This is a genomic window from Rathayibacter sp. KR2-224 (genome assembly GCF_049446075.1).
Taxonomy (GTDB): domain Bacteria; phylum Actinomycetota; class Actinomycetes; order Actinomycetales; family Microbacteriaceae; genus Humibacter.
The window spans coordinates 2,221,722-2,277,435 of sequence record NZ_JBMSEB010000001.1; the positions used below are offsets into that span (position 1 = coordinate 2,221,722).

The following is a 55,714-nucleotide window of genomic DNA, read 5'->3' on the forward strand; positions in this document are numbered from 1 at the left end:
CGGAACTCGGCGACGAAGCGCCGGCTGGTCACGTCCCAGTCGGGAAGCAGCTCACGCACGTAGGGATCGGTGAAGACGAGCCAGAGCAGGTTGCGGTCTTCGGCACGTGCGCTCGCGACGCCCGGGTAGAGAGCGGCGTACGCCGCGTTCCATCCTGCGATGCGCCAGTCGGCAGTGATCGTGTAGGCGGGTGAGCCGGCGAGCGCGTCCATGAGCCGTTGCAACTGTGCGGGCGCTGTGGCGACGGGGGCAGGGGCGGCGGCCGTCGCCGGCGAGTAGCCGGCCAGCGAGAGCAGGTACGCATGCTCTGTGACAGTGAGGCGCAGGGTGCGGGCCAGCGCGTCGAGCACCTGCCGGGACGGATGGATGTCCCGCCCCTGCTCGAGCCAGGTGTACCAGGTGACACTGACTCCGCTGAGGTACGACACCTCCTCGCGTCGTAGTCCGCTCGTGCGGGCGCGTCCTACGGGCGGCAGGCCGGCATCCGCCCGCGACAGATTCTCACGCCGCGCCCGAAGGAACGCACCGAGTTCCGACCTGCTCTGCTGCGGGATGCCCACGTACCAACGCTAGTACGGCGACTACTAGCATCCGTGCGCGAACGACCGCGGCCGCCCCGCTCGCTGGACGAACGACGGCGGGGCCGCCCCGATCCCGGGATAGCCCCGCCGCGTCAGCACTGCGTCGTTACGCGCGCCTCACTTGCGCACGAACGTCACCGTGTAGGTCTGCGAGGTCGTGCCGTCGACCGCGACCACTTTCACCATCGCGACGGGGTCGCGCTTGGTGGCCTGGTCGATCGTGACGGTCGCGTTCGCGTCGGTGGGCACCGCGACGACGACCGGCGGAGTCGGGCCGGACGCCGACACCTGGTAGGTGTTCGTCGCCGGGTCGAATCCACTGATCGCAGTGTTGCCGACCCGCAGTGCGGCCAGCGTCGCGACGGACGACGGGGCAGGCGCGGCCACGTTGATCGCGACTTCGGAGATCTTCGTGTAGTAGTTCAGCGACAGCTGCAGACGCAGCGCCGAGGTCGTCACCGGAGTGAACGGCACGGGCGTCGTCGCGTCATTGGAGAACGCGGTGACACCGACCGCCGAGGTGTTCACCCAGTTGCCACCGGCGTCGCGGTACTGCACCGTGATCGCGAGCGGCGCGCGCTCGGTCGGCGTGACATCCACCGAGCTCGCGCTGCGGGAGGACCCCAGCTCGTACGTGAGCGTGTCGGCGCTTATGCCACCGTTCTTCCAGTCCGACCAGTAGTTCGAGGTGCTCACGGTGCCGTCGCACGTGCGTGACGCCGCATACGAACCCTCGGTGTAACCAGCACTGACGGTTACCGGCGTGCCCGGACCGCACAGGTCGCTGCTTCCCCCTTCGCCCACGACGATGACGTTCAGCGTCGCCGGAAGATCGGGCGAGCCGGTCACATTGGAGGCCACGGAACCGGCAACGGACACGACGCCAGGGGAGGCGAAGGATGCGTCGCTCAGCGCGCCCCAGCTCCACGTCGCGTCGACCGGGAAGCTCTCATCCGCGACGTCGCCGATGCGTGCCTGAACGGTGCCGGGCGCCGCCGACTCGACGGCACTCAGCGCAGTGCCGGCCGGGACCGTGACGGATGTCGGATCCGTGACCGCGTAGGGCCCCGCGACGACGAGCACGGTACCAGTGACCCGGTTGCCGAACACGTCGGTGGCCGTGCCCTTCACAGCGGTCGACCCCTCCTTGCTCCAAGCCGACTTCGGCACGGTCTGCCACGTGACCGGCACGGGCGTGCCGTTGCCCCAGGCGTACGTCGGCGTCAGCGTTGCCGGCAGGGTCGGCGGAGTGCCGACCGGCGTCGGCACGACCTGCTGAACAGCACCGGTCGGCGTGATCGAGCGAAGCGACCAGGCCTGGTTCGTGCCGCCCGTTGAGCCGTAGACGCCGACTGCCGAGCCGTTCTTGGTCGCCTGCCCGCCCACGTCTAGTGCCGCGGAGAGGGCTTTGTTCACGAGGGAGTAGGTGCTGCCATCGGTGGTCTGCAGCGCCCAGAGCGCGTTCGGGTCGGCCTTCGCCGCATCGAGCGTGAGCGAACTGATGGCCGTTCCCGAGCTCGTGGCCGTGAGTACGCCGCCACTGGGCGTGGTCAGCACGTACTGCTTGGTTGCATGCTGGGCCGCGTCCTGAACCCGGTGGAAGGTCCACTTCTGGGTCGTGGCCGCATCGGTCGTCGTTGCCGGGGTGGTGATGGTCGTGGCGGTCGTCGACGAAGAGGCCGAGGCATCCGTCAGCGCGAGCCCGGACTGGATGCCCGCGAGCTGGTAGGTGGCGCCGTCGCGAACATCCGCAACCGCTCCCGAAACGCCCTTCACGACGAGTGTCGTGACGGAACCGGCTGGCACCGTGACGGTGGCCGACTTGCCACTGAGGTCCACGGCCACCGGTGCCTGCTTGACGATGCCCGTCGCCTTGATCTGGGCGATGGTGCCGTCTGAGGACGCGTCGGGTGCGGTGCTCTCGTATGCCGTGACGGTCGCGCCGCGGGCGATGTCGGCGAACTTGGACAGGTCGATGGTGACCGTCTGCGCGCTCGAGCCCGGGTTGGAGTGCACGATCGTGGCGGTCTTGCCGTCGCTGCCGATCGCGGCCGTCGAGGACGCGTCGTTCGTCGGCACGAGCTGGTCACCCGGGTGGATGAAGTTCGTGTAGTTGCGCAGCACGTTGAACTTGGAGTTCAGCTTGATGCCGCACTCCGGAACGCCCGAGGTGGAGCCGCCGTTCGCCGCCACTCGCCGAGCCGACAGGAACGCCACCTTGTCTCCCTGCGGCGCAGCACCTGCACTCTTCAGCACGGCGTTCGTCGTGGTGTCGTAGTACTTGCAGTCGAAGTCGATGTAGGCCTCGCCCCAGTTCAGCTTCTCGTTGACCTGCATGTTGTAGTAGTCCTCGACCGGCTGCCAGAGCACCCACGACGCCGGACGCAGACCGTTCAGATCACCGTTGATCTGGTTCGCGAAGCCGAGCGCGTTCGTCATCGACGATGGCACGAATCCGCTCGAGTCCCAGTTGCCCTCGACCTCGCTCATCCACAGCTTCTTGTCGGCGCTCGTGGCACGGTCTCGCACCTGGAGCCTGGCGGAGGTGCCGTAAGCGTGAGTGTTCAGCTGGCTGACGGCCGCTTGAGCAGCAGCCGGGTAGGAATCCCAGTCGGTCACGAAGAGGGAGGTGTTCGTCTCGTCCATCGCGGCGATCTTGGTCTTCGATCCCGCCTGGGTCAGCGCGTTCTGCAGCGATGCGATGACGGGCGGCTGCTGGTCCGCACCGACGTGCATGCCCTCCTGGCCGCCGGTCTTCGGCACGCCGTTCACGAGCGTCGTGCCCCAGTAGTTGGTGTTGGGCTCGTTGAACGGGTCGAGGGTCTGGAACCGGATCCCGTACTGCTTCTCGAGGTGCTGGGTCACCGTCGTGAGGTATTGCGTGTACTTGTCGACGGCATCCGTGCTCAGCTGCTGCGCCGTCGAGTTGAAGCCACCTGACACGTAGCCGGACTCGGTCATGAACCAGGGCGCCGAGTTCGCGAACGCCTCGAGACCTGTGATGTCGCGGTCTTTCGCGAGCTTGGAGAGCCACCAGCGCTGCGTGGCGTCCTGGCTCCAGTCGTAGTACGCGCCGTTGGTCGCGTCGAAGTCGGAGAGGATGGCGGACTTGTTCGCAAGCGTCGTGGTGTCGCCGGCGTACAGGCCGCTCTTTCCCGTTGTGTCGGCCTTCCAGTAGCCGTCCACCGCACCACCCGGGCGCAGGTAGTCGGCCACGTCGCTCGCGTTGCCGCCGCCGATGTTGTAGCGGGCGACCGTGAGGTCGAGGCCGTCCTTGCCGAAGAGCAGGTCGTAGAGCTGATTCTTCAGGGCGTCCGGGTACCCGCCCGTCGCATTGGCGAACCACGCGAGCGACGTGCCCCAGCCCTGGAACGGCCCTGAGGCATCCCACGGGTTGGGCGTGATCGTCACTGCGCTGCCGGGTGCCGCTGCCGCATCGGATCCTGCTGCAACGGCCGGCGTGAGGCCTGCGCCCGCCAGCGTCGCGCCGAGCGCGGTGGCCAGGAGGCCCATCAGCAGTGACCGGCGCCGACGGGAACGCCCGGTGGCGGCCCCTCTTGCCCTGGAATTCATCATCGACCTTTCGAAGAAGCCGCGACCAGGCGACCCCGACGAGAAATTCCGCGAGGGGCGACACTGGCCCTAGGAAGAAGAATGTTTACGCAAACATTCTGGATGCGAGTTCATCGTAGGATGCGCCCCGTCCGGGTGTCAATGGATGCGCGCGCCCCTACCCTCTATAGGGTCACCAGAACGAAGCGAGGCCCATTGTCGTCCACCGACTCGGCCGCAGCGCGCACCGATCCGTTGGTGCGCGGCGGCATGTTGCTGATCGCCCTGCTGTTGATCGCCGCCAACCTGCGTGCCGCCATCACACCGGTCGGCCCGCTGATCGGCGACATCCGCAGCGATCTCGGCATCAGCGCCGTGACGGCATCCGTGCTCATCTCGATTCCGCTCGTCGCGTTCGGCTTGTTCTCGCCCGTCGCGCCGCTGCTCGCCGCCCGGCTCGGCATCGAGCGCACGCTCGGAATGGCGCTGATCGCCCTCGCGATCGGTATCATCGCTCGCTCCTGGCCGGGGCAGGTCACCCTGTGGGTCGGCACGGTGCTCCTCGGGTTGGCGATCGCACTCATCAACGTGCTGCTGCCCGCCCTCGTGAAACGCGACTATCCGTCACGCGTCGGGTCCGTCACCGGCACGTATTCCGCGGTCCAGTCCGGCCTCGCGGCCATCGCAGCGGGAGTCGCGGTCCCGATAGCGGATGCCTCGCAGCACGGCTGGCGGATCTCCCTCGGCATCTGGGCGGGGCTGGCCCTTGTGGCGTTCGCCGTCTTCCTCCCGCAGCTGCGGCGCGGCCCCGAGCCACTCGCGCCGCAGCCCGAGCACGATGAGTCGGGGGCCACGAACCGGTACCGCTCACCGTGGGGCGCTGCTCTCGCCTGGCAGGTGACCCTTTTCATGGGGCTGCAGTCGACCATCTACTACACGGTGATCACGTGGTGGCCTGCGGTCGAGCAGGCGGGCGGCGTCTCGCCTGCGGTCGCCGGGTGGCATCAGTTCGCCTACCAGATGTTCGGCCTGGCCGGAACGGTGGTGTGTGCGGCGACGATCAACCGGCTGAGCGACCAGCGCCTCATGGCGGTCGTGGTGAGCGTGTTCATGTTCGCAGGCATCCTCGGCCAACTGGCGGCACCGGCCCTCGGGCTGCTCTGGATCTCGCTCATCGGCCTGGGATCCGGCGGCTCGATCGTGCTGGCGCTCGCGCTCCTCGGGCTGCGCACCCACCACCACGGCCAGTCGGCTTCGCTCTCCGGCATGGCGCAGTCGATGGGCTATCTGTTGGCCGCGACCGGGCCCATCGTGATCAGCATCCTGCACGACGCGACGGACGCCTGGGTGCTGCCCCTCGTGGTGCTGCTGTGCGTGGTTGCGGCGCAGGTGGTCTTCGGCGTGCTCGGCGGCCGCGACCGCCAACTCGGCATGCGGCCGTCCGACCGCTGACACCAACCGTCCGAAGCTACCGGGCACCGCATATCGCCGGCATATCGAAAACCCGATACGCCCTCGCAACACCGCTCCGCGTTGGCTGGGCGCATGGCCGACAGCGAACAGATGCGACGCGAGCACGTGCGCGCGCAACAGGCGCACACCGGGCCGACGACCGTGCGGCCTGCTTCCCCCTCTTCCCTATTGACCGCCGCGCGCCATCGCGAGGCCTCCCGCCGCAAGGATGCCGCCGTCACGAGAACCGCGATCGCCGTCTACGGCTGCGAGGGCGACGAAGCCGAGGAGTTCCATCGGCTCGCGCCACGCTTCGGCATCGCCCCGAGAATCACCGCAGAGCCGCTCTGCGAAGCGAACGTGCACCTCGCCATCGGGCAGCGATGCGTGAGCGTCGGCCACAAGACCCGGGTCTCGAACGCCACCCTCCGGCTGCTCGGCAAGATCGGCGTCCGGTACCTCTCGACGCGCAGCACGGGGCACAACCACATCGACGCGGAGTTCGCCAGGAGCGTCGGAATCATGGTCGAGGGCGTCGCGTATTCGCCGGACAGCGTGGCCGATTACACGGTGATGCTCATGCTGATGGCTCTGCGCAACGCGAAGTCGGTCATCACGCGGGCAGAGGCGCACGACTTCAGGCTGCATCCGGTGCGCGGAAGGGAGCTGCGCGACACGACCGTCGGAGTTCTTGGAACAGGTCGCATAGGTGCTGCTGTCATCGAGCGGCTCCGTGGATTCGGATGCCGCGTGCTGGCGTACGACAGGAGCCCGAAGACATCCGCGCAGTACGTCGGCCTCGATGAGCTGATGCGCTCAAGCGACATCGTCACGCTGCACACACCCTTGACGCCCGAGACCACCCATCTCATCGACCGACGGCGGCTCGCGCTCATGAAGAGCGATGCGTTCGTCGTCAACACGGGACGCGGACAGCTCATCGACACCATTGCCCTGCTGTCCGCGTTGGAGAACGGCGAACTCGGCGGTGCCGCGCTCGACGTGCTCGAGGGAGAAGACGGCATCTTCTACGCCGATCGCAGGAACTCGCCGATCGACAACCAGCTGCTCCTCCGGTTGCAGCAGCTCCCGAACGTGATCATCACGCCGCACACCGCGTACTACACCGACCACGCACTCGCCGACACGGTGAAGAACACCATCATCAACTGCCTCGAGTTCGAAGGACATCAGCATGCTTAAGACGAAGATCGCGATCATCTTCGGCGGGGTCTCCGAAGAGCACCCCGTTTCCGTCAAGTCGGCCCAGGAAGTCGCCAGGAACCTCAACCTCGCCAAGTACGAGCCGTACTACGTGGGCATCACGACGAGCGGCGAATGGCGGCTCTGCGACAGCCCGCGCCCCGGCTGGGACGACGGAGACGGGCAGGCCGTAACGCTGTCACCCGACCGCCACGTTCACGGGCTGCTGGTCGAGGCGAACGGGGCGAGCACGCGCATCCGCATCGATGTCGTGCTTCCCGTTCTGCACGGCAGATTCGGCGAGGACGGCGCGGCACAGGGCCTGCTCGAGCTCTCCGGCATCCCGTATGCGGGCTGCGACATCCAGAGCTCGGCCCTCGCGATGGACAAGTCCCTCGCGTACCTGGTGGCCCGAAGCGCGGGGATAGCCACTCCCACGTTCTGGACCATCACGGGCGAGGGGCATGTCGATCCAGTGCGCCCTTCGTATCCGGTTTTCGTGAAGCCCGCGCGCTCAGGGTCGTCGTTCGGCGTCACCCGAGTCGACAGCAGGGAAGACCTTGCGAGAGCGGTGTCGAACGCCCACAGGTACGACTCGAAGGTGCTGATCGAAGAGGCAGTGGTGGGCAGCGAGGTGGGATGCGCCGTTCTCGAGACCGATAACGAGCTGATTGTTGGCGAGGTGGATCAGATCCGGCTCTCGCACGGCTTCTTCCGCATTCACCAGGAAGACGAGCCGGAGGTGCGCTCCGAGAACTCGACCATCATCGTGCCTGCCGAGATCTCGCCGGAGGCCCGTCAGCGCGTCAAGCAGACAGCACGAGACGTGTACCGCGCGCTCGGATGCCGTGGCCTGGCTCGCGTCGACCTGTTCCTGAAAGACGACGGCGAGGTCGTGCTGAACGAGGTCAACACGTTCCCCGGCATGACCTCGTACAGCCGCTACCCGCGCATGATGGCCGCTGCGGGCATCCCGTTGGCCGAGGTCATCGACCGACTGGTGTCGTTCGCGCTGACCGGGCGGCGGCGATGAACACCGAATTCGTCTATCTCGACGAACACGTGCCCGGCATCCGCTGGGACGCCAAGTACGCCACGTGGGACAACTTCACCGGGCGGCCGGTGGACGGGTACCTGGCCAATCGCGTCGTCGGCACGCGTGCGTTGTGCGAGGCGCTCGAACGTGCGCGCGACGAGGCGGCATCCGACGGTTTCGGGCTGCTGCTGTGGGACTGTTATCGCCCGCAACGAGCGGTCGATGACTTCGTGCGCTGGTCGCGGCAGCCCGAGAACGGCCGCACGAAACAGCGGCACTACCCGAATATCGACAGGTCGAAGATGTTCGAGCTGGGCTACGTGGCCACCAGGTCGGGGCACAGCAGGGGGAGCACGGTCGACCTGACGCTGTACCACCTCGCGACGGGCGAGCTGGTCGCGATGGGCGGAGGCCACGACCTCATGGACTGCGTCTCGCACCACGGAGCGAAGGGGATCTCCGCGGCCGAGACGCGCAACCGGGAACGCCTGCGCTCGATCATGGAGTCGTGCGGGTTCGGCTCGTACCCCGCCGAATGGTGGCACTACTCGCTGCGGCAGGAACCGCACCCGGACAGCTACTTCGACTTCCCGATCACATAGGGCTCTGTCGCTGGCAGCCGCCCGGTGCCGCCGTCGGTGGCCACGGCTGCGGGGCGACGCTGCCGGTAGGCACGGCTGCGGGGCGACGCCGTCGGCAGGCACGGCTGCGGGGCGCCACTGCCGGTGGGTACGCCTGCGCCCAGAGGCAGGCTAGGGCTCCTGCGTCGTGTCTGCTGGCAGCCGAACCGTGACGCGCAGCCCTCCGTCGGCCAAGGCGGAGAGGGCGAGCGTTCCGTCGTGGGCCTGCACGATGCTCTTGACGATCGCGAGGCCGAGGCCGACACCGGCGTGATCCCTGCGAACGCGCGCCGTGCCTCGCTGGAACGGTTCTGTCAGCGTCGAGACCAGCTGAGGGCTGAGCTTCTCGCCACTGTTCTCCACCACAAGCACCGCGTCGCGGGAACGCACGCCGGCCTCGACCCGAGCCCACCCGCCCTCGGGAACGTTATGCACTATCGCGTTGTGCAACAGGTTCGTGGTCATCTGAAGCAGGAGCGGATATGAGCCAAGCGTCGTGGTGATCTCGCCCGATGTCTCGATGCCGACCCCGTTCTCCTCCGCGACCGGCAGCAGGGTCTCGGCCGCCTCCTCGGCGATGAGCGACAGATCGACGGGTTCGCGAATGAATGATCGCTGCTCCGCCCGGCTGAGCAGCAGCAACGCCTCCGTCAGGTCGATGGCCCTCGCGTTGACGACGCGGAGCCGTTCGATGAGCTCCCTGGCATCGCGATGCTCGTCCTTCCCTGCGACCTCGAGCAGGGTCTGCGTTATGGCAAGCGGAGTGCGTAGCTCGTGTGAGGCATTCGCCGCGAACCTGCGCTGCTCGGCGTCGTGCGCCTCGAGCCTGGTCAGCATGACGTCGAAGGCGTCGGCCAGCTCGCGGAACTCGTCTTGACGGCCGTCCAGGTCGATCCGGTGCGAAAGAGAGCCGTTGCCTGCCATGCGCGTCGCCCGCGTGATCCGCGCAAGCGGGGCGAGCATCCGGCCGGCGAGAAACCAGCCGCCGAGCAGGCCGAAGGCCAGCAGGAACGCGAGCGCCATGGTCACAGCAGGAAGAAATGCGCGGATGAGATCGCCCTGGCCGGGTATGAAGGTGCCCAACACGTCGATGGCTTGCGCCGGAACGTAACGCAGGAGGAACAGCCACACGACCGCGAGCAGGAGGGCGCCTGCGATCATCAGGAATCCGGCGTAGCTGAGCGTGAGCTTCAGCCGCACGCTCATTCCCATCGGCCTAGGCACGCTCTCCTCCGCTGCCCTTGCCCGCGGGATGCGCATCGATGCGGTAGCCGACGCCGGGCATCGTGGCGATGACCCACGGCTCGCCGAGCCTCTTGCGCAGAGCCGAGACGGTGATGCGCACCGCGTTGGTGAAGGGATCCGCGTTCTCATCCCACGCGCGTTCGAGGAGCTCCTCTGCGCTCACCACCCCTCCCTCGGCCGTCACCAGCACCTCGAGCACGGCGAACTGCTTGCGGGTGAGCGCGACGTAGCGGCCGTCCCGGTAGACCTCGCGGCGGAACGGGTCAAGACGCAGGCCGGCCAGTTCTCGCACGGGTGGGCGGCTGCGTGCCCGCCTGCGGTCGAGCGCCCTGAGCCGCAGCACCAGTTCGCGCAGCTCGAACGGCTTGGTGAGGTAGTCGTCGGCCCCGAGCTCGAACCCCGACTCCTTGTCGTCGAGCCGGTCCGCTGCAGTGAGCATCAGGATCGGCATCCCACTGCCCGAGGCCACGATGCGCTGTGCGACGTCGTCGCCGGACGGGCCGGGGATGTCCCGATCGAGCACGGCGATGTCGTAGGCGTTGACGCTGAGCAGCTCAAGAGCAGAGTCGCCGTCGCCCGCCACATCGGATGCGATCGCTTCCAGGCGCAACCCATCGCGGATGGCCTGTGCCATGTAAGGCTCGTCTTCGACGACCAGTACGCGCATGGCCTCGCATGTTACGTGACCCCGGCTATCGCCGGCGTATGGAAAACCGGGGCTGGGGTGAATCAGCGGGGAACGAACCCCTCGGCCGGCCAAGACGGATGCTCGTGCGGCGGCACGCTGAAGATGCGCGTGTAGATGTCGTCGATCACGGCGTTCTTGTCCAGGTTGTACGAGTCCGGGTCGTCCGCCGTCTCCACCGCCAGCCGACGCTTCGCGGCGGCGTAGAGGTCGCGGTCGTCTGGATGCGTGCGCAGCCAGTCCCGGAACAGCAGGTGGCGGAGCGGCTCAGGCGATCCCGCCTGAAAGACGTGCAGGTTCACGCCGCCGTCGCCGCGCACCAGCATCCGGTGCCCGTTCCACCACGGCTCGCGCAGCACGTGGCGGTAGCCCACCGACGTGAGGGCAGGCACGTAGGCATCCTCGTTCGACGAGTCGGGAACCTGCACGTCGATGTCGACGATCGGCTTGGCGGGAAGGCCAGGCACAGACGTCGACCCGACGTGTTCAAGGCTGACGATGAGGCCGCCGAGTGCGGAACGGATCGTCACCGCCTCGCGTTCGAACTCCGCCGGCCACTTCGGGTCCGGCTCCACGATGAGGATGGGATCGGCGGGCGGCGCGGCCTCGCCCACCCAGCGGATCACCTGGTGATCCTCATCGCCGACGCGACGCTCAGTCAATTGCGACGGATACCGTTCATCGAACTGCACGGGCACTTCGACCTCCCTTTTCGAGCGAGCAAAGTCCTCCAGACTAAGGCTTCATGGCGGTCGTGCGGAAGTGCGGGCCCGAGCGAGGATGCGCAAGGGACGGCAGGATGTTGCGGTGACCTACGACGCGACCGAGAGCATCGAGGAGTACGCCGGGCACCGCGTGCGTCTGCACACGAACGCACGCTTCGAGGCGTTCGTCGCCGCGTTCGAACAGGCCGTGCCCGAGTTGTCGCAGACGGATGCCTTGGCGCGCCTCGACGAGGATCCCGACTGGTCGGGCTTCGCACGCGGACTGCAGTGGGAGTCGCCGAGCGGCTTCGTGCGCGTCTGGTCGTGGACGCCGAGCGAACTGTTGCGCCATGCGGGGAGCGCGACTCCGAGCGCGGTCTGGCTCATCGTGAACCACGGCATCGGCGCCCGGCTCTTCCGGCACGATCCGTCGGCCATGCTCTACTCGCCGCTTCGGGTCGAGGCGCACGCCGCTCAGGATGCGGGCACCATCGTGAGCTTCGACGTTCCGAGCGCCGCGCTGCGAGGCTTCGGCATCAACAAGGTCACCCAGGCAGGCGCGGAACTGGACCGGGCGTTGGGAGACCTCCTCGAGGATCTCGGACTGCCCCGGCCCGCTGCGCTCCGCCGCTGAACCGTCGTCAGTTCCGTGGGCGCACCGTCAGGCTCTGCATCGACATGCCTACCGGGCCGTGCTCGTCGTGCAGCACCGTGTGGGTGAGGCCGAGTCCCCCGGCTCCGTACGCGACGCTGATGTCGAAGCCCAGCCACTCGCCGCGCGGCTCCCCGACGAAATCGACGGTCAGGTCGATGTTCGGGAACAGCACCGCCTGCGGCTCGAAGCGTGGCGTGATGCCGTTGGCGATGTCGAGGATGCTCATGAGCCGCACGGTTGCGCTCACCGGCTCGTGCTCGAGCAGCGGCACCAGCGGACGCAACCAGGCCTGCGCCCGACCCTGGCCGAGGCTGCGTCCGTGGATTTCCACAGTGCGCACGAACTCGCCCGGCCACACGTCGAATCCGCGCCACTCCTCGAACTGGTCCCTGCTCGGCATGGTCGGCAGGGCATGCCCCGCCAGCTCCTCGGTGTCGTGCCTGGCCATGAGCCACGCACGTAGCGTCACTGCCGGCCGGCCGCGGTGGCTCAGCCGCGCCTCGACCAGCTCCACGGTGCGTCCGGGCCGGAGCACGTGTGCCTCGACCTCCACCTCCTCGATCGGCAACGTGCCGAGGATGTCGAAAGACAGCCGCCCGACCTGCAGCCCGTCGTCGAGGCGGTGGGCAAAGGTGCGCTCGACCACGTGCGTAAGCAGCCCGAGGGCGGGTGCGATGTGCTGCTCTTCCGGATTCCAGGCCCCGCCCACCGCCGGTGTGGCGCGGAAATGCGTGTCGTCGAGTCTCTCGAAGTATGCGGTCACCCTGGGATCGTAACGAGGGCAGACCGACAGGTTGCGGTGCCGCATACCGCGCTGCTCAGCCCGCGGTCAGGATCACCAGCTGCTGCGTCGCCCGAGTCATCGCCACGTAGCGGTCGACGGCGCCCTCGATGCCCGCACCGCCGGCACCCGAGCCGAACCGCTCGGGATCGACGAGCACGACGAGGTCGAACTCGAGTCCCTTCACGTGCTCCGGGCTCAGGGAGCGGATGCGCGCGCTCCCCTCGAACGACGGATCCCCGATCACGCACGCGAGCCCTTCCGCGTGCTCCGCCTCCCATGTGTCCACTGTCGCCCTGAGGCTCGACGTCGGGCCGTACACCACCGGATGCCCGCTGGTGCGGACCGAGACCGGCACATTCGCGTCCGGGATTGCGGCGCGGATGACCGGCTCGGCGGCATCCATGACCTCCTGCGGGGTGCGGTAGTTGACGGTGAGGGACGCCAGTGCCGCTGTGCCCAGGCCCACCCGGGACAGCCGGTCGTGCCATGACTCGGTGAAGCCGTGTCTTGCTTGCGCTCGGTCGCCCACGATCGTGAGGCTTCGCGACGGGCACCGCCTGAGCACCATCTGCCATTCGGCGTCGCTGAGCTCTTGCGCCTCGTCCACGATCACATGCGCGAACGGGCCGGCGAGAGCATCCGGATCTGCTGCAGGCAGCATCGACTCGTCGACGAGGGCGTTCTTCAGATCCTGGCCGCGGAGCATCCGCATGAGCAGCATCTCTGAGTCGTCGGCCGCGATCAGGTCCTCGGTGATGCGCTCCCGCTGCTCGCGCTCCGCGGCGAGCGCGGCGGCACGTTCCGTTGCGCGCCTGGCCGCGCCCGGATCGCCGATGCGCTGGCGAGCCGCGTCGAGCAGCGGAAGGTCGGAGACCGTCCATGCGCGCGCGTCGGTGCGCTGCAGCATCCGAACCGCCTCGTCGTCGAGCCATGGGGCACACAGGCGCAGGTATGCCGGAACCGACAGCAGGTCGCCGACCACGCCAGCGGGGTCGAGCAGCGGCCACGACTTCGCGAACGTTTCGGTCAAGTCGTCCTCACGCATCAGATACCTGCGCACCTGGTGGGGAGGCGCCTCGTCGTGATCGATCTGATCGATCAGGATCTCCAGCAGCGCCTCCCACACCTGCTCGCGCGCCTCGTTGTGGGTCGCGGTCGGTTCGGCCGAGTCGAAGGCATCCGCCCACTCCGTGGCACCGAGCTCGACCTCGCCCCACGGCGTCTCGATCGTGAACTCGGTCTGCGGCGCCCGCTCGTAATACCTCACGGCGGCTTCCACGGCGTCGACGAGCCGAGCGGATGCCTTCAGCCGCCCGACGCGCACGTCGCGCTCGTCGTCCGCGTCGGCCCCTTCGGGCACGAGGTCTCGAAGCGTGCAGATCTGCACGCTCTCTTCACCGAGGCTGGGCAGCACGTCGTGCACGTAGTCCAGATAGGCCTGATGGGGGCCGATGAACAGCACGCCACCACCTCCGGACGAGATGCGCGGCTCCGAGTACAGCAGGTACGCCGCCCTGTGCAGCGCCACGACGGTCTTGCCCGTGCCAGGGCCGCCGTCGACGATCAGCGGACCGTGCGAGTCGGCGCGGATGATCGCATCCTGGTCCGCCTGGATGGTGCTGAGCACGTCGCGCATGCGCGGCGACCTGCTGCTGCCGAGGCTCGCGATGAATGCCGACTGGTCGTCGAGTGCGGCATTGTGCTCGAGCCCCTCCTGAGTGAAGACCTCGTCCCAGTAGTCGCTGATGCGGCCGCGAGCCCACCGATAGCGTCGGCGGCTCGCCAATCCCATGGGGTTGGCGTGGGTCGCAGCGAAGAACGGTGCGGATGCCGGCGCACGCCAGTCGACGAGCAGCCTGCGGCCCGTCCCGTCCGCTGCGTCGTCGGTGAGGCCGAGGCGTCCGATGTAGACGGGCTCCCCGCCGCCGGCCGGCACCATGCGACCGAGACACAGGTCGAGTCCGAATCGTCGCAGGAGCCGCAGCCGGGACGAGAGCCGCCTGATCTCCATGTCGCGATCCATCGCGGCCTGCCCTACGCCGCCTGACTCCTTGCGAGCGGCGCTCAACCTGACCTCGAGCTCCGTCACCTGCCGATCGATGCTGTCCGCCAAGGCCGCGAAGTGCTCCTCGTCCGCCCCGATCAGTGCCGGGTCCGCTTTCGCTGCCAGCCTCGACGGCAGGTCGAAGGCGCTCGGCCCGTCGCCGCGATGCGTCTGGCCGTTTGGCGGCACTGATCCGTCGTCCGTGTTCACTCCCGCTGGTCCGTCGTCCGTGTTCGCTCCCGCTGTTCTGCCGTCCGTGTCCGCTCCCGCTGCTCTGTCAGTCGTGTTCGCTCCCGCTGTCCCGTCGGTCGTGTCCGCTCCCGCTGGTCCGTCGTGCGTGTTCGCTGCCGCTGTCCAACTGTTCGTTCTCGCTCCCGCTTTCCTGCTGTTCGTGCTCGCTCCCACTGTCCTGGCGTCCGTGTTCACTGCCACTGCCGTCATCCATCGCCCCCCGCGCTCATCGCGCCGGAATTCCGGCGCGATCGGCCATTCTGCACCACAGATGGGCTCTTGCAGCAAGGCCCCCTCCGTGCGGGATAATGGAAATGCGGGGGCGGGGATTTCGGAGTTTCCATTGGCCGCGCGTTCGCCAACGGCCTCGCGTCCTCCAGGGGCAGCGCACTCTCCAACGGCGGCTGTTCGGAGCGGCGACGGATTCCCAGCGAGTGGGTTCCCGAGCGACGGCGTCGTCGGGTGCTGGCAGCATGATGCACATGCAGAGCCGCCACGTGAGCACGATCATCCGCCGGTCTCCCGAGGATGTCTACGAGTACGCCGTCGATCCCGACAACCTGCCGCGCTGGGCGGCCGGCCTCACGGATGCCCCGATCACCCGAGATGGCGACGCAGTCGTCACCGACTCACCGATGGGACGCATCCGAATGACGTTCGCTCCGCGGAACGAGTTCGGCGTGCTGGACCACTGGGTAACGCTGCCCTCCGGCGAGAGAACGTACAACCCGTTCCGTGTGATCGCCCACCCGGACGGCGCCGAGGCCATCTTCACGCTGCGACAGCTGAATGCCAGCGATGAGGAGTTCGCACGGGATGCCTCCCTCGTCGCCGCAGACCTGGAGCGGTTGCGCGGCATCCTCGAGGCTGCGGGGTAGGGCGCGTACGTCGGCGGCGGCGCTGACAGGAGTCCGTGAGCGCGAATCTTCACCTACACCTGGTCGGCAGACGGCGCAGGCACGTCGCCCGAGTCAACCTCGCGTGGCGGAGCTTTCGGACAGCCCCATCCATCAGAACGGTGGCGGATATCAGAACGGTGGCGGATCGCTGTCGTACCCGGTTGGTGTTCGCACCCGAATTCCGCCCTCGGCCTTCGGCTCGAGTCGGATCCGTGTAACCGTCTTGAGCCGATGCAGCCTCGGCTTCAATGGCAGGAGGTTCGTCACGTCGGTAGCACCGCCGTGCTGGTACTCGATCACGTGATCGATGTCGGCACCGAGACTGAGATAAGGCGCGGCGTCGTCGTCGAGTCCGTACTTGATCCGCAGCCACCGACGCTGATCGGGTGTCGGTCGGTAGCGGCGGCGGTCGAGTGTGAGGCTTGCAGGCTTTGTCGGATCAGCGAACACCCTTCGGAACGACGATGCGTTTCGGAGCGCGACGGCGGCACTGCGCGGGTCGACCGGACCGTAACCGAGAAGTTCCGCGAACCGCCCATCGGAGTCGATCAGCAGGAACGGCTGCACGGCCACAGCTCCCGCGCCCGCCTCTCGGGAGAAGTCGCCTGAGTCCAGGTGTCCTTTGATGAGGAGCTCCGCAAGGAGGTCGGCACGAAGCTGACCGAGCGTGCGGTGCTCGTCAGGCCGAGACCGCTGCGCACGGGCGGCCGCCTGCAGTCTGGCTTCGATGCGGACGGCATCCATAACGGGCAGGTAGGCGTTCAGCCACGCCATACCGTCTTCGTCCGCCTCGACGCCGACGCGGCGCTTCTGCCTGGCTCGATCGTGCCGTTCCTGCAGCGTGTCGGCGCACATCCGCTCTCGCAGCAGACGGCACCGACGAGCGAACTCTCCCGCACGAAGGCCCTCGGCGATGCCTGCCATTCGGTCGTCGAAGGCTGTCGTCGTATCGGCGTCGGGCAGAACGATGGCACAGTCCACAGCGGCGCGCACATGCTGCTGAGAGATGCGCCCGGAGAGGAACAGGTCCCGCAGTTTCGGCAGGCCGGTGGCGAGCACACCTGCCTGGTGGTCGTAGTCGCGCACCACGTTCTCGCTCAGGCGCAGCCGCTGCGCAAGATCGAACGCGACGGACCGCACGGCGAAATCGAGGTCGTCCACGTGGGGGACCGTTGAGCGAATGGCCGGCTGAACGTACAGCTGCGGGTTCTCCCTGGCGATCTCGAATGCCTCGTGCACCGCGAACACGAGGTGCGCGATCGACTGGTTGGCCAGTGTCTGATGAGCGACCGCGTCGTCGAAGGCGAACTCGATCACGTCTTGCGCCGTCACGGCCCGAGAGTCACCCGGCGCGCACTCCGACAGGTCCCATTCCGCGAGCCACTCAGCGGCCCAATTCGCGTATCGCTCCGCCGATTCGGTGTCACCGCGAGCGCCGCCGGGCAGGTCGGCGGGTCCTTCTGCGAGGCGCTCCGCGTCGGTGGCTATATCGAACATACTTTCGATTCTACTGCTTCCAACCGACACGCGACACTTCGGATGCGCGCCTGTGGACAACTGCGCGATGAGGGCTGGTTGGTCTGCGGCTCGGCCTGCCTGCTTGCACGACCACCCTGGCGTGGAGCGGGGATCGTGGGCAGGGCCGGGCCGGGGCCGGGCCGGGGCGGGGCCGGGCAGGGGCAGGCCAGGCCGGGCTGGGGCTGGGGCCGGGCAGGGCAGGCCAGGCCGGGCTGGGGCTGGGGCTGGGGCTGGGGCTGGGGCAGGGGCCGGGCCACGCCCGGCTAGCCCATCGGCATCCGGCTCAGGCTGCGTAGAATCTAGAGTGTGCTCGAAGTAACGATCGCATCTTCCGCCGCCGCCGAAAAGGCCGAAAGGGCTGGCAAGGTGAGTCGCATCCCGATTGCAGAAGCAACCTCGGGCGAACGGGACCGCCGCGAAAGAGTGAAGCCTCAGAACGATCTGCCACCCGAAGGCATCACGATCGGCGAAGCCGCACTGCGCACCGGCGTGAGCGTCCACACGCTTCGCTACTACGAGCGCGCCGGACTTGTCGTCACGCCCGTCGGCCGCACCAGCACGGGCCGGCGCCGTTACCACCACATCGATCTCAAGTGGATCGTGATCTGCACCAAGCTGCGCGCTACCGGGATGCCGATCAACGGCATCCGCAAGTACGCCGAGCTGGTCGCGGCGGGGCCGGGCAACGAGCAAGAACGGCTCGAACTGCTCGAGACGCATCGCGCCAAGGTGCTCGAGCGGCTCGCAGAGGTGCAGGAGAACCTGAAGACGATCGACCACAAGATCGCGGTCTACCGGGGGAGCATGGCCGCAGGCGACGCCGACCGACTCTGGGCGCCGCGGTAGGGCCTGTTGATCCTGACGCTGTGTCGGCACCGTGTCGAGGTTGAGCAGCGGCGGGGCCGCGTATCGAAACCCGGCATTCGTGCTGGGGATGGCAGCTGGTTGGCGATGGCAGCTGGTTGAGGGTTTCGATACGCGCGCTTTCGGCGAGCTACTCAACCCGCGGGGTGGTGGCCGCACGGGCGGCGGTCGCGGCCGCCCGCGGGGTGGTGGCCGCGCGCGCGGCGGTCGCGGCCGCCCACGTGCCGGTGCTCAGCACGGCGAGCGCCGCGAGCACGAGTCCGAGGGCCAGGAGCATCCACCAGACTCCGTGCGCGGCATCCGTGAACGCGACGGCCCCTCTGCCGAGCGTCGGTCCGACCACCGCTCCGGCGATCGCGACCCCGAGCGCTGTTCCGGCCTGCCTCCCCGAGGAGGCGAGTGATGCGGCAACACCGGCCATCGACCTGGGCATGCCCGACACGGCCGTGTTGCTGATCGGCGGATTCACCAGGCCGAGGAACAGGCCGACGGGCACGAAGAAGCAGAGCACGACGGGCATCCACGTCTGCGGCGCGAGCCACAGTAGAGCGAGGCCCGACACGGCGAGCGCAAATCCGGCGGTGACGAGCGGACGGCGTGCGCCGCGAGCGGCCACCATACGTCCGGAGATCGGCGAGAGCACCAGCACAAGCACTCCGATCGGCACGAGGCAGCACCCGGCGGCCCACGGCGAGAGGTCGCGCACGTTCTGCAGATACAGCGTGATCACGAACAGGAACGCCTGAAACCCGCACATCGCGACAACGGCCATCACGAGAGCCGACACGAACGGCATACTGCGGAACAGTCGAGGCTCAAGCAACGGTTCCCGTCGCCGGCGCTCGACGAGCACGAGCGCGACGGCGCTCAACACGCATGCCACGGCAATGCCGACGATGGCGGGCGAGCCCCAGCCGAGTGAGCCGCCCTCGATCACAGCGAACACGACGCCGCCGAGGAACACGGCAACCAGAAGCTGAGCGGGCGGGTCGAGTCGGCGAGGATGCGCCGCGCGAGACTCCGGCACGAACGTCGCGGTGAGCACGATGGCGAGGATGACCACAGGCACGTTGACCACGAAGATCGAGCGCCAGCCGAACGAGTCGACCAGAAACCCGCCGAGTACCGGCCCGAGCACGAGCGCGAGGCCGCTCATCGAGCCGAACACGCCGATCGCACGCGCACGTTCGGCCGCATCGGGGAAGGTGTTCGCGACGATGGCCATCGCAACGGGGTTCAGCATGGCGCCTCCGACCGCCTGCGCAGCACGTGCCGCGATCAGCCACCCGATCGTCGGCGCGAGGCCGCACGCGAGCGACCCGATGCCGAAGATCGCGAGGCCGACGAGGAACATCCGGCGTCGCCCGAAGCGGTCGGCGAGCGAGCCCGACACCACGAGCAAGACGGCGAGAACCAGCGCGTAGGCATCCACGGTCCATTGCAGGCCGGAAGGCGAGGCATCCAATTCCCGGCGCATGTCGGGCAGGGCGACGTTCACGATGGAGAGGTCCATCACGACCACCACCATGCTCATGCAGCAGATCGCCAGAACGAGCAGGCGCCTCCGCCGGTCGGCGTCGGGCGTCTGCACTGGATTCGGTACGCGGATTCCGCTCGTCGTGGGCATGCCCTCGACCGTAGGATCTAGAGCGCGCTCGAAGTCAAGGCGCCCGAGAGGAACCGCACGATCTCGGGCGTCACCTCGTCTGCTCTATCGCGCAGCACGGTGTGCGAACCGCCTGGCACGATCCATAGCGCCGCCTTCGGGATCGCCTCGGCGAGCGCCCGCGTATGCGGCCGCCTGATCAGATCGCGCTGTCCCGCCAGCACGAGCGTGGGCACGTCGATGTGCGCCAGGTCGCTCAGCGACATTCCCGGTGAATCGAGCATCAGCCGAAGCAGCTCATACCTGCGAGCGCGCTTCGGGATCCGCCGAGCGAACCGCGCGGGCAGGGCGAGGAGGCGAAGGCCCCAGCGCACTCCGAACCTCATGCCTGCTGCGCCGATGTTGCCCGACGCAAGCACGAGCGACGCAACGAGCTCCGGATGCCGCAGCGCGAGCAGCATCGCCACGTTCGCGCCGTCCGAGAACCCGAGCACGTCGAACGGCTCGGGGCGGGCACCCGTTCCTGCTCCGAGGTCGCGGATCACGTCCGCGGCGTCGTCGGCCATGCGGGCCAGCGTGAGCGGACCGACGCCACGCGCCGAGCGGCCCTGGCCTCTGCAGTCCATCGCCACGACTCGGCGTTGCTTCGCCAGGATCGGCACGTTCCGGTCGAAGTAGTGCAGGTCACCGGAGTTGCCGTGGATGAGCAGTATGGGCCGGCCGCTGCCGCGCACCTCGACGTGGAGGTCGCCGACCATGCGCTCGATCCCGGCCGGCAGCGGCGAGCTGCTCATGCAGCGACGCTAGATGAGGATGCTGTGGCGCGGCAATGCCGTGGCTGAGGGTCGCGTAAACGGCCGGCGCGACCGGCGACGGCGCTACTACTCCTCGGTGTGCCCGAGGTGAGCGTCTGTCACGAAGGCGGCGCGGGCACGCGGCAACGCATCCAGCTCCAGCACGACGAGGTCGTTGCTGCCTGGCAGGGTCGCGCCTTCGGGAATGTACAGCGTTCGCTGGGGCCCGGCGCTCCAGTAACGGCCGAGCGGGAAGCCGTTGATCCAGGCAGCGCCCTTGCCCCAGCCTGCCGTGTCGAGGAACAGGTCGGCCGAGGCGTCCAGCTCGAAGGTCGCGTGATGGAAACGGGGAAGCGACGGGTCGGCGCCCTCGGCGGGACGGCCGGCTCGCGCCGGCGGCTCGTCACGGGCACCGGAAACGACGGACGTCGCGAGTGCGTCGACGTTCATAACGAGGGTCTCCCACCGCTCGAGCGGTATTCCATCCAGGGTCGCCGGCCCGATCAGGCCCTTGCACTCGCCGATCCGAGGGCCGTAGTCCACGCGGCCCTCGTCCTCGACCAAGACGAGCAGTTCGCGGCCGGCCGGCACGACGATCGCACGCTCGTGCCGTTCGCGCCCGAGCACACCGACGCGCACGCCGTCGACGAACACGATGGCTCGGTCGCGCACCTCCTCGAACGCGAGCAGTGCCGCGGCACGATTCGGCAGCCCTGCGCGATACGCGAGCAGCCCGCGGTACACGCCGAGATCTTCCATCGTCGGGAGGGTGTCGTGGGCGACCCACGGGTTCGCGGCGGCCGCGGCATCCATCAGGCCCACGCCGGGGATAAGCGACACCTCGAACGCCGGGGCTGGTGCCGACGGCTGCGGCTCGAAGTCGGGAACCGGTGCGTACTTCGCGATCACGGAGCGGAATGCCCAGAATTTCTCGGTGGGCCGCCCGGCCTCGTCGATCGGAGCGTCGTAGTCGTACGAGGTCGTGATCGGCTGGTACACGCCCTTGTCGTTGGCGCCGTTGGTGAAGCCGAAGTTGGTGCCGCCGTGCGCCATGTAGATGTTCACGGATGCCCCTGCAGAAAGCAGCGCATCGAGCTCGGCAGCGGATGCCTGGGCGGGCGTCGTGTGATGGTGCGCGCCCCAGTTGTCGAACCAGCCGCACCAGAACTCGCCGCACATGAGCGGCCCGGCCGGCTGCTCCCGCCGCAGGTGGGCGAGGCGCTCAGCGGTGTGCGATCCGAACGAGGCGGTCTTGTGCAGCTCGGGGAGGCTGCCGTCGGCGATCATGGATCCGCTCGGCTGATCGACCGAGATCAGCGGAACTGTGATGCCGGATGCCAAAGTCACGTCGGTCAGTTCGCGCAGGTAATCCTTGTCCGCCCCGTACGCGCCGTACTCGTTCTCGACCTGCACGAGGATGACTGGTCCTCCGTTGTCTATCTGCAACGGAGCCACGAGGCGGAGCACGTGACGGAGGTAACGCTTCGCGGGCTCGAGGAAGCGGGCATCCGTGCTCCGCATGCGTACGTCGGGGTCGGCCAGAAGCCATCCGGGGAGCCCGCCGCCGTCCCACTCGGCGCAGATGTACGGGCCGGGGCGCACGATCGCGAACATGCCCTCCTCGGCCACGACCTCGAGGAAGCGTCCGAGGTCGAGACGTGGGTCGTCGGTGACGAATCGTGCCGGCTGCGGCTCGTGCGCGTTCCACGGAACGTAGGTCTCGATGGTGTTGAGGCCCATCATGCGCGCCATGCGGATGCGCTCGGCCCAGTGCTGCGGATGCACTCGGAAGTAGTGCAGTGCTCCCGAGATGACGCGGAACGGCTTCTCGTCGAGCAGGAAATCGTCTGACCCGATTTCGAAACGACCCATGCGGGGAACTCCAGGTGTAAGAGCGCGGTTCACGTTCACTGAGCGGGCACGCCACCGCCGGTTGAGTAGCCAGCGGAGCTGGCGTATCGAAACCAAGCCATACAGACGAGGTTTCGATACGCGGCCTCCGGCCGCTACTCAACCGGCGGTGGGTGGCGCGATCAGCCGGCCTTGACCTTGAAGCCCTGCTGGTTGCCGTAGGTGACCAGCTGCTTCTGCCAGTCAAGCAGTGCCGAGTCCAGCGATGTCGCATTGCTGTACGACTGGCCGACCGTGTCCGAGAAGATGCTGTTCGCGTACACCTCGTACGGCAGGTACTGCCATCCGGGAACGACGTTCTTCGCACCGTCGACGAGCACCTGGTTGATCTTCTGCCCGCCGAAGTAGGCAGGAGCCTGGTTCAGGAACGACTCGGAGTTCTGGTCGGCGACCGTCGACGGGAATCCGCCGCCCTTGCCGATGAAGATGCCGACGCTCTTCTTGCTGTCGTTCAGCCAACGCAGGAATCCGGCTGCGAGCGCCTGGTTCTTGCTCTGCTTCAGGACCGCCTCGGAGCTGCCGCCGTTCTCGGCATTCACCGGGGTGCCGTCGTAGGTCGGGATCGGAGCGACGGCCCACTGGCCGGAGCCGTCCGGCACCGACGACTCGAGCACGCCGGGCATCCATGCGCCCGTGATCAGCGTGGCGATGTCGCCGTTGCCGAGCGCCTTGTACCAGTCATCCGTCCAGCCGGGGGTCTGGGAGAGCAGCTTGTTCTCCACGAGCTGGTTCCAGACGGACGTGAACTTCTTGGAGCCCTCGTCTTGCAGGTTGATCGTGGCATTGGTGCCATCGACCTGGAACGGATGCCCGCCCGCCTGCCAGATCATGCTTGTCATGAACCCGGGGTCGCCGCTGTCGGCCGTGATGTACGCGTTCGGGTTGGCCGCGTGCAGCTGCTTGGCCGCCGCGACGTACTCGTCCCACGTCTTGGGAACGGCGATGCCGTACTTGTCGAACTCGGTCTTGTTGTAGAACAACGCCATCGGGCCGGAGTCCTGCGGAAGCGCGACGAGCTTGTCCTGCACGTTCACGTTGTTCCAGGGACCGACCGAGAAGTCCTTCTTCAGCTTGTCGAAGCCGAACTGCTTCAGATCGACGAGCGAGTCACTGAGTGCGAACTGCGGAAGCGCGTAGTACTCGAGCTGGGCGACATCCGGAGCGCCCTTGCCCGCCTTGATGGCGTTCTGCAGCTTCGTGTACTCCGTCGTGTTGGTGCCGGCGTTGACGACCTTCACCTTGACCTTCGGGTACTCCTTCTCGAACGCGGCGACCTGGTCCTTGGCCGCTGGCGTCCACGTCCAGTACGTGATGCTGCCGCCCTGCTTGAGGGCTGCGTCGACGTCGGTCGCGCTGCTGCTGCCCGAGCCGGACGACGAGCATCCGACCAGCGCCGCGGCGATGACCGCGCCTGCGGCTGCCACGGATGCGACTCGGCGGAGCGCCGAGGATCGCGGGAACTGCTTCATTGTGTGCCTTTCACTTCATCGGGAGGGGGGAATGGATCAGGACTTGACGCTTCCGGCGGCCAGACCCGACTGCCAGTAGCGCTGCAGGAAGAGGAAGGCGACCACGATCGGCACGATCGTGAGCAGGCTTCCCGTGATGACGAGGTTGAAGATGGGCTGCGCGCCCACGCCTGTTGCCTGGGCGCTCCACTGGCTCAGGCCGACCGTGAGGGGGTACCACGTGGGGTCGCTGAGCATGATGAGCGGCAGGAAGTAGTTGTTCCAGGTGGCGACGATGGCGAACAGCAGCACGGTCACGATGCCGGGCGCTAGGAGCCGCAGCGAGATGGTGAAGAACGTGCGCACCTCACCCGAGCCGTCCATGCGCGCAGCCTCGAGAACCTCGGTCGGCACGGCGTCGATTGCGAACGTCCAGACCAGGTACAGGCCGAACGGGCTGATGAGCGAAGGCAGGATGACCGCCCACGGTGTATTCGTCAGGCCGATTTGGCTGAAGAGCAGGAACGTGGGCACGGCGAGCGCCGTTCCGGGAACGGCGATGGCGCCGAGCACGACGGCGAACACCGCACGGCGCCCGCGGAAGGCGAACTTCGCCAGCCCGTAGCCGGCAAGAGTGGCCAAGAGCGTCGCGCCGCCGGCACCCACCACCACGTAGAGCAGCGTGTTGCCGAACCAGTGCAGGAAGATGCCGTCTTTGTAGGTGAACGTCTCTGCGATGTTCTGGAACAGCGCGAACTTGTGTCCGAAGCCCAGTCCGAAGGTGGAGAAGAGGTCGCCCTGCGTCTTGGTGGCGTTGACGATGAGCCATACGAGGGGGACGAACGAATAGATGACGAAGAGCGCCATCACGATCGTGAGCACGATGTTCCTGCGTGGCCGGCCCGAGTTGCCTGAGCGACGACGCGAGCGGGTGCTGCGGCGGGAGACCGCGGGGCGACGGATGCCGGCAGTCGCGTTCGCCTGGGCATCCGTGCGGTGGGCTGTGGTTGCGGTGCTCATCGGTTCTCCGCTCTCGTTCCGCGCACCTGAACCACGTAGGCGATCACCGCGGTGATCACGCCCATGACGATGGCGACGGTGGCCGAGTAGTTGAACTGCTGGCCGGCGAACGAGAGGTTGTAGGCGTACATGTTCGGGGTGAAGTAGCTGCTGATGGCGTTCGGGGCGAGCGGCTGCAGCAGGTTGGGCTCGTTGAACAGCTGGAAGCTGCCGATGATCGAGAAGATGACCGCGATCACGATGGAGCCGCGCACGGCGGGCAGCTTGATGCTGAAGATGGTGCGCCACGCACCCGCGCCGTCGAGCTCGGCGGCCTCGTAGAGGTCGGGGGAGATCACCCGGAGCGCCGAGTAGAAGATGAGCATGTTGTAGCCCATGAACTCCCAGGTGACGATGTTGCCGATCGAGCCGAGGATCCACGATTTGGCGAGTGGGGCGAGGTTCCAGCCGAACGCGTCGTTGACGGCGGCGGTCAAGCCGAACTGGTCGCCGTAGATGAATCCCCAGATGAGGGCGGCGACCACGCCGGGAACGGCGTAGGGCAGGAAGATCGCAATACGGAAGAACGAGGCGCCGTGCAGGCGGGCACTGTCGAGCGCGAGCGCGGCGACGAGCGAGAGCACGAGCATGATCGGCACCTGCACCACGAGGAAGAGCAGGACCCGCAGGAACGACTCCCAGAACTTCGCGTCCTGGAACAGCGTGACGTAGTTGCCGAGGCCCACGAAGGTGGTGCCGCCGATCAGCTGCGTGCGGAAGACGCTGAGGTAGAGCGCGTAGACGATGGGCGCGACGATGAACAGCGCGAGGCCGATCATGAACGGCGTCACGAAGCCGACGCCGGCCATCGAGACGCGTCGCTGAAGAACCGATCGCTTGCGACGACCGCGCGGAGACGAGGGTCGTGTTCCAGCCGCGGGCTTCGACCTGGTTCCTGGCGCCGACGCCGCTCTGATTGCGGGTGCCGGCGTCGATCGACTTCCGGGCGGCGGCGCAGCGGATGTCTCGGCTGACGGGGTGATGGACGGCACGATTTCGGTTCCTCAACGAACGGTGTTCACGTAAACATGTTTACGCTAACATACTGGCGCGGCCGAGAACGTCGTGCCCCTGCCCCGCCCACGGGCCGCCGCCACGCACCGCCGCCCCGTCGTTCCGCTGTCGCACAACGCGGGTGCGGGCATCCGAGACCCGCGATGTGTGACAGCGGAAGCAGGTGGGGTGGGTTGGTGTCGAGTGACACTGGCGAACCCGAGGTTGAATACGATGCAAGGAACCGCTCCGGCCGGCCCAGCGGACCGGAGCGAGACCCGATGGCGAGGAAGCGCATGACCGAGACCGAGCCGCGCAGTCGACAGCGTCCGGCATCCATCGCAGACGTCGCCGTCAAGGCCGGTGTTTCGGCGCAGACGGTCAGCCGGGTGTCGAACGGGTTCCCGACGGTCAAGCCGGAGACCCGCGAGCGTGTGCTCGCTGCGATGGCCGAACTCGACTACCGCCCGAACAGCGCTGCGCGCGCCCTGAAGAGCGGCAGGTTCCAGACCATCGGCGTGCTCATGTTCACGCTGCAGAACATCGGTTCGATCCGCATCCTCGACTCCATCACTTCGCAGGCGGCCGCGCACGGGTTCTCGATCGATCTGATCTCGATAGGCGACCCGTCGACGGGAGGCATCACGGATGCCCTCTCGCGCCTCGATCGCGAAGCAGTCGACGGCATCATCGTCATTCTCGAGGCCCACGAACTGAGCGAGCACTCGATCGCGTTCCCCGACCGCATCCCTTCGGTGCTTGTGGACTCTCGCGAGTATCACGACCGAGTCTCGGTCAACGCCGACCAGCGGCAGGGCGCACGGCTGGCCGTGGAGCACCTGCTGGAGCTCGGGCATCCCACCGTGTGGCACGTGGCGGGACCCACCGAGAGCTCGAATGCCGCCGCCGACCGCGCCGACAGCTGGCGCGACACCCTGCGTGCGCACGGCATCGAGCCGCCCGAGCCGCTGGGCGGGGGCTGGCACGCCGAGGCGGGCTACCGGGCCGGACGTGAGGTCGCCGACCGCAGCGACGTCTCGGCCGTGTTCTGCGCCAACGACCAGCTCGCCCTCGGAGTGCTCCACGCGCTGCACGAGCGCGGCCGTGATGTGCCAGGCGACATCAGCGTGGTGGGCTTCGACGACAACCCGGAGTCCGCGGAGTACTGGCCGCCGCTGACCACCGTGCGCCAGAACTTCGCCGAGGTCGGGCAGCGTGCCTTCGAGTTGCTCAACGACGCGATCCAGCAACAGGATGTCGCCCCCGGGCTCCGCCTCGTCGAGAACGAGCTGGTGGTGCGGGGCTCGACCGGGGCGTACCGCAAGCTGCGGTAGCGAGGTACCGCGGGCTCCACCAGACGGGAGCGCGCAGCCCGGCCCTACTCGGCGAGCGCCGCAGGATGCTTCGCCGCGAGCGACGCGAGCAACCGGAGTCGTTCGGCGCTCGACGAGCCCGGCTCCGCCGTGTAGACGAGCATGACGAGTCCTGGCTCCGCCGTGATGGCGAGCTCCTCGTAGGCGAGCGTCAGCTCACCGACTTCGGGGTGATGGAACCGTTTGGTGCCGGCGCCGTGCGTGCGCACATTGTGCGCGCCCCACAGACTGCGGAACGTCTCGCTCCGCGTACAGAGCTCGCCTACCAGGTCTTGCAGCGCGCGGTCGTGCGGGTCGCGACCGGCTTCGGCTCGCATGATCGACACGCACATCTCGGCGAAGAGGTCCCAGTCGGGGTAGAAGTCGCGAGAGGCGGGATCCAGGAACTGGAACCTCGCGAGGTTCGGTGTTCGCCCGCCGTCGCCGATCACCGGCGAGTAGAAGACGCGGCCGAGCGCGTTGGTGGCCAGCAGGTCCTGATGAGCGTTGCGCACGAACGCGACACCGTCGGCGATCGCCTCGAGCGTCCACTGCAGGGTGGGACGCGACACCGACTGGCGGGTCGGTCGGCGGCGAGCTCGGCCGGACAGCGGGATGCCGTCGGCCGCCCTTGCGAGGTCGAGCAGGTGGGCGCGCTCGGTGTCGTCGAGCTGAAGGGCGGTCGACAACGAATCCAGCACTGCTGACGACGCGCCCGCGATGCTCCCACGCTCGAGCTTGGCGTAATACTCCACGCTCACGCCCGCGAGCATGGCCACCTCGCTGCGTCGCAGACCCGACACCCGCCGGTTCGACCCCGCGGCCAGGCCGGCTGCCTGCGGCGTGAGCCTCGCGCGCCGCGACATGAGGAAATCACGCACCTCGGCGCGATTGTCCATGACGATCTCGTCCATACCCAGAGCGTAGGCTCGCGTGCGGCAACCAAGGGCGCCCTGTCGGTACACGCTTCGGCAAGGACTCCCGCGGGTGCCCACGAACGTGTTGCCTTGTCATGACCACCATTCCAGACAACAGGAGGCGAACCGCATGCGCGGAGTGATCATGGATGCCCCGGGCGCCATCAGCGTCGGAGAGCGTGAAGACCCGAAGATCATCGAACCCACCGATGCGATCATCCGCCTGGCGGCTACCTGCATCTGCGGATCCGACCTGTGGCCGTACCGCGGCGTCGACCGCGCCGACCACACGCCCATGGGTCACGAGTACGTGGGTGTCGTCGAAGAGATCGGTGCCGACGTCAAGAACGTGAAGGTCGGCGACTTCGTCGTCGGCTCGTTCATGGCATCCGACAACACCTGCGAGATCTGCCGAGACGGCTACCAGTCGCGCTGCGTGCACGTCGTTCCGATGGGGGCCATCGGTACGCAGGCGGAGAAGGCCCGCATTCCGCTGGCCGACGGCACGCTGGTTGCCACGCCCGGGCAGCCGGATGCCGACCTCATTCCCTCGCTGCTGGCGGCATCCGACGTGCTCGGCACGGGATGGTTCGCCGCAGTCGCAGCGGAGGTCGGGCCGGGCAAGACGGTCGCAGTCGTCGGCGACGGCGCGGTCGGTCTGCTCGGCGTGCTTGCTGCCAAGCAGCTGGGCGCCGAGCGCATCATCGCGATGTCGCGCCACGCCGACCGGCAGGCGCTCGCTCGTGAGTTCGGGGCGACCGACATCGTCGAGGAGCGTGGAGACGCGGGAGTTGCGAAGGTCAAGGAGCTCACGGACGGGCTCGGCGCACACAGTGTGATCGAAGCCGTTGGAACGCAGGAGTCGTTCCTGCAGGCCATCCGTTCCACCCGCTCGGGCGGACACATCGGCTTCGTCGGCGTCGCACACGAGGGCGTCAACATTCCCGCCGACGAGCTGTTCTTCGCCGAGGTTCACCTGCTCGGCGGACCGGCTCCGGTTCGACGCTTCCTTCCCGAGCTGATCGACCTGATCTGGTCGCGCACCATCGACCCCGGCAAGGTCTTCGACCTCACGCTTCCGCTCGAGCGCGCCGCCGAGGGCTACCAGGCCATGGACGAGCGCCGTGCCACCAAGGTGCTCCTCACGGTCTGACCGGGTCCGAAGCCCGGGCATCCGCCGGGCCATGCGGAGGGCGCTCCGGCGCGCGATCTACGCGGTCAGCAGCCCGCGCCGGAAGCCCTCCGCCACGGCCGCCGCCCTGTCGCCGACGCCGAGCTTCGTGTAGACGCTGAGCAGATGCGTCTTCACCGTCGCCTCGCTGAGGTTCAGCTTGGACGCGACGGCACGGTTCGTCGCGCCGTCCGCGATGAGCGCGAGCACCTCGAGTTCGCGCGGGCTGAGCGTGCCGGCCTCGGCCGTGCGCACCCGGCCCATGAGGCGCGTCGCGACCGATGGGGCCAGCACGGCATCGCCCGCGGCGGCCGAGTGGATGGCACGCACGAGTTCGTCGCGAGGGGCGTCCTTGAGCAGGTAGCCCGTGGCTCCCGCCTCGATCGCCGGCAGCACGTCGGCTTCGGCGTCGAACGTGGTCAGCACGACAATGCGGCTCGGGATGCCAAGGCGCACGAACTCGCGGATGGCGCCGACTCCGTCGAGCTTGGGCATCCGCAGATCCATCAGCACGACGTCGGGCTGCAGTACACGTGCCAGCCCGACGGCCTCCATGCCGTCGGATGCCTCGCCAACGACCAGCACGTCCGGATCCGACGACACCATGCCGACGATGCCGTCGCGGACCACGGGATGATCGTCAACGACGAGCAGCCTCACCTGGCTCATGCACCCACCTGCCCTCGCACGTGCGCTCGCACGCGCGTTCCGTTCCCCGGCCTCGACTCCACGGTGAATTCTCCGGCCACCGATTCGATGCGCTCGCGCATGGCGACCAGTCCGTAACCGCCGTCTTGGCCGTACGTCGGATGCGACGCGCGCTCGTCCGGATCGAAGCCGCGGCCGTCGTCGCGCACCTCGAGAACGGTGCCACGGGCATCCGATCGCAGCACGAGCCTCACCCGGTGCGCTTCGGCGTGCCTGTCGACGTTGGCCAGAGCCTCCTGCGCTGTGCGGAGCAGCGCGACCTCCGTCTCGGTCGGCAAGCCCCTGGCATCGCCCGAGGTTGTGACCTGCACGGGGATGCCCGTTCGCGCCGACCACGCGCCCGCCACGTTCCGCAGAGCCTCAGGCAGACCTGCGGCGTCGAGAGCGGCCGGCCGCAGCGCGTTGACCGAGCGCCGTGCCTCGGCGAGCCCGTCGCGAGCGAGGGCGAGCGCGGCATCCGTGTGCCGGCGCCGAGCGGCCTCGTCCGGGGCCTGTTCCGCCGCCTGCAGTTGCGTGACGATCCCCGTGAAACCCTGCGCGAGCGTGTCGTGGATCTCGCGAGCCATGCGCGCCCGTTCCGTCTGGGTGACCGCCCGCTCCTGCTGCCGTCCGGCGAGCTCCAGACCCCAGCCGAGTCCGCACATCACGACGACGTTCAGCGCGATGACGGCGATGCGGCCCACCGTGCCAGGCAGGTCGAAGCCGAATCCCGAGCTCTGTGCCATCCCCGCGACCACGGCCGTCGCCGCCACCGGTAGCGGCTCCCACGGCCACTCGACGATCGAGTAGCTGAACATGAAGGTCGCGATGGTGAGGAACCCGAAGTAGCCCTCGCGCAGCACCAGCAGCAGGGTCAGGGCGATAAGCACGGTCAGGAAGACCGCGATCGCCGCCGGCCGATCGCGCCAGCGGAGCGGCAGCTGCCGCATCACGACGATCCAGGCGCCGAACACCGCGCACAACGCGAGGGTGGGCACCGCGCGCGACCATTCGCCCCACTGCGCCCAGAGCGTGTATGCCGTCAGGATGGCGAGCACCACGTAGGGCGTCACCGTGAGCACAACACGCCAGCGTGGATCCACCACGTTCCGACCCTATCCGTCTGCCATGAGGCGGTGCCGCCGCAGCGCTGCGGCACTGCCTCTCCATGAGACCTGTTACGCGTTCTTCGGGTAGAGGGCGCTCAGACGCGGCAGGTAGATCAGGATCACCGCGGGCAGCACGAGCGCGCCGCACACGGCCTGCTCGAGTCGGGCCCAATCGGGCAGCAGCCCAGGGATAGAAACGATGACGATCACCGCCGCGAGCACGATCGGCATGATGATGCGCAGCCGCACGAGGGCGGCCCGCGAGCCCTTGGCCGCAACTCGCGCGATGAGCAGCAGCACGATCGCGCTGGCCAGGACGAAGGATCCGCGGATCCACACGGCCGCATCCACGCCAACGCCGAAGACGGCGAGCACGGCGATGAAGGCGATCATGGCGGCGCTGAGCACGAGCAGAACGGTGAGCAGCGCGAGAACGGGACGGAATGCCGCACGGCGAAGGACGGTGAGGTCGGAGCCGAAGTAGGTGGTTGTCTCAGTCATGACTCCAGCGTCGCCACGGGCATCCTTTGCCGGATCAACCGATCGGCTGGGTTTGCCCACCGATCGGTCGGCCCGGCATCACCATTGCCGACGCACGACCGCCTTCTCGCCCGTGACGAGTGTTGCGGCCGGAACGTTCTCGGAGACGACGGCGCCAGCGGCTATGACGGAGTCGTGTCCGATGGTTACACCGGGCAGGATGGTCGCGCCGGCCCCGATCCACACGTTCTCGGCCACGTCGATCGGTCCGCCCGTCAGCCACTCGCGTCGCTCGCCCGGGTCGACGGGATGCCCGACGGTGATGAACGTCACCTTCGGCGCGACCATGACGCGCTCGCCGAGCCGGATACCCGCGTAGTCGAGGAACGTGCAGTTCTGATTGATGAAGACGCGCTCCGAGAGCTGCAGGTTGAGCCCGTGATCGGTGAAGAACGGCGGATAGATCGTGACGCGATCCGGCAGCGGGGCACCGAGGATCCGCTCGAACAGTTCGGCCTTTCCGGTTTCGTCATCGAACGGAAGCACGTTCAGCCGGGAGGTGAGCTCTGTCGCCCGGAGCACGCGCTCGCTCATCGCTTGGAACTCTGGGCTGTGGATGCGCATGAGACGGCGACTGGGCATCCCACGATCGTCCTACCCTCGCGCGCCCGATCGCGGCAGCCTCGCCGACCCCGCTGACGACAGCGGTCCCACAGGCGACGCCCGTCTCCGTGAGGCGGCAGACTTGACCGATGGGATCCGAAGACCACAGCGAGGTGCTGTTCATCGGCGGCGCGGCGGGGGTGGGAAAGTCGACCGTCGCGCTCGAGGTCTCCCACCTCCTCGAGCAGGCCGAGGTTCGGCACGCCGTGATCGAGGGCGACAACCTCGACCTCGCCTACCCTGCCCCATGGCGTAGCGGTCTGATGCTGGCGGAGCGCAATCTGGCCGCGATGTGGCGCAACTACCGGGATGCCGGCTATTCGCGCCTCATCTACACCAACACGGTCAGCGTGCTCGAGATGAAATCGCTCGAGGAGGCCATGGGCGGAAACGTTCGCGGCATGGGCGTTCTACTGACGGGCGACGATGCGACGCGGCACGCAAGGCTCGCGGTACGCGAGGTGGGTTCGGGGCTCGAGATCCACATCGAACGCAGCGATCGGGCCGCGCGCGAACTGGCGTCGAAGGCGGGCAGCGGCATCCGTCGCGTGAGAACGGATGGCCGCTCCGTCACTGAACTGGCGCGAGAACTCGTCGAGTTCACCGGTTGGTGCAGCGGTCACCGACCGCCCGAGGAGGCGGATGCCGCGCGCCGGTAGCGCTCGTAGATCACCCGCGTGCCGAACGTTCTGGTTTCGATCAGGTCGAGCTGAACGTGGTCCGTCACCTGCGGCAGGAATGACGTTCCGCCACCGACCATGATCGGGTAACGGAACATGCCAAACTCGTCGACGAGGCCCAGCCCGATCGCTTCCGCGGCCAACCCCGGTCCACCGATCCCGACATCCTTCTCTGTCGCTTTCTGCGCGGCGGCGACCTCCTCGGCAACGGATGCCCGCGCAAGCCGGGCGTTCCCCTGCACGCTGTCGAGCGTGCGGCTGAAGACGACCTTGGGAAGCTCGGACCACACGTCGGCGAACGCGGCGTCGAGCTCGTCCTCGCGCAGCGAAGGATCCGTCTCCCACACCAGCATGGTCTCGTACAGGCTGCGCCCGCACAGATGGCAGCCGAGCTCCCGCGTCTGTTCCAGGTGGAAGCGGAACAGCTCCTCGTCAGGCGCGGACCACTGGAAGTCGCCGCCCCGATCCTTGATGTAGCCATCCACGGACATGCTCATCGAATAGGTCAGCACGGAGTCCACCCCTCAGATCAGATCTCTACATCGTTGCCCATCGTCACGGTGCGAAGCGGCGGAAGCCCGAAGCGAGCTGCGGGATCCGCGGCGTTGTGGGCGAGCGCGACGAACAGCGATCGGCGCCATCCCACCATCGGCGCCCTTCGAGTGACGCGAATCGCACCGCGCGAGATGAAGTACGAGGCATCCTTGAATTCTTTTGCGTCGAGGGGGAGCACATCGGCGCGGCAGGCGGCGCGAAGGGCACGCGGAATGTTCGGCTCGTCGGAGAAGCCGAAACGGATGCTGATGTGATCGATGCCGTCGTCCTTGTAGCCCAGGTCGTCGTACTCGTACGCCTTCTCAACCGGCACATGCGGCACCTTCGCCGTGCTGATCGACACGATGATGACGTGCTGGTGCAGAACGTGGTTGTGCCTCACGTTGGCGCGTAGCGCGAGCGGCGTCGTGTCTTTGTTGGGGTGCGGGAACACGGCTATGCCTGGGACGCGCGGGAGCTTTCGCGAACGGAGGTCCTCGATGAACTCGGAGAGCGAGCCCTCCTTCTTTCTGCGGTCGAGTTGTACGAGGTGCCGCCCTCTGCGCCACGTCGTCATCACCGTGATGATGGCCGCAGCGATGAGCAGAGGGACCCAACCACCATTGATGATCTTCGAGAGGTTGCCCGCGAGGAACGTCAATTCCAATCCGCCGAAGACGACGGCGGCGAGCGCTATCTTCCACGGAGCCCAGTTCCAGAGGGGACGGGCGACGAGCAGCATCAGCAATGTGTCGACGACCAGTGCGCCGGTGACGGAGATGCCGTACGCGGTAGAGAGCCGGTCCGATGAGCCGAAGGTGAGCATCACGGCCATGACGCCGATGAACAACAAAGCGTTGACCGCGGGCAGATAGATCTGCCCTCCTTCGCGCTCGGATGTCTGTTTCACGGTGAGCGGCGGCAGCAGGCCGAGCTGCACCGCCTGCCGCGAGAGCGAGAAGGCGCCGGAGATGACCGCCTGGCTCGCGATCACGGTGGCCGCGGTTGCCAGGAACACCGCGGGCAGGCGTCCCCATTCGGGAATCAAGAGGAAGAACGGGTTGGCCCTGGAGGCGGGATTGTGCAGAATCAGCGCCGCCTGTCCCAGGTAGTTGAGCGTGAGCGCGGGGAAGACGAGAAAAAACCAAGCGCGCCGAATCGGCGAGCGCCCGAAGTGCCCCATGTCGGCGTAGAGAGCCTCGGCTCCCGTGATGACGAGCACCACCGCCCCTAGTGCGATGAACGAGATCCCTGGGTGCGCGACGATGAAGACGACAGCGTAGCTCGGCGACAGTCCGAGCAGCACCGCCGGGTACTGGATGACCAGTGCCAGTCCTGCGACCGCGAGCACGACGAACCAGAGCACCATGATGGGCCCGAAGAGCACACCCACCTTGCCCGTGCCGAAGCGCTGCACCAGGAACAGGCCGACGACGATGACGGCCGCGATCGGAATGACGAGGTGCGCGATCGCGGGAGCTGTGACGTGCAGACCTTCTACAGCGGAGAGCACACTGATCGCCGGTGTGATGATCGAGTCGCCGTAGAACAGGGCGACGCCGATGATGCCGATCACCAGCAGGGCCCCCGCCCGGCCGGCCCGGCTCGCGTAGAGCCGCTGAGCCAGCGCGGCCAGCGACATGACACCGCCTTCGCCGTTGTTGTCGGCGCGCATGAGGATGGTGACGTACTTGATCGAGACGACGATTGTGATGCTCCAGAACATCAGCGAGATCACGCCGAACACGTCGCCTTCGTTTGGTCGCACGGCGCCGCCGTCCAGCTGGAACACCGTCTTCAGCGCATACAGCGGGCTGGTGCCGATGTCACCGAAGACCACGCCGAGCGCGGCGACCGCGGTGAAAACGATGGCACGCCGCCCGTGACCGGCGCCGACCACGGGACCCGTCTGCACAGGCGCGGATTCCGAACGATCCGGCCGCTCCGGAGCCTTCATGAATGCCCTTTCCGTCAGCGACGGCCTGGGTCATGAGGCGGGAAGGGGCAGCGACGACACCGATCAGCCATGCCGCCACGCTACGCCTGTGTGACGGTTGCTGCGGACAGGCCAGGCGGCCTGAACAACTCGGGCGCGAGGTCTCGTTTCTCGCCTGGAATATGTGATGCGCCCGAACATATTTCGGTTATCGTGGACTGTCTGCGAGCGATGAGGAGGTCAGGATGCCGGAACCCGCCTCTGCCCTTCCCGAAACGCCCGGGCCGCCAGGGGTCGCACGCCGCTTCGCCGCGCTGCGCAACAAGAACTCCCGCCCCTATCTCTTCACCTCGGGCCTGTCGATGATGGCCGACAACACCGAGCACGTCATCACCTACTGGGTGCTCTGGCAGACCTTCCATTCGCCGGCGCTCGTCGGCTTCCAGATCATCAGCCACTGGCTGCCGTTCCTGCTGCTGTCCGTGTGGACCGGCACGCTCGCGGAGAAGTACGACTGCCGCAAGCTCATCCAGATCGCGCAGGGCCTGTTCATGCTGGTGTCAGCGCTCTGGGGCGTGCTCTTCCTGACGGGCACGTTGCAGGTGTGGGAGGCCTGCGTGCTTCTGGTACTGCACGGTCTGGCCGGCTCCATCTGGTCGCCCGCCGAACAGCTGATGCTGCACGACTTCGTCGATCGCCGCGAGCTGCCGAGCGCGGTACGGATGAACGCCACGTTCCAGAGCCTGGGCATCCTCTTCGGACCGGTCGTCGGATCGGCTCTGCTCCTGTGGCTCGGTCCGACCGGCGGCATCTTCGTGAACGTGCTTCTCTACCTGCCGATGACCGTCTTGATGTGGCGCACGCCCTTCACCGGGCACACTCGCGATGCCGCCGTTCTCGACCCCGCCCGCAGGGTGAGGCTGCGCGATACGGTGCAGGTCTTGCGGAGCATCCGTTCGAACCACCTCATCATCGCCATGATCGTGATCTCCGGACTCACCGCCCTGACCATCGGGAACGCCCTCCAGGCGTCGATGCCCGTGTTCGCCGCGCGGCTGGGCGCCGGCGGCGAGGGCGACCTCACCTACGGCATGCTGCTGTTCGCCATGGGCTTCGGCGGCGTGGCCGGCGGATTCCTCCTCGAAGCAACGGGCATCGTGCGGCCGACCCTTCGCGCCGCCGTGCTGTCGACGGTCGTCTTCGGCGGAGCAACGCTCGCCTTCGCCCTCACCGGCAGCTATCTGCTCGCGCTGATCTCACTCGCCGTCGCCGGCTGTGGCGAGATCGCGTCGCTCTCGATAACGGCGAGCATCGTGCAGCTCGAAGCGCCGCCCGGCGAACGCGGGCGAACCCTCGGCGTGTACGGCATGTTCGCCTCCGGCCTCCGCACGGGTGGCGGCGTCACACTCGGCGTGCTCGGTGCGCTGGTCGGGATCGTTCCGGCGATCGGGACCTTCTCCGCGGTGCTCGTCGTCGGCGCGCTCGGGGCCTGGTGGTTCGCCCGCTCGAGTGCGCGGGATGCCGCGGCGGACTTCCCCAGACGGAGATAGACAACTAGGGTCTGCTTGGGAATGGTGCAGTTGTGCATCAAGATCCCGCTGTTTGGGGTCGGCTCGTCGGGAGAGGGGCACGTACGCCCGGCGAGCGCGGCCTGAGGGAGTAACGGTGATCGATGGGGACCTTCGTGGGCCGCGCGCGGAAGGCCGCGCGGCAAGGGTGAGCGGCACATCAAGGAGAAAGCGCAGGGTTGCTGCGGTCGGCATCGCGCTGGCGGTCGCTGTCACCCTCTCCGGATGCGTGTCGACCAGCGCGAAGGCGACCGCGCACGTCACGCACAGCCACGCTCCCCACTCGACGACGCCCACGGCGCGGCCGAAGGCATCCGTCGCGCCGAACCCCGCGCTTTCGCATCCGGCCACTCCCGAGCCGGGCGGCCCGCCTTCGCCGACCCCGACGCTCAGTCCAGTTCCGGCAGGGACCGTGGTTGCCGAGGGCGACGTGACCTCGCCGAAGGGCAGCATCCATTTCCACTACCGGGTGGTGGCCGACGGCGACAACACGTACACCGCGCAGTACTCGGACTTCACGTCGACCGTGCCGGTACCCGTCTCGGTCACACTCATCGACATCCCGCCACAGGTGGGCGACGGCCTGACATATCACGGAGTCGGCGACCATCTGCTCGGTGGACCGACGACCACAGCGAGCTCGTCGTCTGGGTCGCTCGGCGGGGAGAGCCAGCCGTCGTACCTGGGCACGCTCGTGACCTACTCGTCGGTGGCCTCAGCCGACGGCGTGCCCGTGGAGCTCGGCCCCAACAAGGTGCTTGCGGTCAACACGGTGCACTGGTCGGTGCCTGTTCGGCAGTCGAACGTGCACCCTGCAGACGGCGGGGCCCGCGCGTACGCGAACGGCACGGTCACGGCCACCACCTCGGGCGGCGCGCCCAAGAGCTACCTGGTCGCCCCCGGCGACATCACATCGGTTGTCGCGCAGCGTTTCGGCATCTCGGTCGAAGACCTCATCTGGCTCAACGCTAACCTTCAGGTGTTCGGCGACCAGCAGTACCTCTACGAGGGCACGACGCTGAACCTCGATCCGGACAGCCTGTGAGCTGACGCGGGCTGCACTGGGTCGGCAGCCCGTTACTCCAGCGGCGCGAGCCGAGCGCTGCGCACGGCGACCAGCTTGTCGACCGCCTCGAGCAGGCGCTCAGCGGCGGGGCCATCCTTCGATGACTGATCGTGCATGGCGAGGCCGAAGGCGGCCATCACGAGGCTCACAGCGGCCGTGGCCTCGTCTTTGGATGAGGACCGCTCCAGCGCGAGTTGGATGAACTGCTCGCGCACCGACCCCATCCACTGCGTGAACGCCGGAACCAGTTCAGGCCGGCGCACGATGATCTCCTTCATGTGGTGCCGGTCCATCCGCTGATCGGCCGGGTCGCCCACGAGCTGGCACAACGCGGGAATCAGGCCGCCTGTCGCCTGCCTGAACTCGGTGACGACGTCTTCGGAGATCGCCTGATCGGGCAGGCCGAGGGCCGCGGCCGCCTTCGATTGGTAGTAATTGAAGAACGTTCGTGGGGAGACCCCGGCAAGCTGACAGATCTGCTCGATCGTCGTGCCGTCGAGACCGTTCTCGTCGACCAGCTCGAGGGCGGCCTCGTGAATGGCGTGGCGCGTCTGTTGCTTCTTGCGCTCGCGCAACGGCTCGGCCTCGGTCCGCTGCTGCTGGGGGATGCTCATTGTGCTTCCATTCTGCCCGTGGCTCGGCTCGGGCGGCCACCTGGACCGCCCGAGCCGAAGGGGATCAAGCCGTCTGTACCTGAATGGATCCGGTCTCACTCATCCCCGCGGCGTCAGCCTGCTCCTGCAGGGCGGACGTCTTGCGCAGCGGCGGAACCTTGAAGAACCAGGACAGAATGAACGCGAGCAGGATCACTGCCACGCCGACCCAGTAGACGAGCACGATCGACTGCGTGAATCCGACCATGAACGGCTTGGACAGACGGGGGTCTGCGCCGTTCACGAACGAGGTGTCGCTCGTCGTGTTGTTCGAGGCGCTGGATGCCTTCGAGTTCCCCTTGTCGAACTGCTTCTGCAGCGTCGGGGTGAGGGTGTCCACCCAGGCGGTGCGCTGCGTGGCGTTCGACCAGTTCACGGTCACACGGCCGTCGACGACCGTTGCGTTCGCCTTCTGCGCGACCGCGGTCAGGGCGGCGCTTTCCGCTGCCGGCGTCGCAGCTGCAACCTGCTGCTCGATGAGCGTCGGGGCGTAGGCGGCGGGCACTCGGCCGGCGGCGACCTGCGCGTCCACGGCCTCAGTGACCTTCGACGTCACGGCCTTGTCTGCGGCGGCCTTCGCGCCGGTGGATGCCTGATCCAGCTCCTTCTGCACATTCGCCTCGATCGGTTCGACGATCGGGTTCCACAGCTGCTTCATGATCCCCGCGTTGTGCGGAGCGGTCGCCACTGCCGGGTCAAGTGCCGCATCGAGAGCGGAACTTAGAGTCGCCTTGTCGGCCGACGCATTGATGATGTTGCCGGGCAGCGCCGAGAAGAGAACCGAGAGCATGATGGCCGTGCCCAGGGTTCCGCCGATCTGCCGGAAGAACGTCGCCGCGCTGCTCGCCACGCCCATGTCGGTTGCCTTGACCGAGTTCTGGCTCGCCAGCACCAGCGTCTGCATCAGCTGGCCCAGTCCGAGCCCGATGATGAAGATGCCGACCATCAGGAACCACAGCGGGCTGTCGTACTTCAGGAACGTGAGGAACACGAATCCGATGGCGGTGAACAGAGTGCCCGTGATCGGGAAGATCCGGTAGTGACCTGTGCGCGCGGTGATCTGGCCCGAGGAGAGTGCAGCGATCATCAGGCCGACCACCATCGGAATCAGCGCGAATCCGGATGCCGTCGGGCTGAGGCCGACCACGATCTGCAGGTACAGCGGAATGGTCAGCATCGCCCCGAACATCCCGAACCCGACGAGCACGCCCAGCACGGTCGCCATGGAGAACGTGCCAGACCTGAACAGCTTCATCGGGATGATGGCGTCATCCTTCATGAGGCTCTCGATCACCAGGAAGGCCACGACGCCGACCGCGCCGATCACGTAGCACGCGATGGAGGCGAACGAGGTCCAGCCCCAGGTGCGTCCCTGCTCTGCCACGAGCAGCAGCGGCACGAGTGCCACGATCACGGATGTCGCACCCCACCAGTCGATGCGCGGCTTGAGCCGCTTGGCCACCTTGGGCAGGTGGAGGAACGCGATCACCATGAGCAGTGCGATGATGCCGACCGGCACGTTGATCAGGAAGACCCAACGCCATCCATCGACCCAGAGGATCTGGCTCGCTCCGGCGAAGAGCCCGCCGACCAGGGGTCCGATGACGGTTGAGATGCCGAACACGGCGAAGAAGTAGCCCTGGTACTTGGCCCGCTCGCGGGGAGCGAGGATGTCACCCATGATCGCCAGTGGAAGCGACATCATGGCGCCGGCGCCGAGGCCCTGGAAGGCGCGGAATGCAGCCAGCATCAGCATCGAGGTAGAGAACGACGACAGCAGAGAGCCGACGATGAACACGACGATGCCGAAGATGAAGAGCGGCCGGCGGCCGAACACGTCGGAGAGCTTGCCGTAGAGAGGCACCGTGATCGTCGAGGTGATCAGGTAGGCCGTGGTCACCCAGGCCTGCTGGTCGAGACCGTGCAGGTCGTCGCCGATGGTGCGGATGGCCGTGCCGACGATGGTCTGGTCGAGCGACGACAGGAACATGCCGGCCATGAGGCCGTAGATGACGAGGAGGATCTGCCGATGCGTCATTATCGGCTTCGATCCGGGCAGGGAAACCGGTGAGGTCTGCGCCGGAGCGGTCGTGGTGGACATGCGGGCCCTTCGGGTGACAAGTGGCGATGGAGGTGTGGCACCGGCACGCCACGATCGGCGCCCGAGTGCCGACGCTGGCTGGCAATTTCTTGCAGGCACTGCAACAATAACCCGTCTTTGCATATTGTGCAAGTTTGCCTTTTCTGCAGTTTTGCACAAGTGGCAACGATCTGGGCTGAGCCAGGAGAGACTCCGAGACGGTTCCCGGCCACTCTTTCTGCATAGGCTGTCGCGGTGGGTGAAGCACTGGACGACGGGCCGTTCTATCACGGCACGAAAGCCGATCTGCGAGTGGGTGACCTGCTGACCGCGGGCTTCCGGTCGAACTATCGCCCGGAAGTGGTGATGAACCACATCTATTTCACCGCGCTCCGCGATGGGGCAGGGCTCGCAGCCGAGCTCGCAGCCGGGGATGCCCCTCCTCGCGTGTACATCGTGGAACCGACCGGAACGTTCGAGGACGACCCCAACGTGACCGACAAGAAGTTCCCGGGCAACCCGACGCGGTCGTACCGCAGCAGGGATCCGCTCCGGATCGTTGGCGAGGTGACCGACTGGACCCGATTGACATCCGAAGCACTCCAGGGGTGGCGGGACCGGTTGGCAGCGCTCCGCACCGAGGAGCGAGGCGAGATCATCAACTGACGGCCGGGAGCGGATGCGGCCTTATCCGCTCACGTGGTCAGAACGACGCGTCCGAAGACGGTTCCGGCATCCATGCGGCGGTGAGCCTCTGCTGCTTCGGTGAGCGGCAGGACCGCCTCGATCACCGGAGTCAGTTCGCCTCGGGCGGCTGCTTCGAAGATGCGGGCGCGTTCGGCATTGCGTTCCGCCACAGGCACCGTGTTGAGACTGAATGTCGCGAACGACAACGAGCGCTGGAACAAGCGCATGAGACTCATGCCGAAGTCGGCTGGCGGATAACCTGCCACGACTCCGACCGAGACCGCCCGGCCGTTCGGGGCAAGCTTCTCGAAGAACGCCGGCAGGTCATGTCCTCCCGCGATGTCGATGAGAACGTCGAAGGACTGAGGATCGTGGGAGCCGTCCAGCGGGCGACCGGCGCGATCCAGGACCTCCGTCGCTCCCAGTGATCGCAACCGCTCACCCCGCTCCCGGGTCGAAGTCGTGACGCCGATCGCACCGGCGCCACGGGCCGCAGCGAGCTGCACTGCCATGATCCCGAGGCTTCCGGATGCCCCTCGGACGAGCACCGATTGGCCGGCTGTGAAACGGGCATGCTCGAGCGCGAAGTGCGCAACGGTTCCAGCACTGCCGAGAGCAACGGCATCCGTCGCCGGGAGCGCCTCGGGCAACTCGGCCACGTCCTCGACGGCGGCTGTCGCCTTCTCCGCGTATGCGCCGCCAAGGCCCGTGAATGCCCACACCCGCTTTCCGAGCCAGGACGAAGACACGCCCTCGCCGACCCGCGTCACCGTTCCTGCCGCCTCGCTGCCTGGCACCATTCCGATCGCGTAGCTGCTGCCGAGAGTCCCGCGGCGGATGACGGCGTCGACGCCGCCCACACCGATCGCCTCCACCTCGATCAGCATCGATCCCGGATTGACCTCCGGGTCCGGCCGCTTGGAAGCCACCAACCCCTCAGCTGGACCGTATTCCTCAATCGACACGACACGCATCAGGCACTCCTCCGATGTCTGGGCGATCCTGGGCCGCCCAGCGCGACGTTAGTGGACGCCCGCGTCCGTTTCGGTAAAGTGAGCGAGATGCCGGATTCATTGCCTCGCTTACTGCGATCCGACGCCTTGGACAACCGCGAACGCGTACTTGCTGCCGCGCGCGAACTGTTCGCAGCCGAGGGCCTCGGTGTGACGATGCGTGATATCGCCAGGAGGGCCGGCGTCGGGCCGGCGACCCTCTACCGCCGCTTCCCCACCAAGCAGGACCTCGTCGGCGAGGCATTCGCCGAGGAACTGCGCACGTGCCGTGCCATCGTCAAGCGCGGGGCGGCGGATCCGGATGCGTGGCGCGGCTTCCGAAGTGTGATCCTTGGACTCAGCGAACTGAATGCCCGCAATCAGGCGTTCGTCGAGGCATTCATCATCGAGTTCCCCGGCGCGTTCGACTTCACTGCGCACCGGACAGAACTGCTGCATCTGCTGGCCGACCTAGCTCGACGCGCACAGGCCGCGGGCGAGCTGCGCCGCGACTTCGTGCTCGACGACCTCGTGCTCGTGCTTCTTGCCGCGCGCGGACTCTCCTCGGCGCCGAGGGGTTCGCGGCTGGAGGCATCCCGCCGGTTCGCCGCACTTGCGATCGACGGGCTGCGGGCCGGAGAGCATGAGCATCAGCTGCCCGCGTGAGCGCGGCTTGTCACGGCGTGAGCCGACCGACGCTGTGTCGCCGGGGCGCTAGGCGGCTGCATCTACGACGAGCTGTCGCAGCGCCGCCTCCGTTCCTTCGGTCTGCGGACGCCAGTCCGGACGGATGAACTCGTCTCGGCCGAGGCGGAACCCGACTTCGTCGGTGACCTCGCCTGGACGAGTCTGGACTCGATGAACACCATTCGGGACGTAGCCGAGTCGCTCGGACACTCGAGACGAGGCCGCATTCCAGGCTGCGGCGCTGGACTGTGCCCGTTCGGCCTTCAGGATGTCGAAGGCGAACATCAACAATGCGGCACGCATCTCGGTACCGAGCCCCTTGCCTTGCGCTGACCGCGTCAGCCACGATCCGCTCTCGACAGTGCGCAGGTTCGCGAAGTTGTGAGCATGAAGCTCTTGGATGCCGATCGGGTCGCCGCCAAGCAGGACCGTGAAGCTGATTCCCCAGCGCTCCGGGCTGACGTTGGCTCGCATCCGCCAGTGATACTGCGCCAGCGACGGGGAGAGCTGCTCCGGCGGCGCGTCGGTCCACGGCACCCCGAACGGCATCCGCTCGGGATCGTGGATGCCTGCCAGTGCGCTCTCGACGAGCGCTGGAAAGTCCTCGTCACGCACAGGTCGAAGCTCGAGGCGAGGCGTCAGCAAGCGGAGCTTGAACAGCGGCCAGACATCCTCAATCTGCATCCCGCCACGCTAAACGAAGACCTTTCGCCGCCACGCCGAGGCGCACGAATGTGACGGCGAGCGCGCTCAGCGCCTCTCTGCCAGCCAGCTGGCAAGCGCGGATACGCGGCCCCATCACTCCGGGCTCGATCCGCGCCTTCACGCCGAAGCCGTGCGGATCCTCACCTCGCGCTCCATGCGCTTCTCGTGGCGTTGCCTGCCCTTGACCGCCTCGAGTTCCCTGCTCTTCGGCGGCGCATTGGTCACCAGTTGATCGAGCATCCTCCTGGTTGCTTCAGCGATCTCGTCGATCGCCTGTTCGAACGCGGGCGCGTTCGCCCTGGAGGGGCGAGTGGATCCGCTGACCTTGCGGACGAACTGGAGGGCGGCCTCGCGCACCTCGTCGTCGGTGGTCGGGGGATCGAAGTTGTGAAGGCAGCGGATGTTGCGGCACATGCGGCTGACGATAACCCGTATCACGTGAGCACGCACCCCTGCGAAGCGACCCTATGGGCGGGCTTCGCGGGAGCGCTGCTGCTCAGAACCCGGGCTCCTCCGAGACGGGCGGCTTGCGCACGAACAGCGCGAGCGCGATGACCGCGAGCGACAGGATCCCTCCGGCGAGGAAGAGCATCAGCAGGATGTGCGCGCGGAGCAGTACGACCCACGCCGGCCGGGGCCTGAGCAGGCCCGACGAACTCGGGAATGGGCACAGGGATGCCACGCAGTGCGAGCCGTACCCTTGTGCGGTGTCGCACTCATTGATCCACTCGCACGGCGGTCATCCCCCGAAGGTACGCATCGCCTTTCGGGCACAAGTGATCGTTGTCACGACACTGGCGGTTCTCGGGGCGATCACGCTCGCGGGAGTCATCGCCTTGTGGCCCGCCGCCGGGCGACCCGCGGCCGAAGCAACGTCGGCGGCGCAGTTCGCCGGTAAGGGCGTCACGTTCTCCGATGCGCAGATCACGACCATCCACGACGGATGCCCCGCGCTCTTCAGCGGAAGTGCGTCAGCCAAGAAGGCCGGGCCTGGCGGCACGCAGTCCTGTCAGATGGCAAAGGTGCGGCTGCTCAACGGAAAGGGGTCGGGGAACGATCTCGCGCTGCCGATTCTGTGGCCGTACTCGAAAGCAGGACTGCAACCGGGCGACAAGCTCCGGTTGACCGTGACACCGACGCCGAACGGCCAGGTGTCATCCTCCGATGCGCAAAACGGTGCGGTGGGGTCCACGATCGGCCAATCGTTCGCGGTCTTCGGCATCGAGCGAAACCAACCTCTCGTCTGGTGGGCGATCGCATTCGTCGTGATCGTGATCGCCGTCGGAGCGCTACGCGGACTCCTCGCCGTCGTGTCGCTGGCGCTCAGCGGCCTCATGATCTTCCTGTTCGTCGTACCCGCCCTGATCGGCGGCGAGCCCGGCTTCTTCGTCGGACTGGTCGCGAGCTTCGGCATGATGTTCATCGTCTTGTTCCTCACCCATGGGATATCCATGCGTACCTGTGCCGCCCTGCTGGGAACCTTGGGCGGCATCGCCATCACCGCTGGTATCGCACAACTAGAGGTGATCACTACGCGACTCAGCGGTGTGGGCGACGAGGCAACGGGCACCATCCCCACGCTCACATCAGCCATCGATCCGCGCGGGCTGATCACCTGCGCCATCATCATTTCCGGCCTCGGCGTACTCAACGACATCACCGTCACCCAAGCCTCGGCTGCCTGGGAGCTGCGGGCCGCGGCACCGCACATGTCCCGCGGCGCAATGTTCGCCAGCGCTCTTCGAATCGGACGAGATCACATCGCCTCCTCCATCTACACGATCGTCTTCGCCTATGCGGGGACGGGACTGGCGGTGCTGGTGGTCGTCTCCCTCTACAACCGCCCCGCTTTCGAGCTGCTCACGCATGAGGACATCGCAACCGAACTCGTGCGCACCCTCTGCAGCGCCATTGGGCTCGTCCTGGCCATGCCCGTCACAACCGCCATCGCCATCGCGCTTCTGCCGGCCGATCGAACTCGGCAGGCGACTGCGGCTGTCGCGACCATCAGCCCCGCTTGACGCCAAGTCCCAGCCGCACAGTGCCATTCGACGAAGCACCTAGCCTGAAAGGCATGCTGCGACGCACCGCTGAGCAGGTCGCCACGAGCTGGTACAAGCTCCCGTTTCAGGTTCGGGACGCTATCGGCGCACTCGTGCTCCTCGTGATCTCTCTGCTACCGCTCGGCATTCCGGCGCTCAAGCTGGGGGAGCTGCATCCGAGCGTCCCGGCCATCGTCGGAGTGCCACTGACCGTGCTCGAGGTCGCTCCGCTTGCCCTTCGACGCGTCATGCCCACGGTCGCACTCGCCATCGTCGGTGCCGCGTTCGTCGCTATCGAGATCACCGGGGCATCCACTGGGCTCGGCGGCCTCGCCGTGTTGGTCGCTCTGTACACGGTCGCGGCACACCAGCGGCGTAATCGGATGCTCACCGCCGGCGCGGCCGCGATCGTCTACGCCGCGCTCTGCATCGTCCTTCACCTCGCAGGTTCGCCCGAACGGCTGCTCGACTGGTTCACCTTCGCCGGAGTGCTGGCGTTGCCCTGGGCGCTCGGCGAGGCGATGCGATGGCGTAACGCAGCCCACGCCGAGCGGGTCCAGCGCGCGGCCGACGATGCGGTCCGTGCTCACCGGGCGGTGCTCGCCCGCGAACTGCACGACGTGGTGACGCACCATGTGACCGCCATGGTCGTGCAGTCCGAATCAGCGCAGTACTTGGACCGTGCAGACACCGCTGAGCGGGACCGCGTGTTCGCCGCTGTCGGCGAGACGGGAAGACTCGCGCTCACGGAACTGCGAACCCTTCTCGACACTCTCGACCCGGAGACGCTCACCGGCGAGGCCACGATGAGCCCACCCGGGTACGACATCGTCGCGATGGTGGGCAGGCTGCAGGATGCCGGGTATCCGATCAATCTGGACGCCCCAGCCGAAGCCCGCCTTCCTGACGACGACCGGGCGGTGGCCCTGACCAGTGTCGCGCGTGAAGCCCTGACGAACGCCATGAAGCATGCCCGAGGTGAACTGGTGTCGGTGCGCCTTCGGGTGTCGCCGCTCGAGCTGCTGGTCACCAACCCGCTCCCCACGGGCAACGGCGGGAGCGCGAGTTCGGGAGGCCGAGGGCTAGCCGGCATGGCACGGCGGGTCGAAGAGGCGGGCGGGGTCTTCGAGGCGGGGCCGCACGGGCGGTCGAAGTTCGTGGTGAGCGTGCGGTGGGGCACGTGAGCGTGCGGTGGGGCTCGTGAGCGCGCGAACGCGGGTCGTGATCGCGGACGACCAGCCCCTCATCCGAGAGGGTGTCGCCCGCGTATTGAGCGCGCAGCACGACCTCGAGGTTGCCGGCGTGGCCACCGATGGCATCGAGGCCGTCGAACTCGTCGCCGAAGCCACGCCCGACGTGGCGCTCCTCGACATCCGGATGCCGCGGCTCGACGGCATCGAGGCGACACGACGCATCCTTTCGGGCGAGCACGACGCGACGCCGCGCATCCTGATCATGACGACGTTCAATCTCGACGCCTACGTGTACGAGGCGTTGCGTGCGGGGGCGAGCGGATTCCTGCTGAAGGATGCCCGGCCCGCGAAGCTGCTCGACGCGGTGCGCACTGTGGCCAGGGGGGAAGCGCTCATCGACCCTGGGGCCACGCGCGCGCTCATCGGCGAGTTCGGAACGCGCATCCGCCCGCCGCTGGCCGACCAGCGCGCAGCAGCGACACTCACGGCTCGCGAGCGGGAAGTACTCAGGCTTCTCCCGGACGGACGCTCGAACGCCGAGATCGCGGACGCGCTCGTGGTGACGCGGGAGACGGTCAAGACCTATGTCTCACGCCTGCTGCTGAAGCTCGGTCTGCGCGACCGAGTCCAGGCTGTGGTCTACGCCTATCGTGCCGGGCTGGTCGACGACTGAGCGGTGAGGCGGCGGATTGTCGACCTTTGGGGGACCCGGCGCCGCTGTGCCGTTTCTAGCTTCGAAGTGGGGCCGAAAACGGCCCCGGAATCGGAGTGACACCATGACAATCGACGCACGGCCCGGGATCGTCCGGCGCATCCTCGCCTTCCCCCTGGTCTGGGCGCTCATCGGCGCGGCTTTGATCGTGATCGGCGACGGCGTGCTGGTCGGAATCGGCAGCGACATGGGCGATGTCGGCCTGATGACCTTCACGCTGATCGGCGCGGCATTCTCGATCGGCGTCTACGTCTTCGTGATGAAGGTGCTGGCCCGCCGCACTGTGGGCGAACTGCATCGGAGGCTCGGCCGTGAAACGCTTTTCGGCCTCGCGGTGGGCACGGTCTTCATCGTCGTTTCCGCCGGCATCCTCGTGCTGTTGGGCACGTACACCGTCGACTGGCATCCGGTCGACGCCACCCGCACGGTCGTGATTGCTGTGGTCGTCACTGTCGGTGCCGCCGTCACCGAGGAACTCGTGTTCCGCGGCCTCCTCCTTCAGGCCATCGAGCGACTGGGCGGTACCTGGGTAGCCATCCTCGTCACCGCGGCCCTCTTCGGCGGCGCGCACTTCTTCAACCCAGGCGCCGACGTGTGGAGTTCGGTGGCCATCGCCATCGAGGCGGGCGTGCTCATGGGCGCGGGCTTCGCGTGGCGCCGCAGCATCCCGTTCGTCGTCGGCATCCACTTCGCCTGGAACTTCGTCGAAGGGATGCTCGGCATCCCCGTCTCCGGCCACAGGGAGCCGGGCCTCTTCGTGACGCACACGCACGGGCCGGCGATTCTCACCGGCGGCAGCTTCGGTATCGAAGCATCCGTGATCCCGGTGCTGCTCTCGCTGGTGCTCTCGGCGGGGATGCTCGTGCTCGCGACTCGATCCCGCGGCCCGGTCGCTACGCTGCCGCGACTTGGCTCTGCCTCAGTCGGGCGATGAGCTTCTGGTCGCGGATGTCGCTCCCAGCGTGCTGGTATGCGATCAGGGCGGCACCGCGCAGTGCGTCGAGTTCGGCTGGGACGAGCATTGTCGGAATGAGCGGGCTCTCGCGTAGGGCATCGTTCAGCCGTGAGGTGAATGCCGGCGTGGTTGCCAGACCGCCCGTAGTGGCCACCGAGACCGGGCTCTGCCCTACGAGCGGTGCGAGCAGCTGGATGCCGCGAGCGGTCTTCTCCGCAAGGTGGCGCAGCGCACGATCGGCCAGGGGTGAGGTGTCGGCCGCGGCAGTGACTTCAGGGGCAAGGCGTCCATAGCGGTGCCGTACTTCCATCGGCTCGGTGCTTCCGAGGCCGAGCAGTGTGCGACGCAGGCCTGGAACGTCGGGCGCGCTCCAGTAGTCCAGGACGGCATCGACGAAGTCGCGGTCTGCGGGGCCGTCAGCGCCTACGAGGATTTGCTGCACGGCCTCGAACGCCAGGTGTCGGGCAGCTCCGGCGTAGTGCTCGAACTGCCCGCTTTCCACCTCAGCGCCGTCTTCGTTCATTGCAATGATCATGGAACCGGTGCCGGCGACCACCATTACTCCTGGCCGCCCGAGAAGTGCGCCACGGTGAGCCACGACGGCGTCGTTGAGAATGATCCGTTCGCAGTCCAGCGACGGGACGCCGAAGAACTCATCGGCCCAATCGTTGTTCCCGTCTCCCTGGTTCGAGCCGGGCCTGCTGATGCCCGCCAACCCTGATACCAAGCAGATGGCGTCGGCGGCATCCAGGCCGGCATCGTTCAACGCGCGCACGGTCGTCTCCGCGACGTTGCCCGCAGCATCCGCATTGTGAAACGGACTGCCGCCTTTGCCACGTGCAAACCCGAGGAGCGCACCGTCGAGCCCGAAGCAGGCTACGCGGGTGTGAGTGCCTCCGGCGTCGGCGGCGATGATGAAAGGAACCTCTTCCGCAGCGATCGACACAGCCCGAGCGTATCCACCCGCCGGACACTATTAGGGTGTCGGGAGTGCTGATCGTTCTCCGAGGCAACTCCGGTTCAGGGAAATCGACGGTAGCCCGGTTGCTTCAACGGAAGCTACCCGGACCGACGGCGGTACTCGAGCAGGACTACTTCCACCGGGTGATACTCCGGGAGCAGGGGACAGAGGGTATGGCTCATGCAGCCCTGATCGAGGCGGCAGCCACGCACTGTCTCGAGGCCGGTCACCACGTCGTGCTCGACGGCATCTTCAATGCCCGCCGATACGAGGGCTACCTCGCCAGAGTGGCGGAACGCACAGAGGATGCCCGCTTCTACGCGTTCGACCTCAGCTTCGAAGAGACCATTCGACGACACGCCACACGCCCGAAAGTCGATCAGTTCGACGCGGATGAGATGCGGGCCTGGTATCACGGATGGCAGCCGCTCTCGTTCATCGCCGAGCGCCCGATCTCGGCGCACGAGTCCGCTGAACACGCGGCGGACCGCATCCTGCGAGAAGGCCCGAATCCTCGTTAGCCGGTTGTCCACCCGGGTTGTCCCCATCTGGCGAGCCGACTTCGCCTCAGCCGCCGCTACTAGGTTGTGTTCGTGGCGTCGCGCGATTCTCAACCTGGTGCCGGCCGTGACGGATCTAGCCGCGGCGACTCGAGCCAACCGTGGGCGCATCTTGCTTCGGGCTACGAACAGGCACGAGCCAGAGAGGATTCACTGGATCGGCTTGTCGAGTGGCCGGCGCAGCGCGAACTGCTGGGCGATGTCAACGGGCTGTCGGTGCTGGATGCCGGCTGCGGCAACGGCGGCAAGGTCGCCGAGCTGGTCCGCGAGGACGGGGCAGCGGCGTCGGTCGGGGTGGATATCAGTGGCAACTTCATCGCTTCACCACCGCGGGGCCTGGAACTTGTCCAAGGCGACCTTTCCGACCTGGCCTCGGTGCCAGGGCTGGCCGAGCGGCGGTTCGACCGGATCCTGTTCCTGCAGTCCTTCGGGTACGCGAAGGATGCCGTCGCCGCGCTGGAAGCGGCACGGGCGCTGCTCACCGATGGTGGCTTCATCCTGCTGACCAGGACGCAACCGATCCGATATGCGCTTGAGCGGGCCGAACAGAATGGAACCTCGCTGGGCGAGGAGTACTTCGCGACTGATTCCTTCTCCTACCGGCACAAGGGGTGGAACGAGGAAATCACTCTGACGAAGCGGCCGTACACGATGTCGGATCTGCTCAACATCTTCAGCGCAGCACGGTTATGGATCGAGGCTGCCGTCGAGCCCCAGATGGACGAGGAAACCCGCCGGCGGTATCCGCACAAACAGGCGGTGTTGAACAAGTACCTCGGCATCCTCATGTTCAAACTCCGGCCGCTGCCGAGCTGAGCGATGCCGGGAAGTCGGTTCAGAGCACCTTCGCGGTGAACAGGGAGTCGCCGTGAACAGGATCGGGCTCCACACGGCCGGTCTCGACAAAGCCGCTCTTCGCCAGCACCCTCCGCGACGCGACGTTCCAGTCGCGCACGGTGGCCCATAGACGTTGGTACCCGATCGCTCGAGCTTGGTCGACAACGGTCCGTGCGGATTCAGTGGCGTATCCGCGGCCCCACACCGCACGGAGGAACTCGTACGCGAGCTCCGGCTCATCCGGTTGCCCGTACTTATTGGAGATCAAGCCGCAATAGCCGATCACCTGTCCGGTGTTCCTCAGCTCGACGGCGAGGAGGCCGGGCGAGGGGCATCCGTCATCTTGAAGGATCTGGGACTCGATGTCTTCCAAGGTCGGACGCCCGTCAGGCGTTATGCGGCGGTGCGGCGGCACGCGTGGGTCGCGCTCGAGCCACAGTTGGCGAAAGACTTCGGCGTCGGGCACCTGCTGCGGCCGCAACAGCAGGCGGCTGGTTTCAAGCACGCGGTCGCCATGGGGCGCTCGTCCTTGATCCATGACTTCAATTATCCAGTCGCATTAGCGAGCTCCGAAGTCAGCCGGGGTCTCGGGAAAACATACGGGTCTGCTCGGGGGTTTCCCCGATGGTGGCGCGAGCAGACCCGAAGAAGACTGGATGCATGCATACTCTTCAACGGCCGCTCGAAGGCCGCGTCATTGCCGGCGTGTGCGCCGGGCTCGCTCGTCGTTTCGGCCTGCGGCCTCTCACTGTTCGTGTGCTGTTCCTGCTGTCGTGCCTGTTGCCTGGGCCGCAGTTCATTGCATACCTGGTGATGTGGATCGTCATTCCCTCGGAACAGCGGCGGCCCGCCGCCGTCTAGGGCTGCGAAGAGGGCACAGCGGCTCCCTTGGCTAGCGTGAGCGTGCCTTGCGACGTGCAGACTGTCAGCGAGACTTGGCGTACGCGACCAAGCTTGCGACGCAGCCCCTAGGGTCGTCGCGTACCCCAAGTCTCAGTAATTGGGGTCGCGCCGCTCCATGGAGAAGGGACTCTCATGACCTCTGCCGAGGACATCCTCGAACGGTTCGTGTCCGCGGTCGATTCGGAAGGGTTGGGTGTACGGCGTGCACATCCGTGTGGGCGACGAAACCGCATCCCACCGCTGGCGCAGCGACGACCGGGAGAACCTGTACTCGGTGTCGAAGGGGGTGTGCGCGCTCGCCACCGGAATGGCGATCGACGAGGGCCTCATCACCCTCGACCTCCGTGTCGACGACGTGTTCACAGACATCCCGTTCGGAGCCGGATCCGAACAGGTCACTCTGAGACATCTGCTCACGATGACCAGCGGGATCGACTTCCGGTGGTTCGGGCACGAGCCTGCCCCCTGGCCGGATCTGGCCGCCGAGATGCTCTCCCGCCCGTCCGCTGGCCGCCGATTCCAATACTCCGACGTGAGCACTTACGTGGCCATGAGGATGCTCGCGACAGTCGTCGGGGACGTTCGCGACTGGCTGCTGCCGCGGCTTTTCCAGCCGCTCGAGATCGACAACCCCCAGTGGCACCGTTGCCCACTCGGTTTCATCATCGGCGGCACCGGGCTTGAGCTTCGCACGGAAGAGCTGGCTCGCATCGGCCGCGTGCTCCTGGACCGAGGGACGTGGAATGGCCGTACCCTCGTTTCGCCTGAGTGGGTCGATTCCATGCACGCATCCTGGGTCTCCACGGGCAGCGCGCCTCCAATGGACCGCTACGGGATCGCGACCTGGGCCGGCCCTGGCGACGCTTGGCGATTCGAGGGGAGATACGGCCAATTCGTGGTCATCAACGGCAACGCCGTGGTCACCATCACAGGGCACGAAGAGTCACGCGAGGACCGGCTGTCGGAACTCGCCGCAGACCTCACGGCGTGATCTGAGCACCAGGCTGCAGTTACGGACTGGGGCCTCCTCAGTACTGGCTGACCCTTCCTGTCGGTGGCGCGCGTGAACATGACCCAAAAGGCCAACGTTTCCGGTCCGCCGTGGAGGTGCCAATCATGCCTGAGCCAAACCAACGAGAGACCGCCACCGATCCCGAAGCCCTCGGAAGGATGTTCCTCATCCGTGCGAACGCCGGTGACGTCGACGGCGTGGTCGCCTTGTATGAGCCAACGGCCGTCATCGAATCGCCGCCTGGGCAAACGTCGACGGGGAGCGCAGCAATCCGGCGACTGTACGAAAGATTGCTCGCGAACCGACCCCAGTTCAGCGGCGAGGTGCGCCAGGTACTCCTCCGCCATGGCGACCTTGCCCTGACCTCGACTCGGTTCCACGGCGGCGCCACGGCCGAGGTCGCGCGACGCCAAGCCGATGGAACCTGGCTCTGGATTTTGGACCAGCCGAACGTCGTCGGATAGCGACGGGTCTGTGGACCTCAGAGTGCAGCATCCGCTCGATGACACTCTTGGTGACGACCGAGGACGCCATTCGGTTCTCAGCCGGTACCGCCGCTACGAGCACGACACGAGGAACGACGTGAGTTCGTCCGGCCTGGAGATCATCGCCATGTGTCCTCCCGGCACCTCGTCGGCGTCGACTCCGAGCCGGTCGCGGATGACACGTCGCATGAATTCGGGAGGGAAGAACCGGTCCTCGGTGAAGACGACCGCTCGAGTCGGCACCTTCGGCAACTCAACCAGCGGCCACGGCTGGGACCCAGGGGTACTCGACTGACGGCGCTCGAACACCGACGCGTCCTCACGCTCCTCGATGTCGGAGTAGAACAGTTCACCGAAGTCCTCCGCCGCCGGCTGCCACCCCGTGTTCGCGAACCATTCCTCGCCACAACGACGCATCACGGGCAGCCTCCTCGCCGCGGTTGCAATCCTGCTGGCTCGGGAGGTGCCGCATGCCGCTCGACCGTAGGCAACCGAGGGCGATCCGGATCGACACCTTCCACGTCGTGCGACGGCAATAGGAAGGTCACCTGCCGGGTCGGTTCACCCGGCCTTTCGGGCGGCGGCGGCACGAGCGGAGTGCCAGAGGGTACGCGGGTTGTCGCGGTCGCCATGCAGCTCGAGCATCCGCGCCACGATGGCCGCTGGATCCACTTCGTCGCGCACGATGTCGCTGAAGTCGCGCAGATACTGACGCGTCTGCTCGATCGTTTCCGGCCCGTCCTCGTTTCCGGGCCGCTTGTGCCCGGCGACAACGATTCGTGGGTTGAGGGCAGCGATCGCCTCCAGGCTCGCCAGCCATTGGTCGCGCTCAGCCGGTCCCGTTTCCGCAGTCATGATGTGCACGGCGTTGTAGATCACGTCGCCGGCGACGACCGCGTCGATCGTTGGCACGTGCAGCACTGTGGAGAACTCGGTGTCTCCCTGCCCGACGCGGACAACGCGGAGTTCGGAGCCTTCCAGGTCGATCACGTCGTCTGCAAGAGGCTGCGGCAGAACCGGTCGATCGGGGACTTCGCCAGGGAAGATCGTCTGCCAATAGGTCGATACGGCTGGGTTGGTGCTCTCGAACTCTGCGCGAGCAACCACCTCCGGCGTTGCGACGCCCCGCGCCTCCGGAAACCTTTCGAGCAAACGAGCCAAGCCGATCCAGTGGTCGGCGTGCCCGTGCGTGGCGTAGATCGCGACGAGCTTCTTGCCGTGAGCCTCGATCCAATCGGAAAGCGCGTCGACCTGATCGAAGGTGACGAGGGTGTCGACCAAGACCGCCTCCGTCTCTCCCGAGATCAGAGTGGCACTCATCGGAGACCACATCGGTTCGTCGCCCTCGGCGGATGCGGGGGCGCCGGCGAATGGGCGCATCGGGGCGACGTAGACGTCGATCGACAGTGGAGTGGTCATCGTTTGTTCCTTCTTCTAGGCTATGCTGCATAACATATACCCTTGAGCATAGAATCGAAGCCATGACCGAGAAGGCCGCGACCAACCGCCGCAGATCTGCTGCGGTGCGGGACACGATGATCACGGGCGCCGAGCGTCTACTGGCTGGCGGCGGACCTGCGGCTGCGGCGATTCCGCGCGTCCTCGCGCTTACCGGAGCGCCTCGCGGTTCGATCTATCACTACTTTCCGGGCGGGAAAGACGAGCTGGTGGAGTGCGCGATCGAATTGTCCGACCGACGGATGCGCGAACTCCTCGCTGAGACCTCGCCCGCGACGCCGGTCGAGCTCGTGAACCGATGGTTCGACATCTGGGCTGCGGTGCTCACGCGATCGGATTTCGATGCCGGATGCGCAATCACCGCCGTCGTCGTCGCGGGTGAATCCACTGAGCCACGTGATCGCGCTGCTGCAGTCTTCGTCGGACAGGAGCAACTCCTCGTCGATACGCTGACCAGAGTCGGAGTGTCAAGAGCCGACGCCGAGCGTCTGGCGCCCATCATGATCGCGTCTGCAGAAGGTGCGGTGATCTTGGGCCGGGCAGAACGCAGCATCCGCCCGCTCGAGATGATGCGGGCATCCGTACTCGCGCAGCTTCCGGTCTCGTAGCGATCGTTGCGTCATTTCCACCGGAAATGCACGAATACCCGGCCGAAGTTCTTCGAGTCCTTTTCGACCCGGTGATACTGCGCCTTGATCTCCGGCTGGTCGAGGAAGCGCAGTACGCGCTTCTTCAGAGCGCCCGA

Annotated in this window: 56 protein-coding genes (2 of these 56 only partly in view); 24 read left to right on the top strand and 32 right to left on the bottom strand. The window is 67.1% G+C overall.

What is annotated here, in order from left to right; genetic code table 11:
- Both ACO2Q7_RS10145 and ACO2Q7_RS10150 read right to left on the bottom strand, forming a co-directional pair.
- Positions 1-554 carry the 5' portion of a helix-turn-helix transcriptional regulator gene (locus ACO2Q7_RS10145; RefSeq protein WP_423356001.1) on the bottom strand. 313 nt of this gene lie to the left of the window's left edge, so the window shows 554 of its 867 coding nt (coding positions 1-554); it begins with the start codon at positions 552-554; its stop codon lies beyond the left edge, outside the window.
- A gap of 144 nt (positions 555-698) precedes the next feature.
- Positions 699-4,157 carry an RICIN domain-containing protein gene (locus ACO2Q7_RS10150; protein WP_423355488.1) on the bottom strand — a complete coding sequence of 1,153 codons (3,459 nt, stop codon included), beginning with the start codon at positions 4,155-4,157 and terminating at the stop codon, positions 699-701.
- Positions 4,158-4,349: 192 nt separating this feature from the next.
- Here ACO2Q7_RS10150 and ACO2Q7_RS10155 point away from each other — a divergent pair, with 192 nt between their 5' ends.
- The 4 genes from ACO2Q7_RS10155 to vanX all read left to right on the top strand — a co-directional run bounded on the left by ACO2Q7_RS10155 (position 4,350) and on the right by vanX (position 8,426).
- A complete protein-coding gene (locus tag ACO2Q7_RS10155; protein ID WP_423355489.1) occupies positions 4,350-5,585 on the top strand; it encodes a CynX/NimT family MFS transporter in 1,236 nt (411 codons plus the stop codon).
- Between the two features lie 93 nt (positions 5,586-5,678).
- Positions 5,679-6,788 (top strand): D-isomer specific 2-hydroxyacid dehydrogenase family protein, encoded by a 1,110-nt coding sequence (locus tag ACO2Q7_RS10160; RefSeq protein WP_423355490.1) that lies wholly within the window; start codon positions 5,679-5,681, stop codon positions 6,786-6,788.
- Complete coding sequence (gene vanA / locus ACO2Q7_RS10165) at positions 6,781-7,821, top strand: D-alanine--(R)-lactate ligase (RefSeq protein ID WP_423355491.1); 1,041 nt, start codon at positions 6,781-6,783, stop codon at positions 7,819-7,821. The genes ACO2Q7_RS10160 and vanA overlap by 8 nt, the downstream gene beginning before the upstream one ends.
- Positions 7,818-8,426, top strand: a complete 609-nt coding sequence (vanX, locus tag ACO2Q7_RS10170) for a D-Ala-D-Ala dipeptidase VanX (protein WP_423355492.1) — start codon at positions 7,818-7,820, stop codon at positions 8,424-8,426. Before vanA ends, vanX begins: the two co-directional genes overlap by 4 nt.
- Before the next feature lie 150 nt (positions 8,427-8,576).
- Here the strand turns inward: vanX and ACO2Q7_RS10175 are convergent, their stop codons facing one another.
- The 3 genes from ACO2Q7_RS10175 to ACO2Q7_RS10185 all read right to left on the bottom strand — a co-directional run bounded on the left by ACO2Q7_RS10175 (position 8,577) and on the right by ACO2Q7_RS10185 (position 11,072).
- Positions 8,577-9,650: a sensor histidine kinase gene (locus ACO2Q7_RS10175; RefSeq protein ID WP_423356002.1), complete on the bottom strand. Its 1,074-nt coding sequence runs from the start codon at positions 9,648-9,650 to the stop codon at positions 8,577-8,579.
- A gap of 10 nt (positions 9,651-9,660) precedes the next feature.
- A complete protein-coding gene (locus ACO2Q7_RS10180; protein WP_423355493.1) occupies positions 9,661-10,356 on the bottom strand; it encodes a response regulator transcription factor in 696 nt (231 codons plus the stop codon).
- Between the two features lie 62 nt (positions 10,357-10,418).
- The gene (locus ACO2Q7_RS10185) at positions 10,419-11,072 is read right to left on the bottom strand and encodes a GrpB family protein (protein ID WP_423355494.1); all 654 of its coding nucleotides are present in this window, start codon (positions 11,070-11,072) and stop codon (positions 10,419-10,421) included.
- Between the two features lie 109 nt (positions 11,073-11,181).
- On the opposite strand from ACO2Q7_RS10185, the gene ACO2Q7_RS10190 reads away from it, so the two are divergent.
- On the top strand, positions 11,182-11,712 hold the full coding sequence (locus tag ACO2Q7_RS10190) for a hypothetical protein (protein ID WP_423355495.1): 531 nt from the start codon (positions 11,182-11,184) through the stop codon (positions 11,710-11,712).
- Positions 11,713-11,719: 7 nt separating this feature from the next.
- Here ACO2Q7_RS10190 and ACO2Q7_RS10195 read toward each other — a convergent pair whose 3' ends face one another.
- Both ACO2Q7_RS10195 and helR read right to left on the bottom strand, forming a co-directional pair.
- A complete protein-coding gene (locus ACO2Q7_RS10195; RefSeq protein ID WP_423355496.1) occupies positions 11,720-12,496 on the bottom strand; it encodes a thioesterase family protein in 777 nt (258 codons plus the stop codon).
- A gap of 55 nt (positions 12,497-12,551) precedes the next feature.
- A complete protein-coding gene (gene helR / locus ACO2Q7_RS10200) occupies positions 12,552-14,750 on the bottom strand; it encodes an RNA polymerase recycling motor ATPase HelR (protein ID WP_423356003.1) in 2,199 nt (732 codons plus the stop codon).
- A 524-nt stretch (positions 14,751-15,274) separates the two neighbouring features.
- Between helR and ACO2Q7_RS10205 the strand changes: the two genes are divergently transcribed.
- A complete protein-coding gene (locus ACO2Q7_RS10205) occupies positions 15,275-15,670 on the top strand; it encodes an SRPBCC family protein (protein WP_423355497.1) in 396 nt (131 codons plus the stop codon).
- Between the two features lie 150 nt (positions 15,671-15,820).
- On the opposite strand, the gene ACO2Q7_RS10210 is transcribed toward ACO2Q7_RS10205, so the two are convergent.
- The gene (locus ACO2Q7_RS10210; protein WP_423355498.1) at positions 15,821-17,188 is read right to left on the bottom strand and encodes a DUF222 domain-containing protein; all 1,368 of its coding nucleotides are present in this window, start codon (positions 17,186-17,188) and stop codon (positions 15,821-15,823) included.
- A gap of 327 nt (positions 17,189-17,515) precedes the next feature.
- On the opposite strand from ACO2Q7_RS10210, the gene ACO2Q7_RS10215 reads away from it, so the two are divergent.
- A complete protein-coding gene (locus ACO2Q7_RS10215) occupies positions 17,516-18,055 on the top strand; it encodes a MerR family transcriptional regulator (RefSeq protein ID WP_423355499.1) in 540 nt (179 codons plus the stop codon).
- A gap of 148 nt (positions 18,056-18,203) precedes the next feature.
- On the opposite strand, the gene ACO2Q7_RS10220 is transcribed toward ACO2Q7_RS10215, so the two are convergent.
- The 6 genes from ACO2Q7_RS10220 to ACO2Q7_RS10245 form a co-directional block, all read right to left on the bottom strand.
- The gene (locus ACO2Q7_RS10220; RefSeq protein WP_423355500.1) at positions 18,204-19,700 is read right to left on the bottom strand and encodes an MFS transporter; all 1,497 of its coding nucleotides are present in this window, start codon (positions 19,698-19,700) and stop codon (positions 18,204-18,206) included.
- A gap of 17 nt (positions 19,701-19,717) precedes the next feature.
- A complete protein-coding gene (locus tag ACO2Q7_RS10225; protein ID WP_423355501.1) occupies positions 19,718-20,473 on the bottom strand; it encodes an alpha/beta fold hydrolase in 756 nt (251 codons plus the stop codon).
- An 87-nt stretch (positions 20,474-20,560) separates the two neighbouring features.
- Positions 20,561-22,345, bottom strand: coding sequence for a beta-galactosidase (locus ACO2Q7_RS10230; RefSeq protein WP_423355502.1), 1,785 nt, complete (start codon positions 22,343-22,345; stop codon positions 20,561-20,563).
- 161 nt (positions 22,346-22,506) lie between these two features.
- Positions 22,507-23,853, bottom strand: coding sequence for an ABC transporter substrate-binding protein (locus ACO2Q7_RS10235; protein ID WP_423355503.1), 1,347 nt, complete (start codon positions 23,851-23,853; stop codon positions 22,507-22,509).
- A gap of 36 nt (positions 23,854-23,889) precedes the next feature.
- Complete coding sequence (locus ACO2Q7_RS10240; RefSeq protein ID WP_423355504.1) at positions 23,890-24,852, bottom strand: carbohydrate ABC transporter permease; 963 nt, start codon at positions 24,850-24,852, stop codon at positions 23,890-23,892.
- Positions 24,849-25,700 carry a carbohydrate ABC transporter permease gene (locus ACO2Q7_RS10245; protein WP_423355505.1) on the bottom strand — a complete coding sequence of 284 codons (852 nt, stop codon included), beginning with the start codon at positions 25,698-25,700 and terminating at the stop codon, positions 24,849-24,851. The genes ACO2Q7_RS10240 and ACO2Q7_RS10245 overlap by 4 nt, the downstream gene beginning before the upstream one ends.
- A gap of 480 nt (positions 25,701-26,180) precedes the next feature.
- Here ACO2Q7_RS10245 and ACO2Q7_RS10250 point away from each other — a divergent pair, with 480 nt between their 5' ends.
- The gene (locus ACO2Q7_RS10250; RefSeq protein WP_423355506.1) at positions 26,181-27,218 is read left to right on the top strand and encodes a LacI family DNA-binding transcriptional regulator; all 1,038 of its coding nucleotides are present in this window, start codon (positions 26,181-26,183) and stop codon (positions 27,216-27,218) included.
- Between the two features lie 44 nt (positions 27,219-27,262).
- Here the strand turns inward: ACO2Q7_RS10250 and ACO2Q7_RS10255 are convergent, their stop codons facing one another.
- Complete coding sequence (locus ACO2Q7_RS10255; protein ID WP_423356004.1) at positions 27,263-28,135, bottom strand: helix-turn-helix transcriptional regulator; 873 nt, start codon at positions 28,133-28,135, stop codon at positions 27,263-27,265.
- A gap of 148 nt (positions 28,136-28,283) precedes the next feature.
- On the opposite strand from ACO2Q7_RS10255, the gene ACO2Q7_RS10260 reads away from it, so the two are divergent.
- The gene (locus ACO2Q7_RS10260) at positions 28,284-29,306 is read left to right on the top strand and encodes a zinc-dependent alcohol dehydrogenase family protein (protein ID WP_423355507.1); all 1,023 of its coding nucleotides are present in this window, start codon (positions 28,284-28,286) and stop codon (positions 29,304-29,306) included.
- Positions 29,307-29,363: 57 nt separating this feature from the next.
- Here the strand turns inward: ACO2Q7_RS10260 and ACO2Q7_RS10265 are convergent, their stop codons facing one another.
- The 4 genes from ACO2Q7_RS10265 to ACO2Q7_RS10280 form a co-directional block, all read right to left on the bottom strand.
- Entirely contained in the window at positions 29,364-29,993 is a 630-nt protein-coding gene (locus ACO2Q7_RS10265) for a response regulator (protein ID WP_423355508.1), read from the bottom strand.
- Positions 29,990-31,117 (bottom strand): sensor histidine kinase, encoded by a 1,128-nt coding sequence (locus ACO2Q7_RS10270; protein ID WP_423355509.1) that lies wholly within the window; start codon positions 31,115-31,117, stop codon positions 29,990-29,992. Before ACO2Q7_RS10270 ends, ACO2Q7_RS10265 begins: the two co-directional genes overlap by 4 nt.
- A gap of 72 nt (positions 31,118-31,189) precedes the next feature.
- Positions 31,190-31,621, bottom strand: coding sequence for a hypothetical protein (locus ACO2Q7_RS10275; RefSeq protein WP_423355510.1), 432 nt, complete (start codon positions 31,619-31,621; stop codon positions 31,190-31,192).
- A gap of 78 nt (positions 31,622-31,699) precedes the next feature.
- Positions 31,700-32,242 carry a sugar O-acetyltransferase gene (locus ACO2Q7_RS10280; protein ID WP_423355511.1) on the bottom strand — a complete coding sequence of 181 codons (543 nt, stop codon included), beginning with the start codon at positions 32,240-32,242 and terminating at the stop codon, positions 31,700-31,702.
- A 110-nt stretch (positions 32,243-32,352) separates the two neighbouring features.
- Here ACO2Q7_RS10280 and ACO2Q7_RS10285 point away from each other — a divergent pair, with 110 nt between their 5' ends.
- On the top strand, positions 32,353-32,922 hold the full coding sequence (locus ACO2Q7_RS10285) for an adenylyl-sulfate kinase (protein WP_423355512.1): 570 nt from the start codon (positions 32,353-32,355) through the stop codon (positions 32,920-32,922).
- Here the strand turns inward: ACO2Q7_RS10285 and ACO2Q7_RS10290 are convergent.
- Together ACO2Q7_RS10290 and ACO2Q7_RS10295 are read right to left on the bottom strand one after the other, a co-directional pair.
- Positions 32,883-33,464, bottom strand: a complete 582-nt coding sequence (locus tag ACO2Q7_RS10290; RefSeq protein WP_423355513.1) for a dihydrofolate reductase family protein — start codon at positions 33,462-33,464, stop codon at positions 32,883-32,885. The two genes, ACO2Q7_RS10285 and ACO2Q7_RS10290, sit on opposite strands and share 40 nt — an antisense overlap.
- An 8-nt stretch (positions 33,465-33,472) precedes the next feature.
- On the bottom strand, positions 33,473-35,434 hold the full coding sequence (locus ACO2Q7_RS10295) for a potassium transporter Kup (RefSeq protein ID WP_423355514.1): 1,962 nt from the start codon (positions 35,432-35,434) through the stop codon (positions 33,473-33,475).
- A 224-nt stretch (positions 35,435-35,658) separates the two neighbouring features.
- Between ACO2Q7_RS10295 and ACO2Q7_RS10300 the strand changes: the two genes are divergently transcribed.
- Together ACO2Q7_RS10300 and ACO2Q7_RS10305 are read left to right on the top strand one after the other, a co-directional pair.
- The gene (locus ACO2Q7_RS10300; RefSeq protein ID WP_423355515.1) at positions 35,659-36,963 is read left to right on the top strand and encodes an MFS transporter; all 1,305 of its coding nucleotides are present in this window, start codon (positions 35,659-35,661) and stop codon (positions 36,961-36,963) included.
- A 166-nt stretch (positions 36,964-37,129) separates the two neighbouring features.
- Entirely contained in the window at positions 37,130-38,026 is an 897-nt protein-coding gene (locus ACO2Q7_RS10305) for a LysM domain-containing protein (protein ID WP_423355516.1), read from the top strand.
- A 32-nt stretch (positions 38,027-38,058) separates the two neighbouring features.
- On the opposite strand, the gene ACO2Q7_RS10310 is transcribed toward ACO2Q7_RS10305, so the two are convergent.
- Positions 38,059-38,661 (bottom strand): TetR/AcrR family transcriptional regulator, encoded by a 603-nt coding sequence (locus ACO2Q7_RS10310; RefSeq protein ID WP_423355517.1) that lies wholly within the window; start codon positions 38,659-38,661, stop codon positions 38,059-38,061.
- Positions 38,662-38,725: 64 nt separating this feature from the next.
- Positions 38,726-40,801: an MDR family MFS transporter gene (locus tag ACO2Q7_RS10315; RefSeq protein ID WP_423355518.1), complete on the bottom strand. Its 2,076-nt coding sequence runs from the start codon at positions 40,799-40,801 to the stop codon at positions 38,726-38,728.
- 234 nt (positions 40,802-41,035) lie between these two features.
- Here ACO2Q7_RS10315 and arr point away from each other — a divergent pair, with 234 nt between their 5' ends.
- Positions 41,036-41,446: an NAD(+)--rifampin ADP-ribosyltransferase gene (arr, locus tag ACO2Q7_RS10320; RefSeq protein WP_423355519.1), complete on the top strand. Its 411-nt coding sequence runs from the start codon at positions 41,036-41,038 to the stop codon at positions 41,444-41,446.
- A gap of 29 nt (positions 41,447-41,475) precedes the next feature.
- Here arr and ACO2Q7_RS10325 read toward each other — a convergent pair whose 3' ends face one another.
- The gene (locus tag ACO2Q7_RS10325; protein ID WP_423355520.1) at positions 41,476-42,441 is read right to left on the bottom strand and encodes a zinc-binding dehydrogenase; all 966 of its coding nucleotides are present in this window, start codon (positions 42,439-42,441) and stop codon (positions 41,476-41,478) included.
- An 87-nt stretch (positions 42,442-42,528) separates the two neighbouring features.
- On the opposite strand from ACO2Q7_RS10325, the gene ACO2Q7_RS10330 reads away from it, so the two are divergent.
- A complete protein-coding gene (locus ACO2Q7_RS10330; RefSeq protein ID WP_423355521.1) occupies positions 42,529-43,125 on the top strand; it encodes a TetR/AcrR family transcriptional regulator in 597 nt (198 codons plus the stop codon).
- 48 nt (positions 43,126-43,173) lie between these two features.
- Here ACO2Q7_RS10330 and ACO2Q7_RS10335 read toward each other — a convergent pair whose 3' ends face one another.
- The 3 genes from ACO2Q7_RS10335 to ACO2Q7_RS10345 all read right to left on the bottom strand — a co-directional run bounded on the left by ACO2Q7_RS10335 (position 43,174) and on the right by ACO2Q7_RS10345 (position 44,533).
- Positions 43,174-43,830, bottom strand: coding sequence for a GNAT family N-acetyltransferase (locus ACO2Q7_RS10335; RefSeq protein ID WP_423355522.1), 657 nt, complete (start codon positions 43,828-43,830; stop codon positions 43,174-43,176).
- Between the two features lie 138 nt (positions 43,831-43,968).
- Complete coding sequence (locus tag ACO2Q7_RS10340; RefSeq protein ID WP_423355523.1) at positions 43,969-44,265, bottom strand: DUF2277 domain-containing protein; 297 nt, start codon at positions 44,263-44,265, stop codon at positions 43,969-43,971.
- 82 nt (positions 44,266-44,347) lie between these two features.
- Positions 44,348-44,533: a hypothetical protein gene (locus ACO2Q7_RS10345; RefSeq protein ID WP_423355524.1), complete on the bottom strand. Its 186-nt coding sequence runs from the start codon at positions 44,531-44,533 to the stop codon at positions 44,348-44,350.
- Positions 44,534-44,558: 25 nt separating this feature from the next.
- Between ACO2Q7_RS10345 and ACO2Q7_RS10350 the strand changes: the two genes are divergently transcribed.
- The 4 genes from ACO2Q7_RS10350 to ACO2Q7_RS10365 all read left to right on the top strand — a co-directional run bounded on the left by ACO2Q7_RS10350 (position 44,559) and on the right by ACO2Q7_RS10365 (position 48,732).
- A complete protein-coding gene (locus ACO2Q7_RS10350; protein ID WP_423355525.1) occupies positions 44,559-45,872 on the top strand; it encodes a YibE/F family protein in 1,314 nt (437 codons plus the stop codon).
- A 53-nt stretch (positions 45,873-45,925) separates the two neighbouring features.
- A complete protein-coding gene (locus ACO2Q7_RS10355; protein ID WP_423355526.1) occupies positions 45,926-47,077 on the top strand; it encodes a sensor histidine kinase in 1,152 nt (383 codons plus the stop codon).
- Between the two features lie 16 nt (positions 47,078-47,093).
- Complete coding sequence (locus ACO2Q7_RS10360) at positions 47,094-47,759, top strand: response regulator (protein WP_423355527.1); 666 nt, start codon at positions 47,094-47,096, stop codon at positions 47,757-47,759.
- A gap of 103 nt (positions 47,760-47,862) precedes the next feature.
- Complete coding sequence (locus ACO2Q7_RS10365; RefSeq protein ID WP_423355528.1) at positions 47,863-48,732, top strand: lysostaphin resistance A-like protein; 870 nt, start codon at positions 47,863-47,865, stop codon at positions 48,730-48,732.
- Here ACO2Q7_RS10365 and ACO2Q7_RS10370 read toward each other — a convergent pair.
- Positions 48,692-49,699: a BadF/BadG/BcrA/BcrD ATPase family protein gene (locus tag ACO2Q7_RS10370; RefSeq protein ID WP_423355529.1), complete on the bottom strand. Its 1,008-nt coding sequence runs from the start codon at positions 49,697-49,699 to the stop codon at positions 48,692-48,694. The two genes, ACO2Q7_RS10365 and ACO2Q7_RS10370, sit on opposite strands and share 41 nt — an antisense overlap.
- Positions 49,700-49,743: 44 nt before the next feature.
- Here ACO2Q7_RS10370 and ACO2Q7_RS10375 point away from each other — a divergent pair, with 44 nt between their 5' ends.
- Positions 49,744-50,235: an AAA family ATPase gene (locus ACO2Q7_RS10375; RefSeq protein ID WP_423355530.1), complete on the top strand. Its 492-nt coding sequence runs from the start codon at positions 49,744-49,746 to the stop codon at positions 50,233-50,235.
- A gap of 72 nt (positions 50,236-50,307) precedes the next feature.
- Positions 50,308-51,090 (top strand): class I SAM-dependent methyltransferase, encoded by a 783-nt coding sequence (locus ACO2Q7_RS10380; protein ID WP_423355531.1) that lies wholly within the window; start codon positions 50,308-50,310, stop codon positions 51,088-51,090.
- Between the two features lie 19 nt (positions 51,091-51,109).
- On the opposite strand, the gene ACO2Q7_RS10385 is transcribed toward ACO2Q7_RS10380, so the two are convergent.
- Complete coding sequence (locus tag ACO2Q7_RS10385; protein ID WP_423355532.1) at positions 51,110-51,649, bottom strand: GNAT family N-acetyltransferase; 540 nt, start codon at positions 51,647-51,649, stop codon at positions 51,110-51,112.
- 122 nt (positions 51,650-51,771) lie between these two features.
- Between ACO2Q7_RS10385 and ACO2Q7_RS10390 the strand changes: the two genes are divergently transcribed.
- From ACO2Q7_RS10390 to ACO2Q7_RS10400, 3 genes are all read left to right on the top strand, one after another.
- The gene (locus ACO2Q7_RS10390; protein WP_423355533.1) at positions 51,772-51,972 is read left to right on the top strand and encodes a PspC domain-containing protein; all 201 of its coding nucleotides are present in this window, start codon (positions 51,772-51,774) and stop codon (positions 51,970-51,972) included.
- 235 nt (positions 51,973-52,207) lie between these two features.
- Complete coding sequence (locus ACO2Q7_RS10395; protein WP_423355534.1) at positions 52,208-53,005, top strand: serine hydrolase domain-containing protein; 798 nt, start codon at positions 52,208-52,210, stop codon at positions 53,003-53,005.
- A gap of 125 nt (positions 53,006-53,130) precedes the next feature.
- Positions 53,131-53,490 carry a YybH family protein gene (locus ACO2Q7_RS10400; protein ID WP_423355535.1) on the top strand — a complete coding sequence of 120 codons (360 nt, stop codon included), beginning with the start codon at positions 53,131-53,133 and terminating at the stop codon, positions 53,488-53,490.
- Between the two features lie 93 nt (positions 53,491-53,583).
- Here ACO2Q7_RS10400 and ACO2Q7_RS10405 read toward each other — a convergent pair whose 3' ends face one another.
- Positions 53,584-54,048, bottom strand: a complete 465-nt coding sequence (locus tag ACO2Q7_RS10405) for an alpha/beta fold hydrolase (RefSeq protein WP_423356005.1) — start codon at positions 54,046-54,048, stop codon at positions 53,584-53,586.
- A 24-nt stretch (positions 54,049-54,072) separates the two neighbouring features.
- Entirely contained in the window at positions 54,073-54,930 is an 858-nt protein-coding gene (locus ACO2Q7_RS10410) for an MBL fold metallo-hydrolase (RefSeq protein WP_423355536.1), read from the bottom strand.
- Between the two features lie 62 nt (positions 54,931-54,992).
- Between ACO2Q7_RS10410 and ACO2Q7_RS10415 the strand changes: the two genes are divergently transcribed.
- Positions 54,993-55,577, top strand: a complete 585-nt coding sequence (locus ACO2Q7_RS10415; protein ID WP_423355537.1) for a TetR/AcrR family transcriptional regulator — start codon at positions 54,993-54,995, stop codon at positions 55,575-55,577.
- Between the two features lie 11 nt (positions 55,578-55,588).
- Here the strand turns inward: ACO2Q7_RS10415 and ACO2Q7_RS10420 are convergent, their stop codons facing one another.
- On the bottom strand, positions 55,589-55,714 hold the 3' portion of the coding sequence (locus ACO2Q7_RS10420; RefSeq protein WP_423355538.1) for a Smr/MutS family protein. Its footprint extends 24 nt past the window's final position; 126 of the gene's 150 nt are visible here — the last part of the coding sequence; its start codon lies beyond the right edge, outside the window; it ends in the stop codon at positions 55,589-55,591.

Coding starts and splice junctions, on each gene's coding strand:
- ACO2Q7_RS10150 (WP_423355488.1), bottom strand. CDS start 4,157: ATGATGAATTCCAGGGCAAGAGGGGCCGCCACCGGGCGTTCCCGTCGG.
- ACO2Q7_RS10160 (WP_423355490.1), top strand. CDS start 5,679: ATGGCCGACAGCGAACAGATGCGACGCGAGCACGTGCGCGCGCAACAG.
- vanA (WP_423355491.1), top strand. CDS start 6,781: ATGCTTAAGACGAAGATCGCGATCATCTTCGGCGGGGTCTCCGAAGAG.
- vanX (WP_423355492.1), top strand. CDS start 7,818: ATGAACACCGAATTCGTCTATCTCGACGAACACGTGCCCGGCATCCGC.
- ACO2Q7_RS10175 (WP_423356002.1), bottom strand. CDS start 9,650: ATGAGCGTGCGGCTGAAGCTCACGCTCAGCTACGCCGGATTCCTGATG.
- ACO2Q7_RS10180 (WP_423355493.1), bottom strand. CDS start 10,356: ATGCGCGTACTGGTCGTCGAAGACGAGCCTTACATGGCACAGGCCATC.
- ACO2Q7_RS10205 (WP_423355497.1), top strand. CDS start 15,275: ATGCAGAGCCGCCACGTGAGCACGATCATCCGCCGGTCTCCCGAGGAT.
- ACO2Q7_RS10210 (WP_423355498.1), bottom strand. CDS start 17,188: ATGTTCGATATAGCCACCGACGCGGAGCGCCTCGCAGAAGGACCCGCC.
- ACO2Q7_RS10220 (WP_423355500.1), bottom strand. CDS start 19,700: ATGCCCACGACGAGCGGAATCCGCGTACCGAATCCAGTGCAGACGCCC.
- ACO2Q7_RS10225 (WP_423355501.1), bottom strand. CDS start 20,473: ATGAGCAGCTCGCCGCTGCCGGCCGGGATCGAGCGCATGGTCGGCGAC.
- ACO2Q7_RS10230 (WP_423355502.1), bottom strand. CDS start 22,345: ATGGGTCGTTTCGAAATCGGGTCAGACGATTTCCTGCTCGACGAGAAG.
- ACO2Q7_RS10235 (WP_423355503.1), bottom strand. CDS start 23,853: ATGAAGCAGTTCCCGCGATCCTCGGCGCTCCGCCGAGTCGCATCCGTG.
- ACO2Q7_RS10240 (WP_423355504.1), bottom strand. CDS start 24,852: ATGAGCACCGCAACCACAGCCCACCGCACGGATGCCCAGGCGAACGCG.
- ACO2Q7_RS10245 (WP_423355505.1), bottom strand. CDS start 25,700: ATGGCCGGCGTCGGCTTCGTGACGCCGTTCATGATCGGCCTCGCGCTG.
- ACO2Q7_RS10250 (WP_423355506.1), top strand. CDS start 26,181: ATGACCGAGACCGAGCCGCGCAGTCGACAGCGTCCGGCATCCATCGCA.
- ACO2Q7_RS10255 (WP_423356004.1), bottom strand. CDS start 28,135: ATGGACAATCGCGCCGAGGTGCGTGATTTCCTCATGTCGCGGCGCGCG.
- ACO2Q7_RS10260 (WP_423355507.1), top strand. CDS start 28,284: ATGCGCGGAGTGATCATGGATGCCCCGGGCGCCATCAGCGTCGGAGAG.
- ACO2Q7_RS10265 (WP_423355508.1), bottom strand. CDS start 29,993: ATGAGCCAGGTGAGGCTGCTCGTCGTTGACGATCATCCCGTGGTCCGC.
- ACO2Q7_RS10275 (WP_423355510.1), bottom strand. CDS start 31,621: ATGACTGAGACAACCACCTACTTCGGCTCCGACCTCACCGTCCTTCGC.
- ACO2Q7_RS10280 (WP_423355511.1), bottom strand. CDS start 32,242: ATGCCCAGTCGCCGTCTCATGCGCATCCACAGCCCAGAGTTCCAAGCG.
- ACO2Q7_RS10285 (WP_423355512.1), top strand. CDS start 32,353: ATGGGATCCGAAGACCACAGCGAGGTGCTGTTCATCGGCGGCGCGGCG.
- ACO2Q7_RS10295 (WP_423355514.1), bottom strand. CDS start 35,434: ATGAAGGCTCCGGAGCGGCCGGATCGTTCGGAATCCGCGCCTGTGCAG.
- ACO2Q7_RS10300 (WP_423355515.1), top strand. CDS start 35,659: ATGCCGGAACCCGCCTCTGCCCTTCCCGAAACGCCCGGGCCGCCAGGG.
- ACO2Q7_RS10310 (WP_423355517.1), bottom strand. CDS start 38,661: ATGAGCATCCCCCAGCAGCAGCGGACCGAGGCCGAGCCGTTGCGCGAG.
- ACO2Q7_RS10315 (WP_423355518.1), bottom strand. CDS start 40,801: ATGTCCACCACGACCGCTCCGGCGCAGACCTCACCGGTTTCCCTGCCC.
- ACO2Q7_RS10325 (WP_423355520.1), bottom strand. CDS start 42,441: ATGCGTGTCGTGTCGATTGAGGAATACGGTCCAGCTGAGGGGTTGGTG.
- ACO2Q7_RS10330 (WP_423355521.1), top strand. CDS start 42,529: ATGCCGGATTCATTGCCTCGCTTACTGCGATCCGACGCCTTGGACAAC.
- ACO2Q7_RS10335 (WP_423355522.1), bottom strand. CDS start 43,830: ATGCAGATTGAGGATGTCTGGCCGCTGTTCAAGCTCCGCTTGCTGACG.
- ACO2Q7_RS10340 (WP_423355523.1), bottom strand. CDS start 44,265: ATGTGCCGCAACATCCGCTGCCTTCACAACTTCGATCCCCCGACCACC.
- ACO2Q7_RS10355 (WP_423355526.1), top strand. CDS start 45,926: ATGCTGCGACGCACCGCTGAGCAGGTCGCCACGAGCTGGTACAAGCTC.
- ACO2Q7_RS10365 (WP_423355528.1), top strand. CDS start 47,863: ATGACAATCGACGCACGGCCCGGGATCGTCCGGCGCATCCTCGCCTTC.
- ACO2Q7_RS10385 (WP_423355532.1), bottom strand. CDS start 51,649: ATGGATCAAGGACGAGCGCCCCATGGCGACCGCGTGCTTGAAACCAGC.
- ACO2Q7_RS10390 (WP_423355533.1), top strand. CDS start 51,772: ATGCATACTCTTCAACGGCCGCTCGAAGGCCGCGTCATTGCCGGCGTG.
- ACO2Q7_RS10400 (WP_423355535.1), top strand. CDS start 53,131: ATGCCTGAGCCAAACCAACGAGAGACCGCCACCGATCCCGAAGCCCTC.
- ACO2Q7_RS10410 (WP_423355536.1), bottom strand. CDS start 54,930: ATGACCACTCCACTGTCGATCGACGTCTACGTCGCCCCGATGCGCCCA.
- ACO2Q7_RS10415 (WP_423355537.1), top strand. CDS start 54,993: ATGACCGAGAAGGCCGCGACCAACCGCCGCAGATCTGCTGCGGTGCGG.